47 protein-coding genes and 1 other annotated feature (2 of these 48 cut by a window edge) are annotated in these 57,671 nt (G+C 55.8%); of the genes, 13 read left to right on the top strand and 34 right to left on the bottom strand.

What is annotated here, in order from left to right; all coding sequences use genetic code 11:
• Positions 1–1,785 carry the 5' portion of a heparin/heparin-sulfate lyase HepB gene (hepB, locus tag D7M11_RS21670; protein WP_120749355.1) on the bottom strand. The gene continues 618 nt to the left of window position 1, outside the view, so the window shows 1,785 of its 2,403 coding nt (coding positions 1–1,785); its start codon is at positions 1,783–1,785; its stop codon lies beyond the left edge, outside the window.
• Positions 1,786–1,985: 200 nt separating this feature from the next.
• Between hepB and D7M11_RS21675 the strand changes: the two genes are divergently transcribed.
• Positions 1,986–3,191, top strand: coding sequence for an ROK family transcriptional regulator (locus D7M11_RS21675; protein ID WP_120749356.1), 1,206 nt, complete (start codon positions 1,986–1,988; stop codon positions 3,189–3,191).
• A 100-nt stretch (positions 3,192–3,291) separates the two neighbouring features.
• Here the strand turns inward: D7M11_RS21675 and D7M11_RS21680 are convergent, their stop codons facing one another.
• Entirely contained in the window at positions 3,292–3,816 is a 525-nt protein-coding gene (locus D7M11_RS21680) for an ADP-heptose synthase (RefSeq protein WP_120749357.1), read from the bottom strand.
• 745 nt (positions 3,817–4,561) lie between these two features.
• Here D7M11_RS21680 and D7M11_RS21685 point away from each other — a divergent pair.
• Positions 4,562–5,383 (top strand): (2Fe-2S)-binding protein, encoded by an 822-nt coding sequence (locus tag D7M11_RS21685; RefSeq protein WP_158606770.1) that lies wholly within the window; start codon positions 4,562–4,564, stop codon positions 5,381–5,383.
• A gap of 22 nt (positions 5,384–5,405) precedes the next feature.
• Here the strand turns inward: D7M11_RS21685 and D7M11_RS21690 are convergent, their stop codons facing one another.
• From D7M11_RS21690 to D7M11_RS21715, 6 genes are all read right to left on the bottom strand, one after another.
• On the bottom strand, positions 5,406–5,834 hold the full coding sequence (locus tag D7M11_RS21690) for a DUF3679 domain-containing protein (RefSeq protein ID WP_120749359.1): 429 nt from the start codon (positions 5,832–5,834) through the stop codon (positions 5,406–5,408).
• 81 nt (positions 5,835–5,915) lie between these two features.
• Positions 5,916–7,208 (bottom strand): stage II sporulation protein P, encoded by a 1,293-nt coding sequence (gene spoIIP / locus D7M11_RS21695; RefSeq protein ID WP_147433476.1) that lies wholly within the window; start codon positions 7,206–7,208, stop codon positions 5,916–5,918.
• A gap of 49 nt (positions 7,209–7,257) precedes the next feature.
• A complete protein-coding gene (locus D7M11_RS21700) occupies positions 7,258–8,490 on the bottom strand; it encodes a stage II sporulation protein P (protein ID WP_158606771.1) in 1,233 nt (410 codons plus the stop codon).
• Between the two features lie 229 nt (positions 8,491–8,719).
• Positions 8,720–9,511 carry a divergent polysaccharide deacetylase family protein gene (locus D7M11_RS21705; protein ID WP_120749362.1) on the bottom strand — a complete coding sequence of 264 codons (792 nt, stop codon included), beginning with the start codon at positions 9,509–9,511 and terminating at the stop codon, positions 8,720–8,722.
• A 45-nt stretch (positions 9,512–9,556) separates the two neighbouring features.
• Positions 9,557–10,726 (bottom strand): hypothetical protein, encoded by a 1,170-nt coding sequence (locus D7M11_RS21710; protein ID WP_120749363.1) that lies wholly within the window; start codon positions 10,724–10,726, stop codon positions 9,557–9,559.
• Between the two features lie 339 nt (positions 10,727–11,065).
• Positions 11,066–11,932, bottom strand: a complete 867-nt coding sequence (locus D7M11_RS21715; protein ID WP_158606772.1) for a helix-turn-helix domain-containing protein — start codon at positions 11,930–11,932, stop codon at positions 11,066–11,068.
• A 190-nt stretch (positions 11,933–12,122) separates the two neighbouring features.
• Here D7M11_RS21715 and D7M11_RS21720 point away from each other — a divergent pair, with 190 nt between their 5' ends.
• From D7M11_RS21720 to D7M11_RS21730, 3 genes are all read left to right on the top strand, one after another.
• Positions 12,123–13,439, top strand: a complete 1,317-nt coding sequence (locus D7M11_RS21720) for an extracellular solute-binding protein (RefSeq protein WP_120749365.1) — start codon at positions 12,123–12,125, stop codon at positions 13,437–13,439.
• A gap of 149 nt (positions 13,440–13,588) precedes the next feature.
• Entirely contained in the window at positions 13,589–16,054 is a 2,466-nt protein-coding gene (locus D7M11_RS21725; RefSeq protein ID WP_120749366.1) for a sialidase family protein, read from the top strand.
• Positions 16,055–16,176: 122 nt separating this feature from the next.
• Positions 16,177–16,341 (top strand): DUF1328 domain-containing protein, encoded by a 165-nt coding sequence (locus D7M11_RS21730; RefSeq protein ID WP_120749367.1) that lies wholly within the window; start codon positions 16,177–16,179, stop codon positions 16,339–16,341.
• Between the two features lie 78 nt (positions 16,342–16,419).
• On the opposite strand, the gene D7M11_RS21735 is transcribed toward D7M11_RS21730, so the two are convergent.
• From D7M11_RS21735 to D7M11_RS21760, 6 genes are all read right to left on the bottom strand, one after another.
• Positions 16,420–17,037, bottom strand: coding sequence for an NAD(P)/FAD-dependent oxidoreductase (locus D7M11_RS21735; protein ID WP_120749368.1), 618 nt, complete (start codon positions 17,035–17,037; stop codon positions 16,420–16,422).
• A 24-nt stretch (positions 17,038–17,061) separates the two neighbouring features.
• Positions 17,062–17,877, bottom strand: coding sequence for a hypothetical protein (locus tag D7M11_RS21740; RefSeq protein ID WP_120749453.1), 816 nt, complete (start codon positions 17,875–17,877; stop codon positions 17,062–17,064).
• 50 nt (positions 17,878–17,927) lie between these two features.
• A complete protein-coding gene (locus D7M11_RS21745; RefSeq protein WP_240041249.1) occupies positions 17,928–20,324 on the bottom strand; it encodes a heavy metal translocating P-type ATPase in 2,397 nt (798 codons plus the stop codon).
• A gap of 81 nt (positions 20,325–20,405) precedes the next feature.
• A complete protein-coding gene (gene copZ, locus D7M11_RS21750; protein WP_120749370.1) occupies positions 20,406–20,606 on the bottom strand; it encodes a copper chaperone CopZ in 201 nt (66 codons plus the stop codon).
• Positions 20,607–20,870: 264 nt separating this feature from the next.
• On the bottom strand, positions 20,871–23,207 hold the full coding sequence (locus D7M11_RS21755) for a glycoside hydrolase family 31 protein (protein ID WP_120749371.1): 2,337 nt from the start codon (positions 23,205–23,207) through the stop codon (positions 20,871–20,873).
• Between the two features lie 3 nt (positions 23,208–23,210).
• The gene (locus tag D7M11_RS21760) at positions 23,211–23,453 is read right to left on the bottom strand and encodes a hypothetical protein (protein WP_120749372.1); all 243 of its coding nucleotides are present in this window, start codon (positions 23,451–23,453) and stop codon (positions 23,211–23,213) included.
• Positions 23,454–23,702: 249 nt separating this feature from the next.
• Here D7M11_RS21760 and D7M11_RS21765 point away from each other — a divergent pair, with 249 nt between their 5' ends.
• A complete protein-coding gene (locus D7M11_RS21765; protein WP_120749373.1) occupies positions 23,703–26,618 on the top strand; it encodes a TIM-barrel domain-containing protein in 2,916 nt (971 codons plus the stop codon).
• Between the two features lie 344 nt (positions 26,619–26,962).
• Positions 26,963–28,939, top strand: coding sequence for an alpha-amylase family protein (locus D7M11_RS21770; protein ID WP_120749374.1), 1,977 nt, complete (start codon positions 26,963–26,965; stop codon positions 28,937–28,939).
• A 19-nt stretch (positions 28,940–28,958) separates the two neighbouring features.
• On the opposite strand, the gene D7M11_RS21775 is transcribed toward D7M11_RS21770, so the two are convergent.
• The 3 genes from D7M11_RS21775 to D7M11_RS21785 all read right to left on the bottom strand — a co-directional run bounded on the left by D7M11_RS21775 (position 28,959) and on the right by D7M11_RS21785 (position 31,865).
• A complete protein-coding gene (locus D7M11_RS21775; protein WP_120749375.1) occupies positions 28,959–29,849 on the bottom strand; it encodes a hypothetical protein in 891 nt (296 codons plus the stop codon).
• Between the two features lie 192 nt (positions 29,850–30,041).
• Positions 30,042–30,392, bottom strand: coding sequence for a metal-sensitive transcriptional regulator (locus tag D7M11_RS21780; protein ID WP_120749376.1), 351 nt, complete (start codon positions 30,390–30,392; stop codon positions 30,042–30,044).
• A 186-nt stretch (positions 30,393–30,578) separates the two neighbouring features.
• A complete protein-coding gene (locus D7M11_RS21785; protein WP_120749377.1) occupies positions 30,579–31,865 on the bottom strand; it encodes a Gfo/Idh/MocA family protein in 1,287 nt (428 codons plus the stop codon).
• Positions 31,866–32,030: 165 nt separating this feature from the next.
• Between D7M11_RS21785 and D7M11_RS21790 the strand changes: the two genes are divergently transcribed.
• Entirely contained in the window at positions 32,031–32,858 is an 828-nt protein-coding gene (locus D7M11_RS21790) for a helix-turn-helix transcriptional regulator (protein ID WP_240041242.1), read from the top strand.
• A gap of 31 nt (positions 32,859–32,889) precedes the next feature.
• On the opposite strand, the gene gpr is transcribed toward D7M11_RS21790, so the two are convergent.
• Positions 32,890–33,891, bottom strand: a complete 1,002-nt coding sequence (gpr, locus tag D7M11_RS21795) for a GPR endopeptidase (RefSeq protein ID WP_120749378.1) — start codon at positions 33,889–33,891, stop codon at positions 32,890–32,892.
• Between the two features lie 260 nt (positions 33,892–34,151).
• Between gpr and rpsT the strand changes: the two genes are divergently transcribed.
• Complete coding sequence (gene rpsT, locus D7M11_RS21800; protein WP_120749379.1) at positions 34,152–34,424, top strand: 30S ribosomal protein S20; 273 nt, start codon at positions 34,152–34,154, stop codon at positions 34,422–34,424.
• A 58-nt stretch (positions 34,425–34,482) separates the two neighbouring features.
• Here the strand turns inward: rpsT and holA are convergent, their stop codons facing one another.
• From holA to D7M11_RS21815, 3 genes are all read right to left on the bottom strand, one after another.
• Entirely contained in the window at positions 34,483–35,496 is a 1,014-nt protein-coding gene (holA, locus tag D7M11_RS21805; protein WP_120749380.1) for a DNA polymerase III subunit delta, read from the bottom strand.
• A 338-nt stretch (positions 35,497–35,834) separates the two neighbouring features.
• Positions 35,835–37,175 (bottom strand): zf-HC2 domain-containing protein, encoded by a 1,341-nt coding sequence (locus tag D7M11_RS21810; protein WP_120749381.1) that lies wholly within the window; start codon positions 37,173–37,175, stop codon positions 35,835–35,837.
• On the bottom strand, positions 37,172–37,720 hold the full coding sequence (locus tag D7M11_RS21815) for an RNA polymerase sigma factor (protein WP_120749382.1): 549 nt from the start codon (positions 37,718–37,720) through the stop codon (positions 37,172–37,174). Before D7M11_RS21815 ends, D7M11_RS21810 begins: the two co-directional genes overlap by 4 nt.
• Before the next feature lie 233 nt (positions 37,721–37,953).
• On the opposite strand from D7M11_RS21815, the gene D7M11_RS21820 reads away from it, so the two are divergent.
• From D7M11_RS21820 to D7M11_RS21830, 3 genes are all read left to right on the top strand, one after another.
• The gene (locus tag D7M11_RS21820; RefSeq protein WP_120749383.1) at positions 37,954–38,367 is read left to right on the top strand and encodes a BlaI/MecI/CopY family transcriptional regulator; all 414 of its coding nucleotides are present in this window, start codon (positions 37,954–37,956) and stop codon (positions 38,365–38,367) included.
• Positions 38,364–39,221 (top strand): M56 family metallopeptidase, encoded by an 858-nt coding sequence (locus D7M11_RS21825; protein ID WP_120749384.1) that lies wholly within the window; start codon positions 38,364–38,366, stop codon positions 39,219–39,221. The genes D7M11_RS21820 and D7M11_RS21825 overlap by 4 nt, the downstream gene beginning before the upstream one ends.
• A gap of 79 nt (positions 39,222–39,300) precedes the next feature.
• Positions 39,301–39,894: a DUF3105 domain-containing protein gene (locus tag D7M11_RS21830; RefSeq protein WP_120749385.1), complete on the top strand. Its 594-nt coding sequence runs from the start codon at positions 39,301–39,303 to the stop codon at positions 39,892–39,894.
• A 357-nt stretch (positions 39,895–40,251) separates the two neighbouring features.
• Here the strand turns inward: D7M11_RS21830 and D7M11_RS21835 are convergent, their stop codons facing one another.
• Entirely contained in the window at positions 40,252–41,334 is a 1,083-nt protein-coding gene (locus D7M11_RS21835) for a VanZ family protein (protein WP_120749386.1), read from the bottom strand.
• Positions 41,335–41,488: 154 nt separating this feature from the next.
• Positions 41,489–44,404, bottom strand: a complete 2,916-nt coding sequence (locus D7M11_RS21840; RefSeq protein ID WP_120749387.1) for a family 78 glycoside hydrolase catalytic domain — start codon at positions 44,402–44,404, stop codon at positions 41,489–41,491.
• 124 nt (positions 44,405–44,528) lie between these two features.
• On the opposite strand from D7M11_RS21840, the gene D7M11_RS21845 reads away from it, so the two are divergent.
• Positions 44,529–45,413, top strand: a complete 885-nt coding sequence (locus D7M11_RS21845; RefSeq protein ID WP_120749388.1) for an AraC family transcriptional regulator — start codon at positions 44,529–44,531, stop codon at positions 45,411–45,413.
• Positions 45,414–45,489: 76 nt separating this feature from the next.
• Here D7M11_RS21845 and tyrS read toward each other — a convergent pair whose 3' ends face one another.
• The 11 genes from tyrS to D7M11_RS21915 all read right to left on the bottom strand — a co-directional run.
• Positions 45,490–46,791: a tyrosine--tRNA ligase gene (tyrS, locus tag D7M11_RS21850; protein WP_120749389.1), complete on the bottom strand. Its 1,302-nt coding sequence runs from the start codon at positions 46,789–46,791 to the stop codon at positions 45,490–45,492.
• Positions 46,792–46,847: 56 nt separating this feature from the next.
• Positions 46,848–47,093: a binding site (T-box leader), on the bottom strand.
• A 78-nt stretch (positions 47,094–47,171) separates the two neighbouring features.
• Positions 47,172–47,822, bottom strand: coding sequence for an SOS response-associated peptidase family protein (locus tag D7M11_RS21855; protein WP_158606774.1), 651 nt, complete (start codon positions 47,820–47,822; stop codon positions 47,172–47,174).
• 97 nt (positions 47,823–47,919) lie between these two features.
• Positions 47,920–48,408, bottom strand: coding sequence for an NUDIX domain-containing protein (locus D7M11_RS21860; protein WP_120749391.1), 489 nt, complete (start codon positions 48,406–48,408; stop codon positions 47,920–47,922).
• Positions 48,409–48,489: 81 nt separating this feature from the next.
• On the bottom strand, positions 48,490–49,530 hold the full coding sequence (locus D7M11_RS21865) for an alpha/beta hydrolase family protein (RefSeq protein ID WP_120749392.1): 1,041 nt from the start codon (positions 49,528–49,530) through the stop codon (positions 48,490–48,492).
• Complete coding sequence (locus D7M11_RS21870; protein WP_120749393.1) at positions 49,496–52,423, bottom strand: extracellular solute-binding protein; 2,928 nt, start codon at positions 52,421–52,423, stop codon at positions 49,496–49,498. The genes D7M11_RS21865 and D7M11_RS21870 overlap by 35 nt, the downstream gene beginning before the upstream one ends.
• Before the next feature lie 9 nt (positions 52,424–52,432).
• Positions 52,433–52,720, bottom strand: coding sequence for an extracellular solute-binding protein (locus tag D7M11_RS21875; protein ID WP_120749394.1), 288 nt, complete (start codon positions 52,718–52,720; stop codon positions 52,433–52,435).
• Complete coding sequence (locus D7M11_RS21880) at positions 52,717–52,983, bottom strand: hypothetical protein (RefSeq protein ID WP_120749395.1); 267 nt, start codon at positions 52,981–52,983, stop codon at positions 52,717–52,719. The genes D7M11_RS21875 and D7M11_RS21880 overlap by 4 nt, the downstream gene beginning before the upstream one ends.
• A gap of 201 nt (positions 52,984–53,184) precedes the next feature.
• Positions 53,185–54,240, bottom strand: a complete 1,056-nt coding sequence (locus tag D7M11_RS21885) for a serine hydrolase domain-containing protein (RefSeq protein WP_120749396.1) — start codon at positions 54,238–54,240, stop codon at positions 53,185–53,187.
• 127 nt (positions 54,241–54,367) lie between these two features.
• Positions 54,368–55,837, bottom strand: a complete 1,470-nt coding sequence (locus tag D7M11_RS21890; protein WP_120749455.1) for an arylsulfatase — start codon at positions 55,835–55,837, stop codon at positions 54,368–54,370.
• 358 nt (positions 55,838–56,195) lie between these two features.
• On the bottom strand, positions 56,196–56,705 hold the full coding sequence (locus D7M11_RS21900; RefSeq protein WP_120749398.1) for a P-loop nucleotide/nucleoside kinase family protein: 510 nt from the start codon (positions 56,703–56,705) through the stop codon (positions 56,196–56,198).
• Between the two features lie 693 nt (positions 56,706–57,398).
• Positions 57,399–57,671, bottom strand: the end of a protein-coding gene (locus tag D7M11_RS21915; RefSeq protein WP_120749401.1) for a DNA internalization-related competence protein ComEC/Rec2. The gene runs 2,304 nt beyond the window's last position; the window shows 273 of its 2,577 coding nt (coding positions 2,305–2,577); its start codon lies beyond the right edge, outside the window; its stop codon occupies positions 57,399–57,401.

The raw sequence follows: 57,671 nt of genomic DNA on the forward strand, positions 1-57,671 counted from the left end.
CCCGTCCTCGCAACGCGAGACGATCGTGCGTCCGCCTTCGATATGCGGCTCCTCGATGCTGTGCAGCAGCCAATATTTGCGGAAATCCGCATTCGCCGATACGACCCGGTCAAAAACGATCAGCGTCGCAGGGTGGGCCGCGTTTTTGAAGTTCAAAAACAGGAACGACCGCTCGAAGCGTTTCATTTTATCCGAATAGGCAGCAGTAATATCACCTTTTATATAGGAATAGTCGGGTTTGTAGGTGTCCGGTCCGAATTGATGGGCCAGCACGTCCGCCCGTTTGAAATCCTGGTTCAGCAGGTCGTCCAGCGTAAGCGGAGGCCTGCCTTCGTTCGGCCAGCGCTGTCCGCCGTCGTTCACATTCGGCCATACAAGCCCGCCGTCCTTTATGTACGGAGATCGCTCCAGCTCGCCCGGATCGTATACAAGCACCGTATTGTGCGCAATCGTCCGTTTGAAGTAGTACTTGTTGTGCGGAGAATGGTATTTCCCCGACGAGCCTTTGTACGACCCGGAATCGATCGCAAGATTCCCTTTGTAATACAGCTGAAACGCTCCGGCGTCCAGATGCTGGTGGTTGTTGTATTGGTACATCCCGACCTTCATCTCCGCGACGACCGTGCCGGCGCCGATCCCTTCGTCCCAGCCTGTGCGAGCCACCATCACGCCGGTCGGCTCTCCGAAATAACGCGTCAGCGGCAGCTCGTCAAGCGGCCTCGCCTCGCAATCCGGGTCGCCGAACAGGAAGGCGAACAGCACGTCCTTATCTTGATACTTGCCTTCGTCTCTATGGTGCTGCCGGATAAAATACGGATCTTTGTAGTAGCTGCCGAGCATCAGGTACAGAAAATGAAGCCGCGTATACTTCGTCTGCTTCGGCATCGGCGGCGTCGTATCTCCGTCCCGCAGCAGCTTGCCGTCCGGCCGTCGCGTATAAATCCACTGGTAGCCCACTTCGCGCTGCGACGGATCGTACACATTGCCGAAGCCCATCCGATCGAACATCCACGTCGGGAATAACTCGCCCTGGAAGCGCACGCCGCCATATCCGTCTCCTTGATGGTGCCAGCCCGACGGATAAAAGAAATTGCGCGCAGGAACCATCTGCGAGAAAAAACGCCCGGCTGCCAAATCGTACATCTCCGGGTCCTCGTCGTAGATGGCGATGCCGGTTCCGAGCATATCACGCTGTATCATCCATTCGCAGCTGTGTCCGACAAAGGCTCCTTCCTTCACAGGCGGATAGCCGCATTCGAGCAAGCCGGCCAGCCGCTTGAAATGACGGATGAAAAACTGCTTCTCCGCGGCATCTACAAGCTCGTAGCACCAGTCGTAAACGATAGCGCCGGCGAGCATCAATCTGCCGATTTCCCGCGAAATGTCCTGATAATTGGGATTAAACGGCTTTGTAATGGCGTTCAGCGCCAATTGCTTCGCCTTCGCGCCCGCTGCCAGGTCTCCCTTCAGCACATACAGAAGCGCATTCGCTTCGATAACGTACACATCGCCCGGGCAAGTATCGGCGTCCGCTTCCTCGATGTCGAACCGGCTGAACTGCTCGATCCGTTCCCATGCCGTCTTCAGCTCCATACGCTGCATGTTGCGAACAAGCGCCGGTATGTGCTGCTTGCGCAAAAACAACCGGGGATGCTCCGGCGGCGGAGCCACCGGCGGTTTCGGAAACATTGTTGCTTCAACCTCCTGTCGTTCCGTTTGCGGCTTTGTAATCGCTCTCAGGCCGCTAGCGGTCATCCTGCTGGGTGCTGCTCTTGTTCTGATCATACGGGAATACCGGCACTTATGTCAATAACTAAACTTAGTTTTTGGATTTTTAGGCAGAAATCGATGAATTACGGCTTGATCATTCAATGATTATGTATAAATCTTTATATTAGTTGCCTAAAATCCATTGCTAACCTAGCGTTTCTTTGATATGGTAAAAGTAACGCTTCCAAGCGAACCTTATAGCGAGGGATCTCCTGTTGGAAACTATTCGTAAACTATGGGATCAGAAGGGCAGCAAAACCGCCATTCTTCAAATGCTCCGCGTGCACGGGCCGATGTCCCGCATCGAGCTTACCCAATTAACCGATTTGAGCCGGGCCACGATATCGGTCGCGATCGGCGAGCTGATCGAGCTCGGGCTTGTTCATGAAACGGTCGTCCGGCAGTCGACCGGCGGACGACCTGCGACCAATCTGGAGCTTGTCCCGCATTCCCATATGATCATCGGCGCCGATTTGAGCCACCAGACATGGACGCTTGGCGCATTCGATCTGCTTGGCAACACGCTGGAAACAAGCAGGATCTCCTTCAGTCCGCTGACACCGGAAGCCGCTGTGCAGGCGCTGGCGGACGAAATACGCGACTTCCATCAAAAAACAGACAAAAGCCTGCTGCCGCTGATCGGCATCGGTATTCCCGGGCTGGTGGACACGCATAGCGGCCTGCTTCGCAGCTCCGCGGTTATGGGCTGGAAACATGTCGAGATCGGAGCGATGCTGGAGGAGGCCGTCGGCTGGAAGGCTGTCGTGCTGAACCGCAGCCGCGCCCGCGGGTTATCGGAGTGCCGCTACGGGGCGGGCAAATCGCACCGGCATATGATCTACATCGGGATCGACAGCGGGATCGGCGCCGGCATTTACGTCGACCGCGAACTGATTCACGGTGCGCTCGGCGGCGCCGGCGAGATTGGCCATACGACTGTGGACCGGAACGGGCCGTTATGCCCGTGCGGCAACAACGGCTGCCTGCAGATGGTATCGGCGGCGCCGGCGATGGAGCTGGAGGCCCGCAGGCTGCTGCGCCTGGATGAAACTTCGTCCCTGCTTCGCCAGGACGACTTCGATCTGCAAACGCTCGGGGCGGAGGATATATGCAAGGCTGCGGAGCAAGGTGACGAGCTTGCCGTGCAGGTCGTCATCGGCGCCGCCTCCTATTTGGGCATCACGATGGCGAATCTCGTCAACCTGCTGAATCCGGAGGCGATCATACTCGGCGGCGCCATTCCGAAAGCGTCCCCAACTTATGTAGACACCGCCGTCAAGGTGATGCGCCAGCGAGCGATGAGCCAGCTGTCCGCCGCCACGGTCGTCCATGTCGGCGAATTTAACGAGATCGGCGGCGCGCTCGGGGCGGCCAATATGGCGCTCGACCGCCATATGTCGTTTTCGTTTTTTGCCCCGTGACCGGCCCGATTAAACGAAAAGACGCCTTGCGAACCGCATAATGCGGCAAGCAAGGCGTCTTTCGTATAGTATCGGCAGCTGGCCGCGTCGCGGCCGGGGTTCAAAGCGTTTTCCAATCTTCCGCCGATATATATTCTTCCAGTGCGAATTCGAAATCCTCGACGTCGTATGTTTGAACGGGAACTTCCGCTTCGATCACTTTGTCAAGAAATTCAAGCTGATCCGTTACGATCGGGGCTTTCTCGTACAGCGCCGTCAAAATAAGCTCCGTCTCTACGGGATCGAACGTTTCTCCGTAGTGCGCGTTGTCGATCGCATATACGATCGTAAACGTCACGTCGTCGTTCACGAGCAGCGGCGGGCTTTTTTTCCAGGGCATTTGCAGCGCTCGCTCAATCTTTTTGCGATTGAACGATTCCTCGAAGAAGTCGATCAGCTCTTTTATTTTTTGTTTAACGTGAGCGTCTTCGTCCTGCTCCGGCATGACGGGTTCGTCGCTGTCTCTCATTTCGTACAGCTCCTGGATGGTGGAATACGGCACCAAAAATTCCACGGGACGGCCCGGCACCAGCAGTTGACCGTAAACGGCAACTAGGACGGCTTCGATGACAAAGCGCCGGTTCATCTTGATTCCTCCTTAAAAGCTTACATCGTCTTGCCTTCCGGCAAAACCGCTCTCGTAAGCGTTGGCCATTTCACCCCTATATCATACCACTTGCCAAGCGGACAAACCAGCGGGTGTTTGACCGATAAGAAAAACGTCTATCGAAGCCTTCTCCACGATGGAGCGATCACGACTGAGCCCCACAAAGTGAAGATAAGCTACGAATCCTACTCCGATTACTTTACGGGGACCCCATAACCAGCGGAAGCTGTTTTGGGAAAGTCGAATCCGTTTCGATGTACCGCTTTATATCGGCAGATTTCCTTCCCCTTCGCTCGGCAGCACCGTTCCGCCAACACTTTCGGAACTTCCGCTTCCGTTATCGCTGTCTTGGCGGAACCGCCAGTTCGTTATTGCCTCTTCGCGAGCCTACTAGGCCCGCTTAGCGGAAGCTAAACTTCCTTTATTCTCTATTTGCCCGGCTCCAAACGAGTTACCTGCGACTTTAACGGAACTTTCGCTTCCTCTATAGCCCCAACCAGCAGCGCTGCGGCCACTTTAACGGAACTTTCACTTCCGTTTCCGCATCCCCGCCCCGCTGCCTTGTTTGCAAACACGCCCAGTGAATTTAAACTTGCTGCGCCATGCAAAAATTGTCATTCCGCTATAGCTTTCGCTATCGGCCCGCCCGCCGTTCATGTATAATAATGATAATCGTTATCACGATGAACGTGTGAACCACACGCCGATCAGGAGGAATCGTTCCATGCCATCCGACCAGTCTGCCGAACAAACGCTCGACTTTTCGCTTGCCGAAACGTATTTTCATATTTCGCCCCGAGGCTCGGATAATCCGCTATTTGAGACACCCGCCGTTTCCCTGCTGCAGCCGCAGACGATGGATAGCTTGCTCAGCCTCGGCCGCGATATGCTGCGCGGGCTCGATCTGACCATTTCCGGGTCGTTTCTCGGTCTCGCCTTCTTCGGCTTACCGGCTGCGGTCCTTTCGTTTATGTACCAATACGACGGGGTGCTTGACTTGTCGCTGGATAATTTGACGGCGCAGGTGGAGTCGCACGGCGACCATCCGCATCTCGTGCTCAAAATCAACGAAGTCCGCCTGAAACAGCTGCCCGAAACGGGTCGGAACGAAGCGATGGCCCGCGAGCTGGCGGAGCTGTTCCGCCACTCGGTCACTCCCGTTATCGAGCTCGCTTGCGCCCGGATCGGCTGCAAGCCCGATCTCGTCTGGAACCAGTTCGGCTCGCGTATGATTTCCGTGAACGAATTCATCCTCCAGCGGGCAGCTTCCGAAGCGATGAAGGATAAATACCGGCAGCATTATGAACTGCTCGTCTCGCTCGCGCCGGAAGAGTTCAACCACCGCAAAAATCCGTATGTGCACAAGCCGCGTTATATCGAGAGCGCCTACGATCCGCAAAAGCAAGTGCTCGTCCGCTCTTCCTGCTGCATGTGGTACCGCAAGGAAAACGGCGTCAAATGCTACACTTGCCCGATTCTGAAAGACACGCAGCGCGAACAGATGAAGCTTGAGCTTCGCGAGCAGCGGGCGAAAGCGTCCTCCTAGCTCCTCGCTACGGCAAATCGTCTTAGTTGACGACGCTGTCCAGCAGCGATACGATCGTGCGGATCGTCCCATGGGCTGCGGCTTGCAGCATATCGCCGATCTGATTGCCGACCCGGTTGATGCCGGAGTCGGCCGTAATCGGCTGCGGCTGCGGCTTCACCGGGACCGACGCCGAAGCTGCCGTTTGACCGGCCCCCCCTGTCGGCGTTCCGGCAGTCGGGACGCTCGCCTGGCCGATGACGGCCGGCGCTCCCGTACCTGCTCCAGTACCGCCAGGCTGCTGAACGCCGGCACCTGCATACGGATACGCCACGCCGCCGGCAGGCGTCTGGCCTTGCACGATCGGCCCTTGGATCTGTTCCATACCTTTTGTGGCAAGCTCGATTCCGAAAAAAATGCCGAAGCATAACATCAGGATGATGGCGATAAACGTAACCGAGTGACGTGCCATTCGAATCCCCTCCCAGACGCCGGCGGCTGGCCGGTCCGTTTAACGTTCAAGAAAACTAAAAGCTTCGATCAGAAGCTTATCTCAATTGCTGCCGGCGACGACGGTCGTTCCTTTCGCCGCCACTTTCGCGGAAGCGTTCACCTTCTCCGCATCCCAGTACAATCCGGCAATCACGCCGGCAAGCGCATCCGCCGTCCGGTAGCATTCCTCCAGCGTATTAAACGGGCCGCCGATTTCGACCAGAATGCTGTTCGGCGAAACCGACTGGTTATACTCCGCGTGCCCCCCGCTGCCTTTATCCCAGATTCCCCGCGACAGCCCCGGATAAGCCGACTCCAGCTTTTCGTGAATGCGCCGCGCGAACGATTCGTTTTGCTCCCAGCGTTCGTTTTTTTTGCCGACGATAAAATACACTTTGGCATAGTCCGTGCCGCCAATGGAGGCTGTCGTAATGTCCCTTGCGGCCGAATCGCGATGAATGTCGAACAGGAACGTAATGTCCTTGTTCTGGGCAACGGCATCTTTCACTGTTTGCAGCGAGTATTTGTAGGAATAGTTCCAGTTGTAACCCGTCACCTTCGTCGGATAGTCGACCCCCGAATGCATACTGCCGATTCCGTTCTCTTCCAGCTTATCCGCCAGCCGTTTCCCGACAAGCGTTACGTTTTTCTGCGAATCTTCCGCTTCGTTCGCATTTTTGACGTTCAGCTCGGACACCCAGGATTCTCTCGGATGGGAGTGGTACACGAATACGACCTTCCGCCCGTCTGTACTTGGCTTTGTCCCGGCGGGCGACGCCTGCGCCTCTCCCACGTTCCCGCCCTGCGGCAGCTCCGGCTTCGTCTCGGCTACGACCGGTGTAACCGCAGGCTCCTGAGCCGTCGGCACGCTTCCGGCATCCCCCGCCCCGGCGGAGCCTACGGCAGCCCCGTTTGCTCCCTTGCCTGCCTCCTCACCGCCCGTCGTCCGATTGCCGCCTGGCGCAGCCAGCAGCCTATTCCCCCGCATCTGCGGCAGCTCGCTGGCAAGCAGCGTCCTCGGCTCGCCCGGCTTAATGTGCAGCAGCGTATCCGCCACAAAGGTGCCGACGCGGCCGCTCGAAAAGGTCGATTCTCCGCCCCGTTTCATGGCCTGCGACTCCAACCCGAGCATATCGATAAAAAATTGCGGCGAGACGGAAGCGGCCATACGCTTCATCGCCGCCTTCGGCGATACGTTCGAATGGGCTTGCCACATCGCGGCGGCCGCAGCCAGCGCGATCATTAGCAGCGCGATTCCGGCATAGGCTGCGAAAATGCGTCCCATCATGCCGTCCTGCCCCCGAACGGAACGAACGGCCTTGTACCAAACTTCCCGCCACTCGCGAACGTTCATCCTGTTTTCCTCCTCGATCGCTTTTGGAATATCCCGGCAATCGCCGGATTTATCCGCCCGCGGCGGGTGCGCCGGCCGGAGCATTTGCCTTTACCGCATTTTTTTGCAGCGATACGATAATGTCGGCCAGCAGATCGGCCGTCCGGTACATTTCCTCCAGCGTGTTGTACGGTCCGCCGATTTCCAGCAAAATGCTGTTCGGCGACAGCGACTGGTTGTACTCCCCGTTTCCGTTCGAGGCTTTCCCGTACACGCCGCGCGAAACACCGGGCATCTTCTTCTCCAGCTCGGCATGGATACTGTTTGCGAATGCCGAGTTGCGCTCCCAGCCGGTATTTTTTTTGCCGACTACGAAGTAAACCTGGGCGTAATCTTTGCCGCCGATCCGAACGGTCGTCTTGTCGCGGGCGAGCGAATCGCGGTGAACGTCGAAGATCATGCCAAGCTGGTTATGCTGCGCCAGCGCTTCCTTTACCGATACAGCCGAATAGGCGTAAGATTTGGCGTAGTTGAACTCTTTAACGGTGCTCGGATAATCCGTCGTCGACTGCAGAGCCGCAATGCCGCCCGACTCGATTTTGTCCTTGAGCCGCTTGCCCACAAGCGTTACGTTCACATTCGGATCGTACGCCAGATCCGGACTCGTAATCCCTTTGGACTTCAGCTCCGGCAAGAACGATTCCCGGTTATGCGAATGGTAGATGAAAATTTGCGGCTCCTTGACGGCCGTATCCTTCGCTCCCGTATTCCCCTGCGGCTGTGCCGGAGTGGGGACCGCTTGCTGCTCGGGCACCGTACCCGCTTGTCCGTTCTCAGGGCGAAAGGCGTCAGGCGGGGGCGTAAAATCGGCGGGGTACACCGTATCCTGCGTCGCCTGACCGGAGTACAGCACGGCGCTCGCTTCGCTGCGAATGCCCGGAATTTCGCTGGCCAGAATGCTTTTCGGATCGCCGGGAGCGATTCCGATCCAATACCGCAGCAGAAACGAAATCGTATTTTTCGCGGAAAAAGACGAAGGCTGCGCTCCCGTCTCCAGCCGCGGCAGCTCCATCGCCAGCATGTCCATAAAAAACGAAGCCGACAGCGAAGCGGCCGCCCCTCTCATGGCGAGCGAGGAGGAAGAGCCGGCCCCTTTGTGCTGGGCTAGACTGTAAAGTCCGGTTACGAACAAAAAAAGCAGAACGGCTATGGAAAGAGCGGCGAATATCCGGCTCATAGAGCGAACCGCTCGCCACAGACGCGTGACGGCACTCACATTCAGCGTGGTAACGACCCATTTCATCGCAATCCCTCCCGGTTGTCTGTGAAATCTATCTGGTATTACTCTATGAAAGGCAGCGGATCGGTAGAACGAAAGACGCCAAAAAAATGCCCCGCCAGCCGTCTGCCTTCCGTTCTGCCCGAGGACAGATGAAGGAAACTGCTGGGGGGACATTCTTTTGCAAAAAACGCCTACGAATCTCGAAACCTACCAGGCCGGCGATTCCGCCATTCTGAAAGTCTTTGCCGTTTTACGGCTTGATTGCGGCGAGTTCGGACAGCTTGATAAACCGGATATCGTCCTTCATCGCCGGGGCCGATTGGTGCAGCACGGCCGCCGTCTTTTTGCCGGGAATGCCTACATGGCCGATGGCGATGCAAAGACTGTTGTCCATAGCTCGCTTATGAATGAGCTGGAGCTGTTTCGTAATATGGGAGGTGCTGACGACATCGTCCAGAAAAATTTCGTTTTCAAGCACACGGACCCCGGAATCGACCGCGATTTTGGAAACGACGCTGCGGTAGTTCGTTTTACTGTCGAGAAAAAACAGTCCCCGCTTTTTGCATACGTCCAGCACGATGCGCATCACCCGTTCGTCGGCCGTCGCTTTCGAGCCCATATGGTTATTGATGCCTATCGCAAAAGGCACCTCGTCGATCGCCGCCTCCACCCGGCGCCGAATATCGTCGTCCGTCAAGTCAGTCGTAATCGCCCCCGGGCCGAGCCAATTTTTGCGGCCGCGAAGCGGCTCCATCGGCAAATGCACGATGACGTCGTGACCGACCTTGTGCGCCCACTCCGCATCCCGCTTCGTCGTCGGCAAAAACGGCATGACCGCTACGGTAAGCGGAATCGGCGCGCTCATAATTTCATCCGTACCGGACATATTGTTGCCGAGATCGTCGATGACGATCGCCACCCGTTTACTGGGCGGCTCCTTCGTCTCGGCCGCCGAGCGGGCCTGTCCGGCCGGGCCGAGCAGCGCTGCAAGGCCGGCAAGCAGCGCCAGTAGGCAGGAGCGGATTTTACTTCGTCTAATCATGTTGGGAACCCCCTCTGAAATGGACGCCTCGAATCTGGATCGTCGCTATTTCTTTCCAGTTTCGAAGCTCGTAACAACCCATGGCGAATGTGCGTTTTCCCTCACGAACAACAGCCGGACCGACTCCAAACGTACGCCCCCGCCGCGGCCGTTCCAGACGACCTTGAGCGGAACTTCGGCCGTGACTTGCCCATCGTGCGGATCGCCCGGCTTCATGGAAGCGATTCTTAACGCGTCGATTTTGGCAAACCACGTTAGAAAGGTTTGCAGCGTCTCAGACGGCGTCCCCTGTAAGGCCGCTCGCAAAACCGCCTCATCCTGCTGATGGAGCGCATCGAACACGTACTCCGCCAGCTGTTCGGGCGTTGCGGCTTGGTACAGCTCGGACAGCCTGCCCGCCGCCTTATACACCATCAATTGATGGGACAAATCGGTTTTGCCGGAACCGTGGGTGGCGCTGCCGCGAAAATGAATGCAGAAGTGACCGGAAAACCCATTGTCCGGTATGCCGTCTCCCCCGTGCGGCATGCCGTGCATCGAGGCGGCCACCCGCTGCTCACCGTCTTCCGGGACGACGACGATCGCTCGTCTTTTCCAGCTCCACGTTCCCCCGTAAATTTGTTTCATCACGGCCGTATCTTCCCGAGTCAGCGGCTGAACGTCCGCATGGCTGCTGCCTGCCCGGCGCTGCGCCCGGAAGCTGAGGCCGGTTTCCATATCGACAACCGCCACGACGGCTTTGAGCGGGAGGCGCGACTTCGCCTCGTCCCAGTCGACGATTTCGCCGTAATGTCGCTTGCGCAGCTTAGCGGCGTTCGTTCGCCACGTCTTGCGCACTTTGACGGACAGCGTGACCGTTTTGCCCGTAGCCGCTTCGAACAATACGCCGTCTGCACGCATCGCATACTGGCGCTTGCCGCCTTCGTCCGCCACTTCGATATAAGTGTCGGTGTACACGGACGAAGGCTCGGCTAGCTCCGCCGTTTTGGCCTTCGTCCAAGCCCGTCTCCAGTCAGCGCGGTCATAAGTTTCGCTTGTTTCGTACTTGGCGGACGGACTCGTCTTTATCGATAGTGTGAACGTGACGGGAACGTCGCTGCTTGCTTCCGCATCCGCATGAACCGCCGACGGCCATACCGCCATCGTAACGCCGAGCAGCAGGAGCCGGACAGCCAGCGCGGTCCATAAGTGAAAGACGTTGTGAATACGTCTCATGTATCAGGCCCCCATGTTGCAAAGTCTCCCTACTCATTGTTTTACCGGAGCTTGCAAATTATGTGCCCGATCTCCATTTCCATGCCAAACAACCGTCCTGCGATGCAGGACGGCTTTCATGGCTCAGATAATCGGCAGCGGATCAATATGCCGCAAAAACGAATCAATCCGGCAGAAGAAATCGGCCGGGGAAACGACTACAATGACCCTACAGCGTGATTGCAAACCTGTAATCGGCAATGCATGTACGCTTTGCAAACACGCCCAAGACTGGCGGCGGTTGCGCCATTGGCTGGAAGGCCAACTGCTGGCTGAAGTCGTAAAAAGGAGGAGACGCCGTCATAACCATTTCGGCTGTTCATTTCGTTGCCCGCTTCTTCTGTAGACGCTAGGCGACATTCCGTATTGCTTGCAAAAAAGCGTGTAGAAGTAGCTCAAGCTGTTGAAACCGACATCATAGCAAATGGCGGCGATGTCGTCCGTGCCGGCCCTTAGCCTGAATGCGGCAGCCCGCAGTCGTCTTTCATTGATCCACTCCGTTGGCGACTTGCCGAGATGCTTTTTCATCGTGCGGCACAAATGCTCCGGGCTGACGGGTGACCGTCTCTGCATTTTCGCCAGCCCTTCGGCCAAGCTGATCTCGCCGTCCATCTCCTCCAGCAATTCGAACAGCCACCCGGGACCTGCCATGTCCGTCCGCTGCGTCTGCGGATAGAAATAACGGAGCAGCATCTCCATCAAGAAAGCGCGAACCGGGGTCGTATCGGCGGAGGTGGAGCCGGCGAGCAGCGATACGGTGCGTTTGTACAAGCCAAGCGTATGCTCTATTTCCTCAGGCGAAACGGATAACACGGGAGGCAGCGCGGGTTCGCTGAGCCGCTCCGGCTTGAAGCCGGAGCCGAGATAATCAAAGGCATGCAGAACGGTGCTCGCACGAAAGTTAACGTTCATGTAGCACATGTCGCCATTTCCGTTTTTCTCGAAGCTGTGAACGTCGTGCGGTCTGACGAAAACCATCGTTCCTGCCGGAAGCGCCTGCTTGACATTGTTGACGATATGGGTGACGGTGCCCGCCGCGACCAGAAAAATTTCGTAAAAATCGTGAGTATGCGGAATCGACCAGTATCTGAACTTGGGCGGCAAGGCAAAACGTGCGTCTTCATAAGGCTCCATGATGTGCTGCGCGTGTAAAGTAAGAACGGACATAGGGGCCCCCCTTGTGACAAGATCATCCTCCATCGATTTCAATTATATGTAGGATATACCTGGAATTCAACCGTTTCCACAAATGCCCGTAAGCGCTGTCTTCCACTGCTTCGCTGAACGAACCGCTCGCACGTTAATCTAATCTTGTAAGGATTGCACAGATTGAAAAGTAAAGGGGAGAACTTCAAACATGTATTTCGCCAGAACCGTATTCGCGCTATGCTCCGCCGTCTTGCTGCTCCTGGCAGAGACAGGCTGCTCCGGTACCGGAAAGGGGGCGAACGCTCCATCCGGCCCAACAAGCGAAGCCGTAAAGCCGGTGACGCTAACAATGTATTTCAAATGCTTTGCCGTTAGCGACGACGACTTCGCCCGGGATTTCGCCGGACCTGTCGCCAAAAAATATCCGCATATTACGCTTCAGAAGCTCGACTGCACGGACGCCAACCAGTTCAACCAGATGATTGTCGCGAAGGAACTGCCGGATATTATCGACGATGGCATTACGAATATGCCGATCCTGCTGGATATGGATGTGCCAACCGATTTGAATGAGCTGGTTCGCAAATATGAATTCAACCTTGGCGGGATCACACCGCAAATCTTGCAATTTTTCAAGCAGTTTGGACGCAGCGGGGAGCTGTACAGCCTGCCGAGAACGCAAAACGTATTCGCCACCTATTACAACAAGGACCTGTTCGACAAATTCGGTGCGGCTTATCCGGTTGACGGCATGACTTGGGAGCAGTACATCGAGCTGGCGAAAAAGCTGACCGTCGTTGAGAAGGAAAGCCGCTACTATGGCTTGCAGATGGGGTATTTTAACCGGGTGCAAACCCAGCTCTCACTGCCCTTCGCCGATCCGGCTACAGGCAAAGCGCAAATCCAGCAGCAGCCGGGCTGGCGCAGCATGTTCTCCCTCTTCCAGACGGTGTTCAACATACCGAACAATCGCCCGCCTACCGCAGGCGTGTTGTATCAAGGGTCAAACCGGTTTACAAAGGACCGCAATGTCGCCATTTTTCCCGACATCTTCATCGGTCAGGCGATGGAGCCATTCAACAAGGAAGGCATCGGCTGGGATATCGCCTCCTTCCCCGTTTTCGCCGACAAGCCCAAAACCGGCATCGGGGTGTTCGCCAACGGCTTCGTCATTCCGAAGACCAGCAAGCATAAGGAAGAAGCGTTTCAGGCCATCGCCCATCTACTGTCGCCGGAGGTTCAGGCCGAATCAACCCGGAACGGGAATATGACGGTGCTGGACAGCAAGGACATCAAGCAGCGTTTTCTGGAAAACTCACCGGTTTATCGCGGCAAAAACATTCCGGCTTTTTATTACAACAACGTAGCCGAGCCGTATGCGACCACCAAATACGATCTGATCGCCTCCAACTTGTACACCGACGCGCTGCGCCAGTTCATCTTCGGCACGAAAGACCTGAATACCGTGCTGCGCGAGGCGGAAGAAGCGGCAGACAGAGCGATCGCGGCCGAGCGGGCCAAATAGCTGTGCGTAGACCGAACGTTCGACTGATCGCGTCCGTGTCGCTGGTAACGCTGATCTTACTATGTGCAGCCGTAAGGATATACAGTCAGACAGCTAATCGTCCCTTCTCTCGAACGGATACGAATCCCTATCCGAAGGAGATAAACGAAATGAGCGACCGAACAGCCGATTATGCCAACATGCTGGTGTCGGAAGTAAACGAGATGAATGCCAGCACAGGCATCTTTCTAAGCTCGCCCAGTCTGCTGCGATTGGACGAGAACACCTTGCTCGTTACTCACGATTACTCCGGACCAAATTCGCCTCACCGCAAAACGTCGGTGCATCGTTCGACCGACAACGGCCAGACGTGGGAGCATGTCGTTATGCTGGACGGCATTTACTGGGCCAGCCTATTTGCGCACGAGGGCAGTATTTATTTGCTCGGGACTTCCGGCCCGCTCGAATCGATCGTCATTCGCAAAAGCGACGACGGGGGAACGTCTTGGACAACGGCCAGCGACGCCAGCAGCGGCCTGCTGTTTCCGGGCGGCAGCACCGGTCCTTCGGCCTACCACACGGCCCCCACGCCCGTCCTGCGGGCGAAGGGCCGCCTGTATAAAGCGTTTGAAAGCAACTCGCCCTATGTTTGGCCGCAAAATTTCAAGGCGCTGGTTATCTCCGCTCCGGAAAATTCCGACCTGCTTAATGCGGCAAACTGGATCAAAACGAACGAGCTCGCCTTGAATCCCGCCTGGCTGCCGCCATCCTGGTCGGCCAGCCGGCCCGGATGGCTGGAGGGCAATATGGTGCAGGCGCCAAACGGGGATATCCTAAACGTGATTCGTCTCAATTCCGAACCTGTCGTGGACAAAGCGGCGATCATCAAGCTGTCCTCCGACAATACCAGCATCAGCTTCGATCCAGCCGAAGGATTCATCGATTTTCCCGGCGGCATGCACAAATTCACCATTCGCTACGATGCAGAAAGCCGGCTGTACGCCGCGCTTGTCAACGACAACGCTTACCCCTTCGCCGTGCAGCAGCGAAACCGGCTGTCGCTGTATACATCGCCCGACCTGCTGCACTGGAGCTTCGCCAAGCTGTTGATCCGGGACGATTCGCAGCTATCGGTCCCCTATTCGATCGCGAAGGTGGGCTTCCAATACGCCGATTGGCACTGGGACGGCGACGATATCATCTTCGCCGCCCGCACCTCTTATGACGGCGCCGACACGTACCATAACGCCAACCGGATCACGTTCCACCGACTGGAGAAGGCGCGCGATGTTCTGGATTTGCCTCATGGCTATTGGAAATTCGACGATGGAACCGGGACGACCGCTGCGGACAGTTCGACACACGGGGCCGACGGAACGATACAGGGCGCGGCCTGGACGACCGGTTACCGAAGCGGCGGGCTTGAATTCGACGGCGCGGATGATCTCGTTCTTTTGCCCGATGCTCTGGCGACGAATTTGCGGGGTGCGCCGGCCGTCACAATCGCGGGCTGGTTTCGCAACGACAGTTTGCCTTCGCCCGGGCAACCGGGCAACTGGCTGCTCGGCGTACCCGTCGGACAAACATCAGCCGGAGCCGAAGTATTGATGCTTGACAACCGGATACGTGTAGGAGGAAGAAGCAAGCCGAACGAGGATTATAAGTATGCGGATTTTCCGTTCTCCGTCTCCGGAGAATGGCATCACGCCGCCGGGGTGCTCGATTACGAACGCAACGTAATCCGGTTTTATCTGGACGGAATGGAGCAAAAACCGCTTTCCGCCAAAACGCCGGTCTTCGGCAGCCGCGCCTTTTCGCCGCAAACGCCCGGATCATCTTCGACGATTGGCGCCAGTCCGTTAGGCGGCGGTTTTTTTGCAGGAACGCTCGACGAGGTGAAGCTTTACGGAAGAGCGCTCGATCCGCGCGAAATCCGGCAGTTGGTTTACGACGGGCTTACGGGTTATTGGCCGCTGGATGGAGCGGCGACAACGGCGGGCCCGTACGCCGACCTCTCCCGCTACGGCAACGACGCTAAACGAATGGGAGGCTCCGGTAACCCGGGTTACCCGGATCGCGGAGTGAAGCTGGACGGCGTCATGGACTACGCCGCTCTCGGCTACAAGCCGTCCGCCGCGCTGAACGGCGCTCCCGCCATTACGATAGCAGGCTGGTTCCAAGACGGCAACGTGCCCGATTCGAACCCGAAGTGGCTGTACGGTACTCGGATTCACGGAGCAACAGCAGGCGCAGAGATTACTTTGACATCAACGGCCATCCGTGTCGCCGGCCGAAGCGACAGCGCGGACAGTTTCCAAACCAAATCGTTCCCTTACATCCGAGATTCGGGATGGCATCATGCCGCCGGCATTCTCGACTTCGCCGGCAATGCGATCCGGCTGTACGTGGACGGCGTCGAGCTGTCACCATCCGGCGGCGGTACTGTCTCATTCCGCAGCCGCACGTACAAGCGTCTCGTGCCGTCGCAAGCCGACTCGATCGGCCGAAGCCCCGGCGACAGCGGTTATTTCGGGGGCGAACTGGGCCACTTCTTCATCTTCGGCAAGACGCTATCGCAGGCGGAAATCGAATTTATGTATCGAACTCAGAAACGGCGCTTCTACGATGCCCCTTGAGTCGTGCCGTCTTCCATCCCTGCTGCCAGGAGGGGCTCTTGTTTCACTCTGGTCGAAAAGGGTAATAGAAGATACCGGTAGATGCCGGACAAACTATTCCTAAATAGGACAGGTGATGCGATATGTTAAGCTGGGCAGCTCTATTTCTGGTTATTGCCATTGTGGCCGCTATATTCGGATTCGGAGGGATCGTCGCCGCAGCCGCGTCGATCGCCAAAGTGTTATTTTTCGTCTTCCTGATCTTGTTCCTTATCTCGCTTATTACCGGTCGCCGCGGTTCAGCCTGACGTCACGCTACATGAAACAGCCCCCTTATCTGCTGCCACTGAGATAAGGGGGGCTGTTTCGCGTTAACACAACATTTCCTATGCAAGCTGGCGCAGCGTATCCAGCGAAACCCGATCGACGAATTTGCCGAACTTCTCTTTTCCTTTCGCATGAGCCTTGTAATAAGCGATAATGGCCGTTACTGCGGGGATGAGCCTGTCTTCCGTCAACCCGGATACAAGCAGCTTGGCCGTCGCCGCCTTGATCCCTTTAGGTTCCCCGCCCACGTAAATGTCGAAAAAGTCGCGCATTTTGACAATGCCTATATCTTTCAGCAGCGGCTCGCTCGTTCCGAGCGCGCATCCGGCGTAGCCGACCTTCAGCGGCATCGGCGCTTCGCTTCCCGCAATCGCCCGGTTCAGCCGTTTCGCCGATTCGAGTCCAGCTTCTTCCGCGCCTTTGCAGAAGTTGCAGGCGATCAAGCTTTTGACCACGAAACCCGCGCCGTATACTTCGAGTCCGGAGCGCTCCAGTTCTTCGCTTATAACCTGCTGCCGCTCCGCCTCAACCTCCATATACAGCTGCCGGAACGGAGTCATTTCGATGCGGGCGCCGTCTGCTGCCAACGAGCCGATTAGCGCAAGCTGGGCGGGTGTAAATAAGCTGCCTCCTGCTTGAACGGGAGGCGTTACCGCGATTTTGACCGTTTCTCCCAAAGCCGTTCTCCCCTTACTGTCGATTTATTTCACATCGATGACGAATGGAGCGGTGAATACTTCACCGTTATGCTGGAACTGCCCCCATATTTTATACACGCCGCTTGCCGGGAACGAGGTCGCGAACTGCGCTTTCGGTCCTTTCGCTTTCTCGTCGAGCGGATGGACATGAATGTACTGCTCGCTATCCGCGGACAATATGACGACATGGCCTACCGCGCCCAAATACGGCTCGAGATTGTCGATATCCTTCTTCGTTTTCGCATCCCGGATCTGGAACGTAAGCGTTACGTCCTGCTTCGGCTTCGCGCTGCTGAGCGAAAGCTCGATTTCTTTGCCGCTAACTTCCCGGACGAGCCGGGAGTCGGCCTTGATGGGAGCAGGTTCCCCTTCCTTTCCGGCTACCTTGACCCATTCGCTAAGCGTTTCGCCAGGGCCGCCCTTCGGGATGAAATCCGCAAACAGCTTGTAGTCTCCGCCCGCCGGAAACGAGGTTCCGATCTCGAATTTGCCGTTTCCTTTATAGTCCGGATGGATATGATTGAAGTACGACAAGTCTTTGCTGACGACAATGAGATGCATCAGCTTCTCGTGGTTGATTTGAAAGTCGTTCACCGGCTTCCCGCTTTTGTCGGTAATGGACAGTGCAAGCGTAGACTTCTCGCCTGCCTTGGGGCTACCCGAAGTGAAAGTAAAGGAGGCTTTCGCCGCATTCGTGACCGCAGCCGTTTTCGATTCCTCCGTATGCCCGCCGTGTCCCCCGTTCGGCTTGCCGCAGGCGGACAACAGACTCAATGCGAGCAGCCCCGAAATTACAAGCAGGCTTTTCTTTTTTGTCATTCGATGCTTCATAGACGGTTTTCCTCTCCATTCTGGCGATTCAAAACGGTTTAGTGACGTATCTTTACCCGCTGCAATCGAAGCGCATTAAGCACGACGGATACGGAGCTGAGCGCCATAGCCGCCCCCGCTACCCACGGAGCGAGCAGGCCGATTGCCGCAATCGGGATGCCGAGCGTATTATAGCCAAGCGCCCAGAACAGGTTCTGCTTAATATTGCGCATCGTTCTCCGGCTCATCTCGATCGCGTCCGGGATGCTGGACAGTTCGCCGCGCATGAGCGTAACGTCTGCGGCTTCCATCGCCACATCCGTACCCGTACCGATCGCCATGCCGATATCGGCCGTTGCCAGTGCAGGCGCGTCGTTAATGCCGTCTCCGACCATTGCTACCGTTTTGCCTTCCGTTTGCAGCTTTCTGACTTCCTCCGCTTTTCCTTCGGGAAGAACCTCGGCGCGAACATGCTCGATGCCGACCTGGGCGGCGATCGCCTTGGCCGTCCGTTCGTTGTCACCCGTAATCATGATGACCTGAATGCCCATTTCTTTCAGTCTGCGTACTGCTGCGCCGGATGTTTCCTTAATCGTATCGGCTACGGCAACGAGCCCCGCGTAGCGATTGTCGACCGCTACCAGCATGGCGGTCTTGCCTGCCTCCTCCAGCCGGGCCATCGGCTCGTAAGCCTCGGCTGCATCCACGCCGAACTTCTCCATCAGACGGCGCGTCCCGATCAGGATCGTTCTGCCTTCGACGACAGCCTGAATGCCGTAGCCGGGTATCGCTTCAAAAGCTTGCGACTCCGGCAGCTCGATGCTCCGCTGCCGTACACCGGCAACGATCGCTTCCGCGAGCGGATGCTCGGAATGCTTCTCCGCCGCGCCGACGAGCCGCAAAAACTCCGCCTCGTTCCCCTTCGCTGCAACATCCGTAAGCTCCGGCTTGCCTTTCGTAACCGTTCCCGTTTTGTCCAAAATAATCGTGTCGATCTTATGCGTCTGCTCCAGATGCTCGCCGCCCTTAAACAGGATACCTAACTCGGCGGCGCGTCCCGATCCGGCCATTATGGAAGTCGGCGTTGCGAGTCCCAGCGCACATGGACAGGCGATGACAAGCACCGCGATCGCTTTCTCCAATGCCTCGGCAAAATCGCCCGGCGTTACGAAAGCATACCAGACCACAAACGCAACAGCCGCTATCGCTACAACAATCGGTACGAATATGCCGGAAATGACGTCCGCCACCCGCTGAATCGGCGCTTTGGAGCCTTGCGCCTCCTCCACCACCTTGATGATTTGCGCAAGCGCCGTTTCCTTGCCGACCTTGGTCGCCCGGATACGCAGCATTCCGTTTTTATTGATCGTCGCGCCGATCACCGTATCTCCCAGCCTTTTCTCGACCGGAATGCTTTCGCCGGTCAGCATCGATTCGTCCACCGACGAGCTGCCGTCGAGCACTTCGCCGTCTACCGGCACTTTGTCGCCGGGCCGTACGATCACGACATCGCCCACGATCACTTCCTCCGCCGGGATCGTCATCTCCTGGCCGTCCCGTATGACGAGCGCCGTCTTCGCCTGAAGTCCCATCAGCGACTTGATCGCTTCCGACGTGCGCCCTTTGGCCATCGATTCGAACCATTTGCCCATCACGACCAGCGTAATGAGCACCGCGCTTGTTTCATAGTACAGGGATGGTCCGTGGTGAACGCTGCCGCCGGCGATGTACCAATCGACGGTCAAATACAGGCTGTAAAAGTAAGCGGCCGACGTGCCGAGCGAAACGAGCACATCCATATTCGCGCTGCCGCCCCGCAGCGCCTTGTAGGCGCCGACGTAAAACTGTTTGCCCACATAAAACTGCACCGGCGTAGCCAGCAGCAGCTGCATCCACGGATTCATGAACAGCTCCGGTATATAAATCCAGGACGTGAAGGAAAAATGCGCAACCATGCTCCACAGCAGCGGCAGCGATAAAATCGCCGAGATCAGCAGCTTCCGTTTGTGCCTGCGAGCCTCCAGGCCCTTGCGAGCTTCCGAGCCTTCCTCATCCTGCCCCGCAATAGCTTTATAACCAAGCTGCTTCACCTTGTTCTGCATATCCGCGATCGTAACGTCGCCCGGTGCATATTCGACCCGGGCCGTTTCCATCGCGAAGTTGACGGCGGCGCTCGTCACGCCCGGCAGCTGGCTCAGTCCCTTCTCGATCCGGTTCGCGCATGCGGCGCAAGTCATGCCTTCCAGCTTGAAATGGGCCACCTCTTTCACGGTGTCGTAACCCAGCTTCTGGATCGTCTGCTCCAGCCGAAGCGGATCGATCCGGGCCGGATCGTACGAGACGCTCGCTTTCTCCAGCGCGAAGTTGACGTTGGCGCTTGAAACGCCCTCGAGCTTGTTCAGCCCTTTCTCAATCCGGTTCGCACAAGCGGCGCAAGTCATACCGGTAATTTGCATCGTGGTTTGTTTCGTTTCGTGCGGCGAAGTTGTTTCCACTGTCATTCACTCCCTGCTTTTCTCTCGCGGATTATACGGCCGTTATACGACATCGTAGCCTTGTTCCTCGATGGCTTCTTTAATTTGCTCGAGCGAGATCTTCGACTCGTCGTAAGTAACCTGCACCGTATTTTGGGCCAAGCTCACTTGACCGGCCGCGCCGATTTGCTTCAAAGCGCCTTCGATGGAATTCACGCAGTGTTGGCAGCTCATGCCTTCTACTTGCAAAGTTGTCGTTTTCATAGGGATCACCCTTCATATTTTGATTGTTATGGGTCTAAGCATGGTCCGGAGCGCGGACTTTTTCATGCAGCTGTCTTCATTGTTGTTTTTCGTTCCGGCTTCGTGTTTTTAGTATACCCCTCTACCCTATAAATAGTCAACAGTTATTTTTACAATACATCGGTACCCTATAATTTCGCCTGTTAGGAAGATACGGCTGGACAAACAAATAGCAAAAACCGATACGGTTTTCGCCGCATCGGTCTGCTGTCACTGCTTATTACTTTAGGAAACAACTACGATTTCTACAACGTCCTTCTTCCGTTCATGTTCCTCGGCAATCAGCCGAACCGCACGCAGGCTTGGATCGTAATCCCAGCCTTCCCCCTCGACGCCGCAAGAAGCATCGTCCCGATTTCGCTTCACCACTCGTTCCGGCAGCTTCGCCCCGTTGATTTCAATGCAGGCGGGCTTCGTATCCGAATGGATCAGAATGTCGTAACTGCGATTCGCCGGCATTCCCTCGTACATTCCGGTGCGGGGACTTATTCGCAGGACAACGCCGGTTTGTTGGGTTCGGCATTCGATTCGCGTCTCGGCGACGTTCCCTTCCTCATATTGAAAAGTCGTCCCGTCATCCTCATACAGCGTAAAGTTGCAGTCGCCATGCGTGTAAACCTGTAACCCAAGACGTTCAACGGACTTCTCTCCGACGTAGTCCATTTCGGGCCATTCGGGGATAATGGCACCGGCGCGAACGAACAAAGCACCTCCCGCATAAGCGGGAATCTTGCAGTCGACGGTTTGCGGGCCCGTGTACCGCTCCTTCGTCCAATAATCGATCCACTCGCCTTCCGGCAAATAAACTTGGTCCGTAAAAGCGGCGACGAGGAAGGAATCGCCGAACATATATTGTTCGAGCAGGTGGTCAGACTTCGGATCGTTCGGATACGCAAGCGGCATTGCACGGATAATCGGCATTCCTGTACGAGCGGCAACATGCGCCGCGGAATAAATGTACGGCAGAAGGCGATACCGCAACTTCGCGTACATCTTGAACATAGCCAGCATCTTCTTATCCAGCAACCACGGATGGCGCCAGTAGGCCCAGCTATTCACCTGCGACCACGGCTGAAGAAACCCGAAGTGGAGTCCTGCCGGAGTAAACACCTCCATATCGCAGCTCGTATTCGCATGTCCGGACAACCCGTGATTCAGCAGCGAAACGAGCGGCTTCGGTCCTCCGCCGGTGTCCCCTGCCCAAGTGGCCGCATATTGCTGGATGCCGGCAAATCCGCCTGCCGTATAAATCATCGGTCTGTGTCCCGTCTGCTCCTTAAAGCCGAGATGCATCTGTTTGGCGAGCAAAATCGGATACAGATTGTGCATCTCTTCGTCGATCATTCCATTGCCCCAAAGCCGGTCGGGGTGGTCGAGAACTTGTTGGGCGCCGTCCAGCTTGAACGCAGAAACGCCTTGCCTCACAAACTTGGATAAATGGGTGTACCACGCCTCGTCATGCTTCGTGACTCTATCCATATAGACCGGGTACTGCAGCTTCGTATCTTGTTCATAATCGTCCGGATGAGTCCTCTGGAAGCCCTCCTCCTCGGCACTCAAGCCCCTTGAACCGCCGCCGGTATTTTCTTTCTCCCGGATTAGCCGCTCCTCATGCAAACTCATGTCGTAGTCGGCGCATAGCCATAAACTCAATTTAAAGCCGAGCCGTTCCAATGCGCCGAAGAAAGTGGAAGGTCCGCCGTCCGGCAACCAATGCGGAATCGCAAATCTATCCGAATGCCAGTTCTTAGTCACCGAATAATCATAACATTTTTCCATCCAGCCCGGTTCCAGCCCAATCAAGTCGCAAGGGATGCCCTCACGGCGAAAGCTCAGCGCATCGTCGATCATCTCCCTCGCATTGGCCTGTTCATTGCACACGAAAGTAAGCCCGTATGCCCAAATCGGGAGAATCTGCGGCTTGCCGGCAACGGACGTGTAGCTTTGGAGCAGATCGGAAAGCGTTTCTCCCGCGAACAAGAAATAGTCCAATTCACCACGGCGGCCCCAAAATCGCAGCCGGTCATTCACCGCTTTGCCGACATCTACGGCGTGTCGCCATGTCGTGTTAATAAGGAGCCCCCATCCTTTGCTGCTCATAAGAAACGGAATCGGAGCATAAGCTTTCACATTCGTTACCCACATATTCGCCCGATGTCCGCGTTTTTGAATCCGTTCACGCGTTTCATCGCCCAGTCCGTACACCCGCTCCTGTTCGTCCAGCAGAAATTCCGCGCCGAATCCTCGCTGCGGATCGGACCAAGGCGGTATCGCATGGCGTGTCAGCGTTTCGCCTCGTGCGTTCATAAGTTCGATGCGGCCGCTGCTTTTCTCCACTCGAAGCTGCGCTCGTTCCGTACGGATGTCCAGTACATCCGCCCGGTCGTTAACCGTACAAACGGTATCCCTTTGCCGGCTGTCCAATATGCCGTAGCGGATCAACGCGGGTTCGCGGAAATCGTCGCCCGCACTTATGTGGATGCGGAACGTATCCGGAGCAACAACTTGAATGCGCATATGCCCGCCGCTTTGCAATGTAAGATTCAGCAATTTATTTTCCACGTCTCACACCTCTACTCCTACCGAATCAATCCAATTGACCGTGACGTTCATGCTCGTGTGCAGATAATCTTGCAGGTCGGCGGCTATACGCCGTATAAAGGCGTTGTCATGTTGGCCGAGCACAATACTCCAATCCGCGGTAATTTCCACTTCGGACACCGCCGCCTTTACGAACGGATCGCGTCTATCCGGCTTATGCACCACGTCCAGTCTTTTGCGAAAATCGTAATTCCGCTCTTTTCTCATTCGTCTTCTCCCCACTCTCTTTAAAAACCGACCCAGTCGTTTCCATTGCCGTTCCCATAAACGTATCGTTTGTCGGACTTGATTCGCTTCACGGGATCATTGCCTCCTTTCCTGAATAACCTTCCTTATTGCTTTCTCTGCTTTCCTGGAATTAAAATCATTGTATATGGAATCGCATTCATTTCGTAGGACGATCGATTGCAACCAATCGTCTATCGATGACTGTTTTGGAGAAGGAGGCATAGCGAGTTGTGCGCAAAATCGAACGGTATCGTATTTGAAATAACCAGCGGCGGATATTTGCGCGTAGATTCGGTATCCCCCGGTACGCTGCGGATTCGCCTTCATGAAACGAACGACTTCCCGGAATCCGCTCTCGAACGCTACGGAATCGTCTTACATCGCAGCTCAGACGATTACTCGCTCGAATACGACGGTCCTTCTTGCACAATCCGAACGGACAAAGCGGCGCTTACGGTCGATACGCGAAACGGCTGTCTTTCTTTGTGCAACGAACGCGGCGAAACGCTGACGCGCCAGCCCGAACGCCCCTGGCCCGTTGCCGCTCAAGGATTCGGTGCTCATTTCATGCTGGCGGATGGGGAGCGGATATACGGGCTCGGCGATGTGAAGAGAGATCGTATTCAGCACCGGGGACATCGTGCTGAGATGCGGATCGAGAATGTGCACCGCTACGCCCCCGTACCATTTATGATGAGCAGCCGCCGATGGGGGGTTTTCATAAACACGACTTGGTGTCACGAGATCGATATCGGTCATACGGTGCGCGATTTGTTGACATTCCAGGGGACTGGCGGGAAGCTGGACTACTTCCTGTTTGTCGGCGACTCCTATGCCGAGCTGCTGGATCGCTATACCGACGTGGTCGGAAAGCCGGTATTGCTGCCCGTCTGGGCTTATGGCCTGACTTACGTATGCCACCAGCAAGTCAATGCGCGCGAGATGGTAGACGATGCGCTCAATTTCCGCAGGGCGGGTATTCCTTGCGATATGATCGGGCTCGAACCAGGCTGGATGGAAAAAAAATACGATCATTCAGTGGATATGAACTGGCATCCGGAACGATTTGCCCTCCCCCCTTACTCCAAAAAATCCGATACGTTTATTGGCGCGCTGGACAAGCTCGACTTTAAGCTTAGTTTATGGCTGACCTGTATGCATGACTTGAGCATAGAGGAAGAACGTTTGGCGTTGTCGGAGTCGTCTTCGAGCGCAACCGCGACGCTTACCGAAGCGCCCTGGTACGAGCATTTGCGGAAGTTCGTCGATCAAGGCGTGAGCGCATTCAAGTTGAGCGGTGCGCCCTTCGGGCTGGAAACGTCCGGACGAAGGTGGGGCAACGGGATGAGCGACGATGAGATGCACAATCTGTACCCGATTTTGCTCGCCAAGCAGCTGCACTTGGGGTTTAAAGAGCAGACAGGCCGGCGATCGATGATTTATATGGCTAACGGGTATACCGGCATGCAAAGATACGCCGCCACATGGGCCGGAACGTCCGACCATCAGCCGGCTCTCGTCTCCATGCTCAATCACGGAATGTCCGGTCATATCCATACTACCGAGGACATGGACGTCTCTACTCCGGAGGGCATCCACTTCGGTTTTTTGCAGCCGTGGTCGCAGGTGAACAGTTGGGCTTACTGGCGCCATCCTTGCTTGTTGGAACACGAACTGTTGCAAACTTTCCGAATGTATGCCCAATTGCGCTACAGTCTGCTGCCCTACATTTATTCGGCCGCTCACAACGCCACCCGCACCGGTATGCCGATCCTTCGCGCCATGCCACTTGCATTTCCCGATGATCCGCATGCGGACGGACTGCTGCATCAGTATATGTTTGGGGATTCGCTTCTCGTAGCCGTATATACCCGTACTGTTTATTTGCCGGAAGGCGTCTGGATCGACTATTGGACCGGCGAACGGCATATGGGTCCGAAACAGCTGGAATATGCGGCAGTTGCGCCAGTTGGCGGACCGTTGTTCGTCAAAGCCGGCGCCATCATCCCCGTTTGGCCGGAGTTGAGCTCTATCGGGCCGAAGCAGCCGGAGATCATTGGGCTCCACCTATACCTGTACGGTGAAAGCGAATATGTTCTCATAGAAGACGATGGGGTGACTTACGGGTATTTGGAGCAGAGGATCGCCGAAACGTTAATAAGTTGCCGGACGACGGATAAACGAACCATGGTTCAGATCGGTACCCGGAAGGGTAACTATGGGGGAATGCCGTGCAGACGCGGCTACGATGTATACCTTCATGTTCCGGCCAAACCGCTGCAAGTGACGATCGACGGAAGCTCGGCCGAGGAAACGGTCCATCCGCCGGAAGCCGGTGCGGCGCGGGACGGATGGTATTTTGACCGAATATCCCGGATCGTCCGCCTAAGTGCACATGAGCATCCGGATAAACGGGAGAACGTGACGATCGAAGTATGCTACGACGCCACTTTTCACCGAGAGACCCAAGCGAGGCATGTACGTCACGGTACACCCGATTCGCCCGGAACGAACACGCATTGGGAGACGGAACTGGAAATCGGTCTGGAGACGGGGGATCGCGTCAAGGCGTTTGCGGCGTTGGAGGAGTGGTGGGCCGAACGGATCGAGCGGATTCCGAACCTGGACGAAGCACGCGTAAACATGCTTATTATTTGCGGATTGTTCGTTCGTGTGTGCATTCGCCAGGGATGGAATGTGCAGACCGTGCTCGACGGCATATACGACGCTTTCGTAAATATCCAAGTCCTATTCAAGAAGGAACAGGGATACGACCTCATGCGGCAAGCGGTCCAACAGTTTATCGAGTATCGGCGTTCCGCCAAAAAGTCCGATATTCACCCGCTGATCAAACAAATAACCGATATCGTGGAAAAAGAGATCGACGACAATATAACGCTTCACTCGATGGCCGATCGGCTGCACGTCAACTCCTCCCACTTGAGCCGAATGTTTAAGCAAGCCGTCGGACAATCGTTCACCGATTACGTGATGATCCGGAAAATGGAGCGTGCCAAATCGCTGCTCATCGCAGGCAGCAGTGTCTCGGAAGCGGCATTGCAGCTCGGCTATAAAGATACGAGTCATTTCATCCGGGTATTTCGAAAATATTGGGGGGTAACTCCCGGCGAGTTAAAAATATAATGAAACTTACAAAGGGAAGACATTCTTCTTAACTTATCCCAATTACTTTGCGGGAGCCCGAATAGATGTGCAGAAACCGACTTGGTCATTGCCGGGTCGGTTTCCTTTTCCAATACCTCCGTGGTTAGATCCACAGCATAAGCCGTCTATTGCGGCGTACTTCCTCACGTCCTGCTCGAATGTCGCTCCATTGCACAGATCCTTGCTCGTCCCGGACGTGAGTCCATACATCCGCTCACGATCATATAGTCCGACAACATTTCGGTTGTTCAATTTTCATATATTATATATAATATATACGATTAGATCTAATAATAATTATCCCTTAAGGAGCTCCTGCCCGTATGCGAACGATCAAACGAGCGGTTCATCTCGACTTTCACACCCTGCCCGACATTCCTGATTTTGGCGTTAACTTCGATGCAGAACGGTTTGCCCGCACGTTGAAGGAAGCCCGCGTGGAGTACATTACCGCTTTCGCCAAATGCAATATTGGCTTCGCCTACTATCCGACCGCCGTCGGGATCATGCATCCGCACCTGAAATTCGATATGTTCGGTCAAATCGTCGAGGAATGCGCCAAGCTTGGTATCGGCGTCACCGCCTACCTGAGCGCCGGACTCGATCACGAGGCGGCCCGCTCTCACCGCGAATGGACTGTGGTCAACAATGACGGGCAGGTTGTGTACGGGGACCGGACGGCCAACTTTTTCCGCAACATGTGCTTCCATTCCGGTTATCGCGATTATTTACTGGCCATGATCCGCGAGATCAAGGAACGTTATCCGGTCGAAGGTTTCTTCCTCGACAGCACGGTCGTCCGCTCCTGCTACGGGAACGAATGTCTGGAGGGGGTGCGCGCCCGCGGCCTGAACCCGCTGGACGAAACGGACGTGCTGGCGTTCGCCAGGGACACGCTGCTTGATTTTGGCCGGGAGGCCAAGCGAATCGTCGGACCGGACAAATTTCTGTATTTGAACGGACTGCCGACGTCCGATACGGAAGGGCTTCGCACACACATCGAAATCGAATGTTTGCCGAGCGGCTGGAGCTACGACTTCTTCCCCGCCCAAGTCGCCTATGCGCGTAATCTGGGGCAGCAGACCGTTTACATGACCGGCCGCTTCAACGTGAATTGGGGCGATTTCGGCGGGTTGAAAAGCAAGGTTTCGCTGCTCAACGATTGCTGGGACGCAATCAGCAACGGAGTGCCAACCTCCATCGGCGACCATATGCACCCGCGCGATGGCTTAGATCCGGCGGTATATGAAGTCATCGGGGATATTTACAAGGAGCTGGAGCTGCTGGAGCCGTGGACCGACGGCGCCCGCGCAGAAGCCGACATCGGCATTCTAACCTGGCAGGGCGGACAGATCGGGGATGCGCATAACGGTGCCGTGCGCATGCTCGGCGAGCTGCACTATACGTACGATATCGTGGACGAACGGCACGATCTGTCGCGCTTCAAAGTGCTTCTTTTGCCGGACCGGGTGCGGATCACTCCTGTCCTCGCGGCGAAGCTGTCCGCCTATTTAGCGGCCGGAGGCGGCATTATCAGCTCCGGATATTCCGGCTTGAACGAGGCGGGCACCGCTTTTGCGTTGAAGGAATGGAACATGGTCTACGAGAGCGAGGATCCGTGGAACAGCTCGTATTTCCGGATGAAGGAACCGGCGGAAGCCGGCATGTCCGATATGCTGTGCGGCATGTATAAGCAGGGGATATGGCTGCAAGCTTGCGAGGGCGCACATGCCGTCGCGGACTATTATCAGCCCTATTTCGACCGCCGGTGGGACGGCTTTCACGGCACGTTTTACACCCCGCCGGACAAATATGCCGGCAGGCCGGCCGTAGCGAGATCGGGACGGATCTTTCAATTCTGCTTCCGCGTATTCGCCGCCTACATGGACTATGCGCCGAACGTCCATAAGCAGATGGTATCCTATTGCCTCAAGCAGCTGCTTCCCGATCCGCTGGTCCAAAGCGAAGGCATTCCGACGACCGCCCGGGTAACGGTCACTGCCAAAGCCTTCATGAGCATCATTCATGTCAAACTGACCCATCCGGAGCCGCGCGGAGCGTACAACGTCATCGAGGACCGGCAAACACTGACGGGAGCGGTCGTTCACTTGCGCCGCGGGGACGACGTCGTTGCCGTTTATACCGCGCCCGACCGGCTGCCGCTAGCCTTCACGAGCAATAACGGCAGTATTCGCATCCCCCTTCCGGTGATCGACGGATACATGATGATTGTCGTGGAACATGATCAGAACAATGCGGCGCCAGATGCGCCCTCAGTTCCCGACCCATGCACCGGCTGAAGCGGTCAAGACCGCCGCATCAGCCCTCCGATGGGGCGTACTTCGTCTCGTCCGGCTCGAATGTTATTTCATTGGACGGGTCCAGCTCCACGTGAATGGTTCCGCGATCGTCGGTCAGCACGAGCATGCGCGTGCCGACGACGGGGACGCGGTCAGCGCTGGTGCGCATGTGCGCTGAGACGACACGAGGAGCATTGTCGACGATGTAGCCTATCTCGACCGTGAAGACCGGGAGATTGAAAAGCCAGCTGTTTGTGAATCTCACGGCGGTCAATGTCCCGATGAATGAGGTGCCCTCCAGGCGGAGGCGTTTGATATCCGCCTGACGCCGCCGGGCGTGGGCGATCGAGCCGGGCAACCGCAAGAGCGCGATCACGCCCCAGAGGGCGAAGCCTGCTCCGACGGCGGCGCCGAGCTCTAGTGGGATCGTCGGTGACGTCGCGATGGCCTCGAGATCGAAGGGCCTCGCTGGATCGCTTCTCAGCGTCCAGAGCAGGAGGACTCCCGCGTCTGCGGCGAGTCCTCCTGTGACCGCGAGCGTCGCGAACAGACCGGCGACCCTAATCTGTCCGAACTGCTCGACCGATTGCGAGTACAATCCGCCGGTCGCACCGATCGCGAAGAACAGCAGGATTACGGCTGCGCCCACCGTGACCGGATGACCGAGGAACATGCCAATCGCCGGTGTCGGCGCCAGGCCGAGCAGAGCCCCGAACGGCACAGAACCTGTCAGCGCCCACAGTGCAGCGGCTGCAAGCAGCCACGGCAGCAGCGGAGATGCGCGTCCGATGCGACGTCCCGGCCGGAGCACTGTCATCCGTCCGTTCTTGTCCGTGGTCGAGAACAGCGGCAGTGTCTCGATGCCCTCCTGCTGCCCGTTCTGCCGAGGAACAACTAGAAATAAACTCATTCAGCACTCTCCTCTGGAAAGTCGCACTTCGTTTCGCTTTAACGCTTTATCGAATCTAAACTAACTTTCTTGAGCATTAAAAAAAACCGCAGTTTTGGGCGGTTTTATTTCATTTGGTCATTTAGTAGTTGAAGATCTTAGGGCCATTGCTGTCCTATCATCACTAGGACTATCACGTCTGCTGCTTCGCGCTTATTTCATCAACTTATTCATCGTCGTCATAAGCTCCGTCACGACGTCCATATCGCCGTCCTGGATGCGTTCAATGACGCAGCTTTTCAAATGGTGCTCAAGCAGCAGCTTCCCGACCCCGTTCAACGCCGACTGAACCGACGCGATCTGATTGAGCACGTCGTCGCAATACGTATCTTTTTCGATCAGTCCTTTAATCCCGCGCACTTGACCTTCGATCCGGTTCAGACGGGAGATCAGGCTGCTTTTGACTTTATCCGAGTGGTGGCTTTTCCGTCCTGCCCCGTCAAACGAGCAGCATTCGGACTCAGCCGCCGTTTGTTCATTCTTCCTATCCGTATCCGCGCTCATTCATCTCGCCCCCTTTATCTATAGTATAGTATACTATACTCCCTCCCCCTATTCAAATAAAAAGTTGACTTTCCCCGACGGCACCATTTCGGCCCTGCATCGGCGAGTGAAACATACAAACGGACCTCGAACCATCCGCCCGTGAACCGGCAGAGGCTGAGGTCCGTTCTCCATCCAAAATTGCTGTTAAAACTGAACCAAATCAGCGATTCGCACGGGTGCGCCGGTCTGCATCGACACATTGCCCGCGATGCCCGTCAGGATCGAGACGGCTCCGTCGACGTGGGAAGCCGCCCGATTGAACCGGTCCGGGGCCCGGTCGCCAAACAAGTCGTTAAGCAGGATCGGATCGCCGCCGCCGTGCCCGCCGGCGCGCGTTTCGATCTCAACCTCGTAAGCGCGCTCGAACATCGGCTGCACCGTCAGCACCTTGTAGGACAACGCGCCCTCGTCCTCTTTTTTTCCGCCGGAGTTCACATAGGCGCGCTCGACTACCTTCATCTCGATGCGGCCTTTGCTGCCGTTGAATACGACGTTGTAGCCTTCCCACGGCAAGTAAGCGTTCAGCGAATAGGTCATGATCGCCTTGTTCTTGTAGCGGACCATGACGCCAAGCGTATCTTCGATACTGATGCCGTCGCCGAATACGCTCTGATCGCGCTGGTAGCCATCGTCCTTCTCCGCGTCGAGATACAGCGACTTCAGATGTTCGTTTTTGTCCAGATGGATGGCGAACGGATCGTTCTTCGCCGCTTCGCTTCCGTAGGCGCGCTGGTAAAAGTTCGTCACGCCGCGCCGTTCCGCATTTTCACGGCCGTAGAACATGAGCCCGCCCATCGCAAATACCGTCTCCGGCGCAGAGCCGAGCCAGAAGTTGACGAGATCGAAATGGTGCGTCGACTTGTGGACGAGCAGGCCCCCGCTATTGCGCTTGTCGCGATGCCAGCGGCGGAAATAGTCGGCGCCGTGCGTCGTGTTGAGCAGCCATTCGAAGTGGACAGAGTGTACGTCCCCGATCGTGCCGTCCATAATCAGCTCGCGGATTTTCGTATTGTGCGGCGCATACCGGTAATTGAACGCTACGCGCAAGTCTTTGCCGGTTCTTTTGACGGCGTCGATAATGTGCTGGCACTTCTCGGCGTCGACCGTCATCGGCTTCTCCGTGACGACATTGCAGCCCAGCTCCATCGCGCGAATAATATAAGTATGGTGCGTACGATCTACCGAAGTAACAATTACGGTGTCAGGCTTCTCCGTTCGAATCATCTCTTCGAACTGCTCACTGCTGTACAGACGAACGTCCGGATGGTCGTACTTCTCTCTCAGCAGCTTGTTCGCATATTCGAGACGGGTCCGGTTAATATCGCAGAAGGCGGCGAGCTCGCATTTGTCGCGGTAATGCTTCACCAGCGAACCGTAAAAAAACTCGGCCCTTCCTCCCGTTCCGACCAGTACGTATTTTTTCCGTGTCATCGGCGCACTCCCTTTTCTATAGTTGATACGCCTTTATTGTATAGCAATGTTTACGCGTTTTCTGCCGTTCTGCTTGCTCTTTTGGCCGATTTATATGCATTTTTTGCGGTTCTCGTTCGTTTTACTCCCTTGATTGTAGTACAATTTGGGAAGGAGGGGACCGCCTTGAAGGAACCGTTCTTCATTCACCTGAGCAAAATAAACGGCCATCATTCGATGCCGTCCAATCATTATCACGAGCCCTACGAAATCTACTATCTGCTATCAGGCGAGCGGCACTATTTCATTAAGGAACAGACGTATAAAATTGCGAAGGGCGACCTCGTTTTTATAAGCAAAAACGAGCTGCACAAAACAAGCGACGCCGGCGTTCCGAATCACGAGCGGCTTCTCATAAACTTTAACGACCGATTTATCGCAGGCTTCGGCGAGCCGCTTCTATTTGAACCGTTTGAGCGCAAAAATCGCCGGCTGCGGCTCAATTTGCCGGAACGCGAATGGGTCGAGCGGCTGTTGTTCGAGATGCTGCAAGAAGATCAGGAGAAGCTGCCGGGGCACGAAGCTTCCTTGCAGGCGCGGCTTGTCACGCTGCTGCTCTGGTGCGGCCGCAAGCTCGATCGCCAGGACCGGGAGCAGGCGCCCTACGAGCACGAAAGCCCTGCGCACAAAAAAATTTCCGAAATCGTCGAGTTCATCAACGAATCGTACCGTCAGCCGATTTCGCTCGATTTCGTAGCCAAAGCCCATTTCGTCAGCCCGTTTCATTTCAGCCGCATGTTCAAGCGGGTTACCGGCTTCACGTTCGTCGAGTACGTCAATACGGTAAGAATCCGGGAAGCACAGCGGCTGCTGAAGGAAACGCAGTGGAAGGTAACGCGTATCGCGGAAACCGTCGGTTATGAGAATATCGGGCATTTCGGACGCGTATTCAAAAAAGTGACCAAAACAAACCCGCTCGATTACCGAAAATCGGTCAAGCGGGTTCATCCGTGACCTAACGCGGCTGATCTGGCCGATAAGCCGTTTAATGCGTGTAGGCGGCCACGTTATCCTGGTCGATCGCATCGTGCAGCGCGGCATTCAGCCCGCTGGCAATGATGTTGGCGATATCCTCGATAAACTGGTCGATGTCTTTCGGCGTCACAAGCAGATTGTGTCCGACCGGATCGAGCACCTCCTTGACGAGCTGGAGCCTTTCGTTCTCCTCCATGCTGTCCAGCATGCCGAAGATTTGATCGGTTTTGCTCGTCTGGTTTTTGAAGTGGCCGAGCATCATATCCATTGTGCTGTTCACGATCGTGGATGCATAAACGACGGTCGGAACTCCGATCGCAATGACGGGAACGCCGAGAAATTCCTGGGTCAGCCCTTTGCGCTTATTGCCCACTCCCGAGCCGGGATGGATGCCCGTATCCGCAATCTGGATCGTCGTATTGACCCGCTCCAGCGCCCTTGATGCGAGCGCATCGATCGCGATGACGAAGTCGGGGCGCGATTTCTCGACGATCCCCTGCACGATCTCGCTCGTCTCAATCCCGGTCGTGCCGAGCACCCCTGGCGCTACGGCGCTGACGGGGCGGTAACCAGGACTGACCTGATCCGGCATCAGCTCGAAGTAATGGCGGGTGACCATCACATTTTCGACGACTAGCGGCCCGAGCGCATCCGGGGTTACATTGTTGTTGCCGAGCCCGATGATAAGCGCCTTGGCCTCCTTGCCGAGCCCGATACGCTGAAGAAACGGCGCAAACTCCTGGGCGAACCGGGTCGCCACCCGGTCCTGCAAGTCGGAATCCTGCTCGCGAAGGCGCGGCACCTCGATTGTAATGTAATGCCCCGGCAGCTTGCCGACCGCCTGCCCCCCTTCCGCTGTGGATATATGCATCTTCGTCACTTTCATATCGTCGTCTTCCAAAGCTTCCGTATGTACCCCCGGTATCGCGTCCCCGTAGCGTCCCGAAGCCATTTCCTTCGCTTCCAGCGCCAGGTCGGTCCGAACCGAATACATGCTTAAATCGATGCCCATCTATAATACGCTCCTTTCCGCTAACGGCTGCTCGTTAGTTTGTGAGAAAAAGAAGCGGTTTATGCGGCCTGGCGGCGACGGATCGTTTGTTCCTGCTGACCAGTTAAACGATAACCTTCGGATTCGTTACGCAATCGTTGCATTTTGGTAGAGCCCATGATAAAATGTATAAAGTTGTCGACTGACAGGACAGTCCTTGATCGGATGTTTGGACTCACGTCGAAGCACGTTTTTTTAGTTTTGTAAGGAGGTGAACGATCGTGCCTAACATTAAATCCGCCATCAAGCGCGTAAAGACTAACGACAAGCGTCGCCTTCAGAACGCTTCGCAAAGATCGGCTCTTCGTACGGCAGTCAAAACGTTCGAAACCGCTGCCGCTTCCCAAAACGTTGAAACGGCTAAAGCCGCTTTGATCAACGCATCCAAGAAGCTGGACAAAGCTGTTACTAAAGGTTTGATTCACAAAAATGCGGCTGCCCGCAAAAAGTCCCGCCTGGCGAAACAACTGAACTCGCTTTCCGCTCAAGGCTAAAGCGCGAATAAAGTCCTTGCTCCTGTACAGGAAGCAAGGACTTTATTTTTTCCCCGGGTCAAGCCGCCAGTCCGAGCAGAAACATCTCCAGCCCCACGACCTTATCGACTTTGCCGCTTTTCATCTTGTAATCCAGCTCGGCGAGCTGCTGCAAAATACGCTCCAGCCGGTCCGGAGCAAATTTGTGGCCTTGCTCGGCCGCGATTTTGACCGCGTACGGATGCAGCCCCAATTGCGAAGCCATCTGCTGCTGAGACAGTCCCGACTTCGACAGCTCCTTCACCTGCAGCACGATCCGGAATTGGCGGGCGATCAGCAGCACGAGCTTGACCGGCTCCTCCCGCTGCTTCAGCAGCTCGTACAGGATCGTAAACGCCCGGTTCAGTTTCAGGCGCACGATGTCGTCGATCAGAATGAAGACATTCTGTTCCGTACTGCGCGTAACAAGCTTGTCCACCGTATCTCCGCTTACGACGCCGCCGCTGCCAACGTACAGCGACAGCTTCTCGATCTCGGCCGCCAGCGTCTGCAAGGCGCTCCCCGCATACAGGATGAGCTGATCCGCCGCTCCCTCGGCAAAAGAAAACGATTTGCGTCCAGCTTGCCGTTCAACCCATTGCAGCAGCCCGTCTGCGCTCATCGCCGTAAACGGAATCGTGATGTCCTTTAACGATTTGACGATTTTTTTCCGTTCATCGAGCTTCTCCGCTTCTACGACGAAAACGATAACGGCGAAATCGGACGGGGCTTTTATGTAATCGAGCAGCTTCTCCGGCTGATGCTGGACTTTGCCGCTTTCCTTCGCTCCGGTAAAAAAGACCGCATTGCTGGCGATAACGAGTTTTTTCGGCGCCATAAACGGCAAGGTTTGCGCGTCGTCGAGCACGACGTCGAGACTCGTTTCCGCCAAATCGTATTTGCTGACGGCGAACTCCCGGTATTCCGGCTCAATCAGCTTCTGCGTCAAAAAATCAAGAAATTCGCGAAGCAGAAACGATTCCGTTCCGTAGCACACATACACAGGCGATATGCTGCCTTTGCCGATGTCGCGCGCCGCCGATTTGTAATCCATACTTTCACCACCAGCCGTTAATCTCCGAACTTGAACATTATTTAATGATACCAAAAACAATGGGATGACGTCAAAGTCGGAACTTTGACACCATCCCATTGTCCCAGCACATCTATATAAACATTCGGCAGCGGGGCTCCCAGGCGCTCATGCCGAACGATTCATACATGGCAGGTCTTCGATCGCATTTGTTACTATACAATATGCGCTTCGCCGCCGGATGTGCAGACCGGATGAGCCCGATTTCGAATTTACAATAGCCCCCACAAAGTGAAGCCCTTGCTTCGAGGCTAATTCCGATTGCGGGGAGCCCCAATTTTAAAGCCGTAAGCATAAGCTTACGGCTTCTGGAGCGACTCCGCATTTTTGGCGATGTCGACTACATACGTTTTCGCTGTGCCGTCTTTGGCTGTGACGGAATACGTCAATTGCGCACTGCCCTTCCATGTAAGCAGCTTCGCCGAATCCTGCGTTCCCCAGGAGGCCGACACGAACATTTGCGTATGCCTGTCGTCATTGGTCGTTACGACGACCCGGCGATTGGCCGGATCGATTGTGGCCACAAGCACCCCGTCCTCCGACTCGAAACTCTCCTGCACGGCGAGCAGCCCGGCCATATCCGGCCGTGAGAGTTTATCCTTGGCCGCGTCCGCAGCAGGATCGGTAATCTTCGTCCCGGCCGATGAGCCGGCCGCGGATTCCTTCGTATCGGCCGCCGGGTCGGTCATGGCCGAAATGCCGAATTTTTGCTGGTTTTGATCGGAGCCGGGCGACCCGGAAGATCCTAAGCCCGACTTGGCCGTATCGTTCGGCCCCTTCGTCTCATCCGCCGGTGCGGAAGGAGGCGTAACGGACGAGCCGGGAATTGCGGCTGCTCCGCCGTTCACTGGCGGCTGCTCCCCTGCTCCTTTTGCAGAGTCTGTTACCGGGCTCGTTTGGGCTCCTGAGCCCGGCGAGCCGCCATTGCCGTTCTTCGTAACGTCGCCTATATTGCCGCCGCGCTGGTCGATTACCCTCTCCGCTTCCGGGGCAATCTCCTGCTTCACCGGCACCTCGGCAGGCGCTGCGCCTCCGCCGGTTCTCCCGCCCGTTTGAGCCGCTCCCGAATCCGGCTTCTCCTTGGAGGTTAAAGCTGCGCTGCCCGGCGCTTCCTTCGCCGCCTCGGCGGTCGCTTGGTCCGCAGCGCTTCGATTCGGCATGGACGCACTCGAATACGAGGTGCTGCTCTGGCTTCCCGCTTTGGGCATAAGCTGGCTTTCATCGGCTACCTTCGTGCCGTCCATATCGTTAATAAACAAAGCGAGCAGCAGGCCCGCTGCCACAATGCCTCCGGCGGCGGCAAACGACCACGCGGATTTGAAACGTCTCGGCCGCTCCGCCGCAAGCGGGATTACCGCGGTATTTTTGGGGACGGTGGAAGTTTGGACCGGCTCTTCTCCGCCGCGCTCACCCGCCCGATCTATTTCGGCAAGTTGGGGTAATATCGAATCGACCAGGCTGAACGGCGGCGTTACTTTCGGCAGGCTGGCGAGCTCTTGGGACAATTGCTGCAATCTGGAGAACATTTCTGCGCAATCCGGACACTGCTGCAAATGAGCCAACATCGCTTCATGCTCCGAATCGTTCAAATCTTCATCCAGATGTCGTTGCATCAGTTCCATCACCTCTTGACAATTCATCCCCGCACACCGCCTTTCTGATAATCTTGAAGTAAAGTCTGCAATTGCTGCCTCGCCCGAAACAGATAAGACTTCACTGTATTCAGGGGCAGATCCAGGGAATCGGCGATTTCGTTGTACGAGAAATCCTGCAAATATCGAAGCACGACAACGGCCCGGTGATGCTCGGGAAGCAGTTCGATCGCATCTTGAATATCCTTGGCTACATAAGACGACATCAGCTCGTCTTCAACGCTGCCGGAGGACGTGAACACCATATTGTGCTCTTCGATCGATACGGTCGCTTTCGTGCGGCGGAACTTGTCAATACAGATGTTCGTGACGATTCGCTGCACCCACGTTTTGAATTGCGCCTTTTCTTCGTAAGAATTTATTTTTTTGTATATGCGGATCAGCGCTTCTTGAGCGGCGTCTTTCGCATCCTGTTCATTCCCGAGAATGTAGTATGCGGTTCGGTAAACGTGAGTTTCAATTTCTCGCAGTAGGGTTATTAGAGCGTCGCGATCGCCCGATTGGGCAGCCTTGATCAGTTGCTGCTCTACCACAAGGATCCCCCTCTCTTGCAACCTTTTAAACGGGTATGACCCGAAAAATGTTGCACCAGACTTTTAAAAAAATACTTGCCAAGCGTCATCCACTAGAATAACAGAAAAAAGGGACACGGTATACCGCTTCCGCTAAGGGAAAGTCGGCGTTTTGTAAAGGATATATTGCGCAGCGCCTTCAACTTGACGTGCCGCGCCCTCCACACTACAATAAGTAGTGTGAGGTGGGACCGATGCACCAGATAAAACCGGGCGACAAAGGATTAAACCGCTTTTTCGGGCCGCTGGAAGCCAAAATTATGGACATTGTGTGGTCCGCGGACGAAAGCTCCATTCGGGATGTTCAGAGCAGACTTGCTCTCGATAAAAACGTCAATTTCAATACCGTCATGACCGTCATGAACCGGCTGGCCGATAAAAACATGCTTGCCAAACGAACCGAAGGCAGACTAACGCTGTACCGCGCCGTATTGTCCAAAGAGCAGTTTCTCGTCAGCCGCTCCAAGGAGCTTACGCTGGAGCTTGTCGACGAGCTCGGTCCTTTGGCGGTCCATCATATGCTGGACGTGCTGGAGGAAGCGGACCCGCTGCTGCTGGACAAGCTGGAGCGGAAAATCCGGGCGATGAAGACGGGGGCTGAACCATGAACTGGAACCTTCGGTCCAGACGCCTGTTCTGGACGTCGACGCTTTTCGCCGGCCTTCTGCTTGCGCAGATGGTCACTTATATGCTGCAGACGGTGATTGAACTAAATCTCGGCCTGAATGTATTTACCGCTTGCCACGGACTGCTGACAGCGCTAGGTTTGCCCGCGCTTGCCTATTTGCTGGATGCGCTCGTCGTCTATACGCTTGTTTCCGCGATATGGAAGACAGCGGCACAGGTTCTGTCCACACGCAAAGCACGCAAGCGGTTCCTGCGCCTTGCCGATACTAAAAAGACGGAGGAACTGCGCCGAAGGTTCGCCTGGTCCGAACCGCTCGAATTGGCCGTTATCCGCCACCCGTCTTCGATGGCGTTTACGATGGGTCTGTACCGGCCGCTTATCGTTTTGTCCAGCGGATTACTGGAGCTGCTGAGCGATCGCGAGCTCGAAGCGGTTATCCGCCACGAACGGCATCATCAGCTATCTCGCGATCCGCTCGTTTCGTTTTTGCTCGAGCTGTTCGCTTCGGTGTTTTCGTATTTGCCGATCCTTAGATGGACGAGCGGCCAGCACCGCATAGCAAGAGAAGTGGTGGCGGATCAGTACGCCACTGCATGTATGGGCACGTTCGAGTTTTTGGCCGGCGCCCTGCTGAAGCTCGCACGCTCCGCAGCTCCGGCCCGCAAGCCGTTCTCGTATTCGTCCTTCGCGGAAACTTCAATCAACTGCCGCATTATGCAAATGGTCGATCCGGAAGCCGGACCGCCGCTGCGGATGCCTCTGCGTCTGGCGGCGCTATCCGCTGGCGTCACCGCTTTGCTGACGGCCGCTTTTTGCGCCGGACTGCTGCATTAATGTCATCACCGCCGAGCCGGCGGATTTTTTTCGAGCCTATACACTACAAAATGTAGTGTGAAATCAAGGAGGTAGCCTGATGAGCAGCCAAGCACCGAAACAAACCCGTACAACCGCCAAGGCGGCAAACAAAAGGAGCAGCGCCGCCGACAAAGCCGGCAAAGCGAAGAAGCGCCGAACGATAGCCAAAATCGGCTGGATCGGGGGAGCCGCCCTGCTTATAGCCGCTATCGCCGTCGCTGTGGCGAATCGCCCTCCGAAGCCCGGCGAAAAAGTCGAAGTCATGGCCGATCAAACGCATATCGCCACCGTCACCTCGCCGCACAAACCATACAACAGCGATCCTCCGACTAGCGGCCAGCATGTGCCCTACATTGCCCCCTGGGGCGTTCACAAGGAGCCGCTGCCGAAAGAGCTGCTCGTGCACAATCTGGAAGATTCCGGCGTCGTTCTGTATTACAGCAAAGATGCGGACCCGGATACGGTCGAGAAGCTGGAGACGATCGTCAAGCGGTACTCGAAGCACGTCCTGGTCAATCCGTACCCGGACATGACGAACCCGATTACACTTACTGCCTGGGGGCGGATCGACCGGCTGGACGGATTCGACGAGAACCGGATCGTCGCTTTTATCGATGCGTACAAAGGAATCGATCACCATCCGCGGAGTTAATAAGCTTCAGTTCCTTTTCACTCAGGCCGGCACCATTAAGCCAGCAATAACGGAACCGCCAGTTCCGTTATTGCCGCTCCGCGAGCCTATTAGGTTTGCATAGAGGAAGCCGTACTTCCTCTATTGCTCCATTTACCCGGCTTCCCACGGACTATCGGCGGCGTTAACGGAACTTTTGCTTCCGTTAACACCCCCATCAGCAGTGTTCCTCCAGCTATAGGGGAACTTTCACTTCCGCTTCCCTGCCCTAGCCAGCTTCGATCCTGGTTCACTTGAACGTTTTAGCGAACTCCCTTATATTCAATAAGCCCCGCTCCGAGCCGGAACGGGGCACTAGGCGTTTATGCTGACCCATCGCTAAAAAATACCGTGCTTCGTTCCGCTCCACCGTTCGTAAAACAGGATTTTGTCTCTGCTGAGCAGTCGCAGGCCGAGGTGAATCGCAAAAGCGATATCGACACAGGCGGTCGTGCCAAGACAAAGCGCGAGCAGAAGCGGCGGGGCGTCATGAGCTGCGCCCCATACGAATAGGGCGTGCAAACCGGCGATTCCTCCGTACAGCACCCCGTAGCGGATCAGCAGCTCTTTGAGCGATACCCGCTCTCCCTGGCCTTTGACGCGGATACGGACGATCGCTTTGCCAAGCGTGCGTCCATTTGTAAGGTAAGGCAGCACGATAAAGTACAGCAGGCATACGATCGCATAGATACGCAAATCTCCGCTTCGCATAAACAGGAGCGCAGCGGGAAACAGCACTAGCAAATCAAGCTGAAGCGCGATCCACCGCCTGGTCAGCCCGACCTTTTCGGACTTGAGATCCACCTTCTCGTCGAGCTTTGCCGCAGGCGGCAATATCCGCATGAGCAGCGGAGCGGCCGCATAACCGAGCAGGCCTCCCAGCGTATTCAGCATCAGGTCGTCGACATCGAACAGCCGGTACGGACATTCATAGATGCCGTACAATCCGGTAACCTGGGTAATTTCGAACAAAAGCGACAGTGCGAAGGCAGCGACGGCGGACCCAATCAAGCCGAAGCGGAAGTAATAACGCAAGTACACGCCCAGAGGAACGAGCAGTATTACATTAAATACCGCCTGCAAAAACGCCCTCTCCCTGAACAAAAGCAGGTAGGTCGACGGAGCGCCGAGCTGTACGCCCGTTTCCTTCAGGAAATCGCGGACAAACTGGAACGGCACAAGCGACATATACGCCTCTCGCAGCATGTCGCACGTATTCCGCGTAGCCGGAAGCGGCAATATGACAAGGTACAGGGCGGTCAGCAAATAAAGCAGAAGCGAATAAATGACGATGACGCGAATTTTGTTCACATACCCGTATTTGCGGTACTGTACGATCAAAAACGGCAGCGTGAACAGAAAAGCCAGGAACGGAAACGTTAAAAAGGCATAACGGATCGGAAGCAAATAAGCATACAGCATAAACGCAGGTTCACTCCAACATCGGAAGATAAGGTTCCATTTTCTTATTCCTATTATGAATCAAAAGAGGCGTTTGTCCAAATTGCCGCCCGCGGGCCGAGGAAGTCTACTCCATTTTGATCACAGTCTGACGCTTGTCACTTCAATGCTTTTACTATCCAAGCTCTACCCGCTCCAACTCCAGTTCGTACCCGTCGGGCGCAGCGATCGACAGGTCCAGTCCAGGCGGCGTCTCGACGCGAAGGCGTAGCTTTCCGCTCGCCCGGTCAGCGTGCCAGCTCACATCGATTCGACCGAGTCCCGGGAGGGGAACCGTACCCTTGGCCCAGGCCAGTCCCGCCGGATTAGGTTCGATCGCCACCTTCGTCCAGCCCGGATTCAGTCCGCGCACACCGAGGATATACGCTCCGAGGAAATAGCCCGGGCCTGCCGACCAGGCGTGGCAATGGCTGCGCGTAAGCTCGCTCGGATGGTTGCGCCTCTCCAGCGGTCGCGGATACATCTCCCAACATGTCGTTGCGTCGTGCTCGATCATGCTTCCGTACTGCGTGCGGATGTCTTCCAGCATGATGTCGATCCGGCCCAGCTTGGCCAGCGCTTCATGATAGAAAAACGACATAAACGGGCTGCCGATCTGCACGAACTCGGCGGGAGGCTCGGCGATGTAACGTTCCAGGCGGCGTTTGCGCTCGTCTTCGGCGATATCGCACAGATAGGCGACGACCTGCGTCTGCATGCTAAAGACGCTGGATACTCTGCCGTCGGCGTGAATGCAGTCCACGTAAGCGCCACGTTCCTCCGACCATAAATGGGCGTTGATCGCCGCTTTCAAGGCGTCTGCGCGGGCGAGCAGCCGGTCGGCGCCAGCCGGGTCGGTTTCTTCCGCGATCCGCGCGGCCGAACGAAGCGCCTTCACGAAAAATAGGTTCTGGTGCGTCACGACGCCGTCTCTCGGCTGATCGATCGGAGCCCAGTCGAGCAAATTCCATGCCTTGATATGCAGCAAGCCGCGTTCGTCCAGCTTTTCCGCGAAATGATCGAGCGTACTGCGTACGCTAGGCCAGATTTGCTCGGCAAAGCCGCGGTCGCCGCTAAATTCATACAGCTCCAGACAGGCGATCGCCCAGAAAAAGGTCCAATTCGGTATGACGCTGTTCCAGCCGCTCGGCACCTGATCGGCATACAACGGCGTTTGGAATTGCGAGCCGGGTACGAGCCGCAGACATCGCTTGACGATGGCATCGTCGCCGAACACGTAATAATTGACGAGCGCTTCGTTACGGGCATCGCCTACCCAGAACGCCTGCTCGAAAGCCGGACAATCGACGAACGTGTCTTCCATGCACAGCCGGGTCGTATGCTTGCTAATTTCCCAGATGTCGTTAAGCAGCGCATCCGAGCTGCGGAACCGGCCGATTTCGGCGACGGCAAAGCTGCTTTGCAGCATGGAGAGGCGGTGTAACCTGGCCGGCGAAACAGCGTTTCTCACGACGACCATCAAGTAGCGGAAGCCGCGGCGGACGAGAGAAGAATACGTTTGGCGGCCTTCCCGGCAGACGTACCTCATCGTATTGTCCAATTCGAAAGTATCCTGTCTCCAGCCGTTCTCCATAAATTCCAATCCGTAAAAATCGAGTATCGTACCGGCGGAAGCCGCTACATCGAGCTCGATATAACTGGTATATTCTTTGCCGAAATCGATGATCAGCTCCGTGTCCTCGCCGGGATAAACAGGGACGGCGGCAGCCGCGCCATTAGCAACGACGGCCTGCTGGAGCGAATAAGGGACCGGTAAGCGGACGGCTTGCGTCGTCCAGATGCACCTGCTGAACACATCGTCCCGGCTGACATATCGGTTGTCCACCGGACGTAAGCTACCGGAGAACTCGGATAAGTCTGCCGCCGAACGGATCGATTTGGCCCGGTCGTAATCCGGATGGGATTCATCGAGCGGACGCACCGGCTGGTGATCGATAATCTCGATAAAATCGTACGGCCCTAGCGTAACAAACGGAGAGTGGCTCTCCGTATTCGTACCGGCCACATCGGCAAGAGGAGAAATGATCTCGAACGGTTCCTTGCAATCGATCCCGAAGTGGAAGCCGTGCCCATGAATCGTTCCTTTTAAGGCAAGCATCAGGAAGTTGTCGCCCCGCTGCAGCTCGATGTCGAGAAAACGCTTCGGTTTTTCTCCGTAAAAGTCCGAATCCGGATACCAGACGCCGTTTAAGCTGCACGACCCGGGCAAACGCCCGTTGTCGACGATGCCGATCGTCGCGCGCGCGGCTGTGGACGTCCGGATGACCATAGCCAAGTAACCGTAGAAGCGGACATTGTTGGCATGATGCTCGCTAGACGGTACGAAATGATTCCGCAAGTCCAGCACGACGCCCCATGTTCTCGGCTTCACCCGGCTCAAGCTTTCGACCCGTACCGGGTAGACGGGCTCCTCGGTCAGGGGCGGAATATCCCGCTCGATCAGCCGCGTCCACGGCTCCATGCCGACGGGACCGATGACGGAGGCGTTGTCCCAGGCTGTATCGTCGAACCCTGTGGCGGTCCAGCCTTCGTTCCAGTCTGCGGCATCGTATACTTCGGTAAATGGAAGCTGGCACGAAATGCGCGGAGAACGCGAATCGAAACCGGTATGGAGGGAGGTTGTCCAGGTGTTGTCCGTTGCCGCGATAATCGTCCGACTCCCCTCGCTATCGCTGGATTCGATCTGGACCAGCAGCCCGCCCCTTCCGCGCAAATATTGGAACGTCGGGACCCCGTAATGCATCACCAGCACCGCAGCCGTATTGACCTCCCCCAGGCGAAGCAGATGCCCGATCTCGTACTCGTCATAAGCGAGTTCGAAAGGCCACGAGCGAACCGGCCCCCGTCCTACAGCGGCACCGTTCACATATAAAACGTAACGGGAATCCGCGGTTATTTTCAAGCGGACCGGTCCTGTTGTTCCTTCCGAAGGCAAAGGAAACGGCTTGCGAAAGCAGCGCCATTCGTTCCGGGGGCTCTCCTCTCCTCCGGACCATATCCAGCTGGCTTCCCAGCCTGCATTTGGCTTCATATGTCGGGTAAACCTCCTTGGTTTGCGAATCTGTTTGGGTATAGTATAATTCAGGAACAAACCGCTATGGGGTAGCTAGAAGGACATATTATGGGGTCAAATCGGACAAAAGGAGAGCGAATTTATGAGCGTTAAGCAGATTGTGCAAACGATCCCGCTAAGTTTATATATAACGGATGAGACGCCGATTCACATCAATCGGGTATCCGAGTCGTTCGAGCTGGCCGAGCATACCCATGAGTTCGTGGAAATCAATTATGTCGGTGAGGGAAGCGGCTTCCATCGGATCGAAGGGTTGTCGCTGCCGGTGGCAAAAGGAGACGTGTTCTTTCTCCCGCCCGGGGTGTCGCATGTGTTTCGTCCCGCCCACGCGCAGCCGAAGCGCAAACATTTGATCGTATACAATATTTTGTTCAGCACCGCGTTTACGCGCAAGCTGGAGCCGTTTTTTGCGGATGACGAAGCCGTGCTCCGCTTCCTTAGATCGCCGTATCCGGATCAGACCTGGCTTCATTGCCAAGATGCGGACGGCACGTTCCAGTCGATCGTTTACACGCTATTCGAGGAGTTCGTGAGGAAACGTCCCGACCATCTGCAGGTGATGCGCTCGGAGGTCATCCGGCTGCTCCTCCATTTGCGCCACTCTCAGCTAAGAACGCCGCCTGCCGGGGAGCCCGCGCCGCTGGACGATCCGCTGGAGCATCTGCTTGACCGGATCAAGGAAAGGACGGCCGAGCCTCCGGCCATTCAGGAGCTTGCAGCCGAGGCAGGACTGAGCGAGAGGCAGTTCCGCCGAAGATTCGAAGCGCGCACCGGGATGACTTATACCGAATATGTGCAGAAGCTGCGAATGGAGCTGGTATGCAAGCTGCTTGCCTCGACCAGCGATACGATTGCCTCGATTGCATGGAAGGCAGGGTACAAGGACATTAAATTTTTCAATCGGCTGTTCAAAAAGCTCATTGGCGCAACGCCAACGGAATACCGCAAGATGAAAGCGCGGTTGTAGCCGACTCTGGGCCGGCTAATCCGAAAAACAACAAAGGAGCCGCATAGCGCGACTCCTCTCCAAAGCGGCGAACCGCTTATGCAAACCGGACCAGGTAATAATTCTTTTTGCCTCGCCGCAGTACGACATAACGGCCGTGCAGCCGGTGCCCGGCGCCGATAACGGTATCGATGCCGCTCATCCGCTCGCCGTTCACATAAACCGCCCCGCTCTCGATATCCTGCTTCGCCTGACGCCGGGACGGCGCCGCTTTCGCCGCTACGAGCAGATCGATGAGGCCCGTTTCCGCGCCGTCCTCGAGAACGGTCGTTGGCATGTCCTGAAGCGCCTCAACCAGCTCCTGCTCGCTGAGCGATGTTACATCGCCGGAGAACAGCGCCTCCGTAATCTTCTCCGCGCTCTCGACCGCCTCCTGCCCGTGCACAATACGGGTGACTTCCCGGGCCAGCTCTCGCTGGGCGGCGCGTTTTTCCGGCCGCTCCTTCACTTCGGCTTCCAGCTTGGCAATCTGTTCCCGCGACAGGAACGTGAAATATTTCAAAAACTTGACGACATCGTTATCGTCCGTATTGATCCAGAACTGATAGAACTGGTAGGCCGACGTTTTGCTGCGGTCGAGCCAGATCGCGCCGGATTCGGATTTGCCGAACTTTTTGCCGTCGCTTTTCGTGACAAGCGGCATCGTGATGCCGTAGGCGCCTTCGCCGCCCATTTTGCCGATCAGGTCGAGTCCGGCCGTAATATTGCCCCATTGGTCGCTGCCGCCGAGCTGGAGCGAGCAGTTATGCTCCTTGTTCAGCCTGTAGAAATCGTACGCCTGCAAAATCATATAGCTGAACTCGGTGAACGAGATGCCGTTCGCGAGACGCGAATCGACGGAGTCTTTGCCGAGCATGTAATTGACGGTAAAATGCTTGCCCACGTCGCGAAGGAACGAAATCGCGTCGAGCGGAGCGAGCCAGTCGTAGTTGCTCACCAGCCTGGCCGGGTTGTCCGGCTGATCGAAATCAAGAAAGCGGGACAACTGGCGCTTCAAGCTCTCCGTCCACTGTCCAACCGTATCCGCCGTATTCAGCGAGCGTTCCGTAGACCGTCCGCTAGGATCGCCGATAAGGCCCGTGCCTCCGCCGACGAGGGCGATCGAATGGTGGCCGGCGAGTTGGAACCGGCGCAGGCACAAAATCGGCAGCAGGCTGCCGATATGGAGACTGTCGGCCGTAGGGTCGAAGCCGCAGTACAGCACGACGCGTTCGCTATCCAGCTTCTTGCTCAGCCCTTCGCGATCGGTCACCTGATAAATGAGACCGCGGTATTCAAGATCTTCCAACAAATCCGCTTGCGTTACACGAGCTTCCGTCAAATTGCATCTCTCCTTCATATGGGGGCTTGGCGGCAACCGTTTCCGGAAAACAAAAAAGACCCGATCTGTTAAAAAACAGGGACGAGTCATCGCGGTACCACCCTAGTTGAAAATGTCTTTGGCGAGACATTTTCCGCTTGCATCGGATAACGGCCGATCGTCCGTCCTCGCCTTCCGTTGACCGTGAAGAAGTCTTCGGTTTCGGCGGAGGATGCTCCGGGACGTAATTCACGATCGCCTGCGCGCCGGCTCGCACCATTACCGCCGGTTCTCTGAGGCTGCCAAAACGATTCGCTACTGATTCCCATCCTTGCACGTATACTTTTTTCCGTGAGGCGCATGAACCTTTTATACCATTTTCCGGCGGTTATTGTCAAACGACGCTTGAGCCGGCCAATTTAATACGCCGGAAACGGGTATATGCTTTCGCCTTCGTCCTTCGCCGCTTGCGGCAAGGCGCGAAGTTGCGGCTTCGGCTGCCGCTCGGCAATCGTTTCGACGAGATCGCGCACTTCTTCCGCATCCATAAATGCCGGGGACAGCCACGCCTCCATCTGCTTCGGCCCGAGCAGCATCGGCACGTCCTCCTCGAAGCCGGGGGCCGACGAAGGGACAGACAAAATCGTACACGAACGCAGCTCCTCCCCCTGCGGGCTGATGCGGACATCGTATACGCCGGCCATCGCCAGCGGCTGCTCCCCCTCGTGCAGCATGACCGCATACGGTGCCCGATTGCGCCGCTCCGCCGGTACGACTTTGTAATAAGCGCTGCATGGGACGACACAGCGCTGCCGTTTCAGCATATAGCCGAACGACTTGTTGTTCAGCAGCGAACGGCCGTCGGTTTGCACCGCCGTTTTGGCCCAATAAGGAAGCAAGCCCCAGCGGAACTCGTCGAGCACACGCTGGCCTCCTTTTAAGCAAATGGCTGAAACAGACCCGGTCGGGACATAGTCGCGGTCGCTCTGAACGTAAGCAAGTAGCTGGGTAACGCCAAAATGGTCACATATACGGCTGGCATCCGCTTGTAAAGTAAACCGGTAGCTCATAGCGTGGGACTCTCCTCTGTCGGGTGCCATTATCGAACTGGCATAGAAATGTTCCCCTTTACTATGCGCCGCATATGCCAAATATATCCTCTCCGGCTTATTTTAAAATAACCGTGCCGCTGTTCCGGTAGTTCCGCAAATCCTCGATCGTTTCCCGATACAATTCGGGGATCTCCGGCAGTTCGTCGGTGGCAAAAAAGCGGGCGTCCGTTGTTTCGTCCGTCTGTTTGACCAGCTCGCCCGCCCACTCTTCGACCAGAAAAACAACAGAGAACATTTTGTTCTCGTCCCCGTATCCATTTGTGTATTCAAATCGAGGTCCCGTGTACAGCGCAATCGGCTTTGCCCGGATCACGTCCAGTCCGGTCTCCTCCTTCACTTCCCGCTTGACGCAATCGAAGATGGATTCATGCAGCTCCATGCCCCCGGCCGGCATCACCCAGGCTCCGTTGTCCCGCCGTTTGACGAACAGGATGCGCTCATCGCGATCCTGAATAATCGCTCTTGCCGCCGGAGCGATCAGCATACGCGAACCGACAAGCTTCCGAAGCTGACCGAGATAGGATTGTTCCCAGCTGATTCCCATTGGGTAAACCTCCTTGAACATATTCGGGTCAAAAACTGTCCCGCAGGGACTATATAAGTCCCTATCAATATTTTCGAAACACTACAAATATTTGGCCATAAACGGCCACACCGGCGCCTTGTAATAACGGTGTCCGCCATCGCCGACATACAACTCGCACCGGTCGGGAGCGCCTATCGCTTCGTACAACTCCCTAACGTGGCTAAACGCTTCCCGCGTCGCATCCGCCGGATAGATCGAATCATGCTCGCCATGTACGACCAGAAGCGGTCTTGGTGCGACGAGTCCGGCTATATCGTACATTTCGCACAGATCGACCAGCCCCGGGATGAAGTTGCATAAACAGTGGTTCACCGATAAGAGCGAGGCGCGGAACGTGCAGAAGTACGAACCCGGCACGCAGACCCGAATCCGCTCGTCCAGCGCGGCAGTAAAAAGCGATACGGTGCCTCCTCCGGAGTTGCCGGTTATCGCAATGCGATTCGTGTCGATCTCGGGGCGGGTCGCCGCGTAATCGATCAGCCTGCCCATATCGTGCACGCGTTCCCCGATGAGCGTCCGGCCGAACAGGAAGGCGCGCTTTTGCAGGGCGTCGCACGAATTATTTTGCTTTTTTCCCACTTCTTCTTCTCTTGCCATTTCCCAAAATCCGCGCACATCCATGGCCATGACGGCATATCCTTGCGCTACCGCCTGAAGCGCGATATCTCTGTCGCCGTCCAGCGACTCCCGGCGTTCCTCTTCACTTTCGAATTCGCCGACGTACACTTCCTTCCCTCTGCGGCCGTGACCGTGCGGCGTCAGCACAAGCGGAAACGGGCCGGTTCCTTGCGCCGGGAGAAGCAGGTAAAACGGAATGTCGATTCCCGGCTCGGTCGCCACATAGATCTTTTCGCGGACGTACTCGGGGTACTCCCTTCTCTCTACAATACGAGGAGAGAGCGGCAGCCCTGCCGTATCGCTGCGCACCTTCGCAAGCCCGGTCATTTCGGTCAGTCTGCTGCGAAAGCCGGCCCGCCACTCCTCTACCCGTCCCTGCTGCAAAGCGTTCGCATAACTGAATTCGCGTTCCTTGCCGTTGTATAAGTTATCGGTATAACGATCCGCCGGAAAATAAATCATTACGTTTTCCTCTTTTCTCTAATTTTGTTTCTACGATCCGGTTGGCATGCCTGACGAACTGCTCCGCTCCGTCCTTTGCACTTATTTGACCGCCCAGCACAAGCCGGCTCGCGTAATCGAGCAGCTTGCGGACCTCCTCCGCACCGTCGGGATCGGGAGGGTCGATAGGGCTGGCATAACCGGCAGCCTGCTGCATATACTTGGCCACTTTTTGCTGCGTATCGCCGAGATTGGGCTTTGCGGCTTCCAGCACTTTCGATGAAACGGGAAGACCGAAGCAGCCGTTCAGAATCCGGTTCGCTTCGACATTATTGATCCAGAAGTCGATAAATCGCCCTGCCTTCTCCGGGTGCTTCGATGTCGCGGCGATGGTCATAAATTGTGACGGTTTCAAAAACAGGCTTTGCCCTTTGCCGGCTCCCGGCGGCAATCCGATTTCAAGCCTCTTGCGGGACAAAGCCTCGTAGGCGAATATCATATTGCTCCACTGAACGGTCATCGGCTGTTCGCCTTTAACGAAGGCGGAATGCTCGATTTTATTCGTCCCGGCTGCCTTACGGTAAGGGAGCAGTACACCCGCCTTGCTCAGACGAAGCTGCATCCGCAAATAATCGGCCATCACCTCGCGCTCGAATCCGACCGAGCCTCCTTCCTTATGAAACAGCGATTGTCCATGCTGCCGCAAATAAATTTCAAAGCCGCCGAGCATAAGACTGCCATCGTCGCAAAACCCGAGCTTCCTGCCTAGTTGCAAGCTGTCTTGCTCGTACTGCTCCCACGTCCATTCCGGACCTGGCGCTTCAACGCCCGCTTTATCGAAGGCGGCGGGATCGTAAAAGACGGAAAGCGTGTTGATCCCGAGGTTCATGCCGTACAGCCGCCCGTCTACGATACCTCCGCTTGCATAGGAGCGGCCGGCAGCGGACAGGTCGATCACCCCGGCTTCGACCAGATCGTCCAGCGGACGAAGAACGCCACGGCGCACGTGTTGCGCCAGAAACCTGTAGTCGTGGCGGACAATGTCCGGCAAGCGGTCTTCTTCCGCCTGAACGATTAATTTGGCAAAATACGCGTCCCAGGAAGTGAACTCCGGTTCGATGCGGATGTCCGGATGGCTGTATTCGAACAGCTCGATGACCCGCTTCGTCAGAAGCACCGGCACCCGGCTGCTGGCCCAGAACGACATGCGCAGCGGGATCGGCTCCGCTGCGGGCTTCGTCCTTCGTGCTGCCGGCAACTGACCGAGCAATGCGCCCTCCTCGCCGGGGGTGGGAAGCCGTCCCTCGCACGTCTCGCCAGCGGAAAAATAAAGCTTTCTGTACTCAGTCGGCGTCAGATCAAAATGCTTTTTGAATACCTGGCTAAAATATGGAATGTTGCTGCCGAAGCCCGTCTGTTCGGCAACCTCGTACATTTTGCAGTCTTTCGACGACCGGATCACGCCAGCCGCCCTCTCCAGCCGCTCCCGCAGCAGAAACTGCGTAAACTTTTCTCTGGTTTCCCTTTTGAACAGCTTTCCGACATAATCGACGCTCATAAACAGTTTTTCTTTGGCCAGCCAAGCCAAAGTCAACTCTTCGTTCGACAGATGCTCCTGGACGGAAGACACGATCCGCTCGACCAGTTCGCTGCGCTTACGCAAACGCGTTTTACAATTGATGCTCGTAATTTCCGAGGCAAAGGCATGGGCATACCGATGAACGTCCTCCAGTTGCCGGATGCTCAGCACAGATACGACTTCATTGATATAGCTGCTGATTTTGCCGGAAGGCGCTTGCCGGGCCATCGCAATAAGCAGCTCCAGACAGTACGCCATCGCGCTGTCGGTATCGAGGCCGCCCGCTGCCAAATCTCCGAAAAAGGCAGTAACCTCGCTGTGCGTAACTTCCAGATTGCCCATCTTGACCGCAGACGTGATTTTTACGAAACGGGACCCGAATCCGTCTCCAACGCTCCGGCCATCGAGACGACTATCGTTTGTCGTTATAATGCCGCCATCCGGCAAATCGAGATTGTAATCGAGGCAATCCCGGGCTTCCGTATACAGCCGGGCGACATCCTCCACCGGTCCCGCTTCGGTAATCGAGATGTTCAATTCGGCACGATGGATGCGATGAAACCGCTCCTTCAGACGATACAGACGCGCAAGCGCTTCATCGTCCGTTCCATCGGATATAAGCGCCACCAGCCGTCTGCCCACCGTCGTGACGAGTTGTAAACCTGACGGGCGCAGCCCTTCCTCCGCCATCTCCTTCAGCGAACGGATGTGAAGCGCATCGATTTCGCCGCAGGGCTGAATCAGCACAAGCCGCACGTTCCGGCATTCCGGCTCGATCAGCCGCAGACCGAACTCCAGCTCCTCCCGGGAGTATGAGCAGTGAAGCAGCAGATCGCGTAAAAACTGCTCCTTCATCTGTGGCAGTTCCCGCTCCAGCCGGCCTTGCAGATCGCGGATATAGGCGCGCTTCTCCTCCTGCTCTCTCAGCTCCAGTACAATTCCCCGAATTACGCCTTCCGCCGCCTGCTTGTTGAACGGCTTTAACAAAAAATGGGTAACTCCGTACCTTTGCGCTTCGCTGGCCTGCCCAAATTCGTCGTAACCGGCCAGCACAACCATTTTCACAGCGGGATATTCCGCATTTGTTCGACGGATCAGCTCCAATCCGCTTATGCCGGACAAGTTCATGCCTAGGATCAGCAAATCAGGAGGTCTGGACACGATGGCCCAGTAAGCTTCTTCTCCGTCTGTAGCCAAGACAGGTTCGGACAACCCGAGCCGTTCCCAATCCAAAATGCGGACAAGACCTTCGCGGGCACCATCGTCCGCATCGACAAGGAGCATCGTATACAAAAGCTTCACATCCTTCATGAGCTGCTGGCTGTTTACCTGCATTGTACGGTATTATTTCGTATCCGAGGCGATGTACTGGTTCATTTTCTCTTCCGCCTCTCTCAGGGCGGTATTATAGAACAGCATCGTGTAATTGATGCCGTACGGAATCGCGTACAGCTCTCCTTTATCGGATACGGCCCGAATCGAGTCGATATAGACCGGGTCGAACCGGTCCAAAGCGAAGTTTTGCGTTTTGATCAGCGGACTCAGATCGGCCGTCAGTCCTTTATCCTTCATCTCCGCCAGCATGCCGTTGTGCGTCAGAACGATATCGGGCAATTGGCCGCTCGTAATCATATTGCCTTTGACCTGCTCGATCGTAATATGGGGTACCTCTTCTTGACGGGATCTACGAACAATAATTGAAAATCGGCATCCGTCACCGGCACGTTAGGAAAAATCGTTACCGTCTCCGGCGCGCTCGGTGCTTTGGCAGGGTTCCCTCCGTCCGTGTCCTTGCCGCCGGTATCCGCCGTTTTACCGGTCTCTCCGCTGCAACCCGCCAATGCGGCGGCGAGCACCAACAACACGACTTTTGTTTTCCCCGCATGACCGCTCATTCTGCATCTCCCCTTACTTTTCTTATGAAGGCGCATCCATGAGTACATCATACTAAGCTCGTGCTGCTATGGCATTCCAAAAAACAGATTTTTTCTGTCACATAACCGTATTTCATCCATCCTGCTCGGGCTGCTCCTAATCCCATCGACGAGGAGTCGCGTAAAGATGAGACGCGTTCCCTCGTTCGTCCGACCCTTTTCCTACGTGTACAGCAGCGTACTCTCCATCAGAAAATGTCTCGGAACCCAAGCCGGGTCTTTAATGACTGGATTCGTCGTCGCTTGCATGTCGGCGATGCTCGCGTCGGAGTTTGCTGTCAGGACGATCACGCTGTTCAGCTCAGGGATGACATAAACGTACTGCCCGCCGTAACCGGAGGCAAAAGCAAACTTCATTCCATGGGCGCAGCCGATCCACCACAGATAGCCATAGGCAGCGTAATCGGACCAGCCTGCAGATTGCTTGTGGAAAGATTCCCGGGCCCATCCGGCGGGAAAGAGCCGCTGCCCGTTCCAGATGCCGTCCGCCAAGTACAGCTGGCCGAATCGAGCAAGGATGCGGGGAGTAAGGAACATATTATTGCCGCCCCAGTTATACCCCTCGGGAGACCGCTCCCATGGGACCGGCAGATGAATGCCGAGCGACCCGATTAATTTTCGGCGGAACCGGACGCCGAGCGGCCGGAATAACTTTCGGCTTGCGTATTCGGCAAGCGGGACCTTCGCTGCCCGCGTCAACAAGGCAGAGAGCATATGCGTCGAGCAAGTGCAGTAAAGGAAACGTTCGCCCGGCGGATGGACGAGCGGCTTCTCAAGGATCGCGCCCATCCAGTTGCTGCTTTTCCAGACCTCTAACATTTCGGGGCTATTTTCTTCGACGTGTATGCCGTGCGTCATGGTAAGCAGATGCTTGACGGTAACTCCGTCGATATTCGCCAGCCATTTCTTCGGCAGCTTCGAAGCCAGGTCGGAGATAGGCTGATCGACGGAAGCGATCAGACCTTCCTGAATCGCAATGCCAACGAGCGCATTCATGACGCTTTTCGTGATCGATTTGATGCTGTAGGCAGAGGTTGGCCCGGCCGGCGGCACATATCGCTCGAAGACAAGCTGGTCATCTTTGACAATCAGAAGGCTGTAAAGGCCGGGAAACGTTTGAAGCAGCGTTTCAAAGGCTTCGTTCAGTCGTAGTGCATCTAGCTGCGCGGCCTTCGGTTCCATCACGGCAAACGGGACGGCGTCTTCGATTCGGCGCATCGGGTATCACTTCTTTCCTCCAAAATTCTGTATGAGGTAAGTTCACTTCTCACTCTTGCCGGCGGACAAACGGCACCCGATCCTTCTGACCGGCTGCCGTCGTGGTGTCTTTATTCTCTCGTACCCGCTACTCGTCAGATGAATCCGTTCTTAGCTTGTAATACGGCGACACAAGCGGCGGTTTCCCGGCCTGGCATACAAGCTGACCACCCTCGGTAAAGCCACAGTTTCTAGGTTCGAGAACCCGAACGAGACGTTCCCGCCAAGCTGCAAGCTGCCCGACGTATGCCGCATCGGCGGACAAATCCCGGCATTCTCCGGGATCGGCGGCAAGATGAAACAGCTGCTCCGTTCCGAGACGCGGGAACCAAATATATTTCCAGCGGCCGTTTGTCAAAAACTGCATCTCCTGCTCCTCCGAATAACACCAGGAATGCTCGCCGTGTACAAATTCGCGCCAGCCGGCGTCTTCTCCGCGAAGCAGGGGCAGCACACTTTTTCCGTCGACCGTATCCGGCACAGAAATCCCGGCCGCTTCGAGTAGGGTCGGCATAACATCTTGCAGGCAAACCGGCTTGTCCACAAACCTTGGAAGCGCATACGTATGCCGCATCGTTTTCGGAAGCCGGACGATGAACGGAATATGGGCGGAGCCTTCATACGCATACGTTTTGCGCCACAGATTATGGTCGCCCAGCATGTCCCCATGATCGGAGGTGAACAGGATAACGGTGTTTTCCCATGCGCCGATCTGTCTCAGGTAGGCGAACAACCGCCCGATCTGCTGATCGATTTGGCTTACGAGTCCATAATAACCGGCCCGAGCCCGCCGGATCTCCTCATCGCTTCGCTTTCCTCTCCATGCGTTCGGGGAATGCGCGTCGTCCGGCTGATCGTGCATGCCGGCCCAATCCCCGATGAGCGGCTTCGGCAGCGGTTTCTCCCGGTACATATCGAAATAATAGGGAACAGGATCATAAGGCGAATGAGGTCTGGTAAAAGAAACTTTCAAGAAAAACGGCACCGTCGGATCCCGTTTTGCCAGCAGGCGGATCGTTTCATTCGCCGTCCAGTTAACCGGATGCAAAAATTCGGGAGCGTGAAACGGCCGGGATATCCAGGAATTCCAATCGATGCCGTGATCGACCGAGCCGTAATCTCCCGTTTTATTACGTTCGAACCACTCTGCATAGTCCGACACAAAATCCGGCGACTCCACCCGGCCCATCTCATCCAGCGACGTATGATGGAAGCCGTTTAAAGACCGCTGAGGGGAAAAGTTCATTTTGCCGATTCCGAGCGTGTAATAGCCGGAGTTGGACAGCTCTCCGGGCAGCGTATGTTTGAAATTCCCGCCCATTTTGCCTTGCCCTTTGCCGGTACCGAGTACTCCGGTGTGCCAAGGGTCCATACCGCTGATGAGCGATGTCCTGGCAGGCACACAGGACGGCGTGCAGGAGTACGCGCTCGTAAATACGGTACCTTCCCGAGCGAACGAATCCAAGTTAGGCGTTTCGATCACGGAGTTGCCGTAACAACCGAGCGCGTCGAAACGGTGCTGGTCCGTCATAATGAGTACGATATTCGGTCTTTTCACGTTTGTTGTCTCTCCTCCGCGGATCGTTGTTTCCTTTTTCGGCGACAACGTTTGGATCTCCTTCAACGGACAGCACGGTTTTTCCGGTTACAAAAGATAATGGCGACTAGTATCCAAACGACTGCCCCCATAAGAAACGGTAAAAGTCTAAAGTTGTAATTAATCACATCGTCTACACCAAGCAGCATTTTGAAGAAGAACTGAGCGTTTGAAATGAAGTTTGCGTATATTTGGTAGCTTCCCTCCGTCACACCCATTTTCCACCCTAAATCGTTAATAAACCAAGCGAGAATTGTTAGTAGAGTATAGAGGCAAAAGGAAAACGTACTCCATTTCAGAATGGAGTTGCCGATTCGAGTCATAGCATTTTACCCTTCAGACCTAACCGTTCACGTAACGCCATCAAGCTCTCGTCCACGGTTTGGTGAGCTGTGTCGATAACGATACGATCGCGGTCCCAAGCCTCATAATGTCTGTTCTTAACCTTCTCCCACGTAGGGAGAGTAAAGCCGGGAATATCCGTTTTACGCGTTGTCACCCGATGCCTGTGTTCATTTTCGTCGGAGCAGATCACTTCGATTTCGACAAACGGAATATCAAGAGACTCCGCTACGCCGCGCCAAGCTTCGCGCGTAATGCGAATAGGGTTGACCGTGTCCGCTATTACATCAAGGCCTAAACGAAGATTCTGCTTCGCCATCTCATAACACACGACATAACCCTCAGGACCGTTAATCGTGATTCCGGCAGCTCGCATAGCCTGTTCCACGACATCGACGCGAAGGTACGCGGCCCGAAGCTCCCTGGCCAAAGCCGCCGATAACGTAGACTTGCCGGTGCCTGGCAGCCCGCCAAAAATATACAGCATATAGGTTCCTCCTCCACGGCTGCCTTTTCAAATCCGGCCAAGCTTCAGCCGATCGGCTTATAGCCATGTTTGAATGATTTGCGGATCAACTGGACATGGTTTCTCTCTGCCCATTTGGTCAAATCCGAGAGCCCTCTATCTTCATCTTTTGAAAATCTGAAAGCCGTATTCAAGGGGACGATCCTTTTCCCGTATGGCAGTATTCCAATTACGGGTCTAAAGTACCCCTTGATCATGATCATCCTAATATCTCCCGCCTGAATCGTATTTCCGTTAAGTAAGACATGATCATCCTAATATCTCCCGCCTGAATCGTATTTCCGTTAAGTAAGACATGATCGTTAGATAGATACAGATCGATCTCAGTCGGTTTCATAAATCTTCTGTACAAACCGTATGACAATACAACCGAACATAGTAGAACACCTATAAACGGAGCATATTTTATACCGTCCGGATTCCCCCATGTTCTAGATGCACTAATGGTAGAAAACAAAATAACTGCTGCCACGCCTATAATCGTTCCGATCCCGGAAAGATATTGTACGGAATGCTTGATTTCCGTCAACCTTGATTCCTCCTCCGAGTTCCAATACCCCATAACCAAATTATACCACAGATGAGAGAATACACGTTCTTATTTTTAAAAGTAATAGTCGGATGCCGTCCCATCATTTCCACTGTACGCTGACGCTACAGCTTGGAATCGACAGTTAACCCGGTACGTGTAACGGTAAAAACGATCTCTCCCGAACGATCCGTGCGGTAAATGACGCTGCCGGCTTCTGCGATCCTTTCCAGTACCCCGGCATTCGGATGGCCGTAGCTGTTGTTTAGCCCTACGGAGATGACGGCCCTCTCCGGCTTCCAATACGACAGCCATTCACCGGATGACGACGTTTTACTACCGTGATGCGCAATTTTCATCACATCGACCGGCTCGGGGACTTCCTCCTCTGCGGCAGC

Source organism: Paenibacillus ginsengarvi, assembly GCF_003626695.1.
Classification (GTDB): Bacteria; Bacillota; Bacilli; order Paenibacillales; family NBRC-103111; genus Paenibacillus_AB; species Paenibacillus_AB ginsengarvi.

Bases quoted from the DNA above. Each gene is read 5' to 3' on its own strand.
- D7M11_RS21725 (WP_120749366.1), top strand. From the start codon at position 13,589: ATGAGCGACCGAACAGCCGATTATGCCAACATGCTGGTGTCGGAAGTA.
- D7M11_RS21685 (WP_158606770.1), top strand. From the start codon at position 4,562: ATGCCATCCGACCAGTCTGCCGAACAAACGCTCGACTTTTCGCTTGCC.
- D7M11_RS21820 (WP_120749383.1), top strand. From the start codon at position 37,954: ATGCACCAGATAAAACCGGGCGACAAAGGATTAAACCGCTTTTTCGGG.
- D7M11_RS21830 (WP_120749385.1), top strand. From the start codon at position 39,301: ATGAGCAGCCAAGCACCGAAACAAACCCGTACAACCGCCAAGGCGGCA.
- D7M11_RS21900 (WP_120749398.1), bottom strand. From the start codon at position 56,705: ATGCTGTATATTTTTGGCGGGCTGCCAGGCACCGGCAAGTCTACGTTA.
- D7M11_RS21680 (WP_120749357.1), bottom strand. From the start codon at position 3,816: ATGAACCGGCGCTTTGTCATCGAAGCCGTCCTAGTTGCCGTTTACGGT.
- D7M11_RS21840 (WP_120749387.1), bottom strand. From the start codon at position 44,404: ATGAAGCCAAATGCAGGCTGGGAAGCCAGCTGGATATGGTCCGGAGGA.
- D7M11_RS21770 (WP_120749374.1), top strand. From the start codon at position 26,963: ATGCGAACGATCAAACGAGCGGTTCATCTCGACTTTCACACCCTGCCC.
- holA (WP_120749380.1), bottom strand. From the start codon at position 35,496: ATGGATTACAAATCGGCGGCGCGCGACATCGGCAAAGGCAGCATATCG.
- D7M11_RS21705 (WP_120749362.1), bottom strand. From the start codon at position 9,511: ATGATTAGACGAAGTAAAATCCGCTCCTGCCTACTGGCGCTGCTTGCC.
- D7M11_RS21845 (WP_120749388.1), top strand. From the start codon at position 44,529: ATGAGCGTTAAGCAGATTGTGCAAACGATCCCGCTAAGTTTATATATA.
- D7M11_RS21780 (WP_120749376.1), bottom strand. From the start codon at position 30,392: ATGAGCGCGGATACGGATAGGAAGAATGAACAAACGGCGGCTGAGTCC.
- D7M11_RS21760 (WP_120749372.1), bottom strand. From the start codon at position 23,453: ATGAGAAAAGAGCGGAATTACGATTTTCGCAAAAGACTGGACGTGGTG.
- D7M11_RS21700 (WP_158606771.1), bottom strand. From the start codon at position 8,490: ATGAAATGGGTCGTTACCACGCTGAATGTGAGTGCCGTCACGCGTCTG.
- D7M11_RS21810 (WP_120749381.1), bottom strand. From the start codon at position 37,175: ATGAATTGTCAAGAGGTGATGGAACTGATGCAACGACATCTGGATGAA.
- tyrS (WP_120749389.1), bottom strand. From the start codon at position 46,791: ATGAAGGAGAGATGCAATTTGACGGAAGCTCGTGTAACGCAAGCGGAT.
- D7M11_RS21825 (WP_120749384.1), top strand. From the start codon at position 38,364: ATGAACTGGAACCTTCGGTCCAGACGCCTGTTCTGGACGTCGACGCTT.
- D7M11_RS21865 (WP_120749392.1), bottom strand. From the start codon at position 49,530: ATGATTTATTTTCCGGCGGATCGTTATACCGATAACTTATACAACGGC.
- D7M11_RS21785 (WP_120749377.1), bottom strand. From the start codon at position 31,865: ATGACACGGAAAAAATACGTACTGGTCGGAACGGGAGGAAGGGCCGAG.
- gpr (WP_120749378.1), bottom strand. From the start codon at position 33,891: ATGGGCATCGATTTAAGCATGTATTCGGTTCGGACCGACCTGGCGCTG.
- D7M11_RS21885 (WP_120749396.1), bottom strand. From the start codon at position 54,240: ATGCGCCGAATCGAAGACGCCGTCCCGTTTGCCGTGATGGAACCGAAG.
- D7M11_RS21745 (WP_240041249.1), bottom strand. From the start codon at position 20,324: ATGCAAATTACCGGTATGACTTGCGCCGCTTGTGCGAACCGGATTGAG.
- D7M11_RS21875 (WP_120749394.1), bottom strand. From the start codon at position 52,720: ATGATTACGAGCGGCCAATTGCCCGATATCGTTCTGACGCACAACGGC.
- D7M11_RS21860 (WP_120749391.1), bottom strand. From the start codon at position 48,408: ATGGGAATCAGCTGGGAACAATCCTATCTCGGTCAGCTTCGGAAGCTT.
- D7M11_RS21740 (WP_120749453.1), bottom strand. From the start codon at position 17,877: ATGACAAAAAAGAAAAGCCTGCTTGTAATTTCGGGGCTGCTCGCATTG.
- spoIIP (WP_147433476.1), bottom strand. From the start codon at position 7,208: ATGAACGTTCGCGAGTGGCGGGAAGTTTGGTACAAGGCCGTTCGTTCC.
- D7M11_RS21710 (WP_120749363.1), bottom strand. From the start codon at position 10,726: ATGAGACGTATTCACAACGTCTTTCACTTATGGACCGCGCTGGCTGTC.
- copZ (WP_120749370.1), bottom strand. From the start codon at position 20,606: ATGAAAACGACAACTTTGCAAGTAGAAGGCATGAGCTGCCAACACTGC.
- D7M11_RS21690 (WP_120749359.1), bottom strand. From the start codon at position 5,834: ATGGCACGTCACTCGGTTACGTTTATCGCCATCATCCTGATGTTATGC.
- D7M11_RS21715 (WP_158606772.1), bottom strand. From the start codon at position 11,932: ATGTCCGTTCTTACTTTACACGCGCAGCACATCATGGAGCCTTATGAA.
- D7M11_RS21855 (WP_158606774.1), bottom strand. From the start codon at position 47,822: ATGAGCTACCGGTTTACTTTACAAGCGGATGCCAGCCGTATATGTGAC.
- D7M11_RS21880 (WP_120749395.1), bottom strand. From the start codon at position 52,983: ATGAGCGGTCATGCGGGGAAAACAAAAGTCGTGTTGTTGGTGCTCGCC.
- D7M11_RS21775 (WP_120749375.1), bottom strand. From the start codon at position 29,849: ATGAGTTTATTTCTAGTTGTTCCTCGGCAGAACGGGCAGCAGGAGGGC.
- D7M11_RS21835 (WP_120749386.1), bottom strand. From the start codon at position 41,334: ATGCTGTATGCTTATTTGCTTCCGATCCGTTATGCCTTTTTAACGTTT.
- D7M11_RS21730 (WP_120749367.1), top strand. From the start codon at position 16,177: ATGTTAAGCTGGGCAGCTCTATTTCTGGTTATTGCCATTGTGGCCGCT.
- D7M11_RS21720 (WP_120749365.1), top strand. From the start codon at position 12,123: ATGTATTTCGCCAGAACCGTATTCGCGCTATGCTCCGCCGTCTTGCTG.
- D7M11_RS21870 (WP_120749393.1), bottom strand. From the start codon at position 52,423: ATGCAGGTAAACAGCCAGCAGCTCATGAAGGATGTGAAGCTTTTGTAT.